At 45.8% G+C, this 57,671-nt stretch carries 55 protein-coding genes and 1 pseudogene (2 of these 56 cut by a window edge); 28 read left to right on the plus strand and 28 right to left on the minus strand.

Annotated elements, in window-relative coordinates; translation table 11 throughout:
* A protein-coding gene (locus H6F98_RS23195; protein ID WP_192221078.1) for an ATP-binding protein crosses the window boundary here: on the minus strand, positions 1-2,096 show its 5' portion. Its footprint begins 340 nt before the window's first position; 2,096 of the gene's 2,436 nt are visible here — the first part of the coding sequence; its start codon is at positions 2,094-2,096; the stop codon falls past the left edge of the window.
* A gap of 504 nt (positions 2,097-2,600) precedes the next feature.
* On the opposite strand from H6F98_RS23195, the gene gpmI reads away from it, so the two are divergent.
* Both gpmI and secG read left to right on the plus strand, forming a co-directional pair.
* Positions 2,601-4,199: a 2,3-bisphosphoglycerate-independent phosphoglycerate mutase gene (gene gpmI, locus H6F98_RS23200; RefSeq protein ID WP_192221079.1), complete on the plus strand. Its 1,599-nt coding sequence runs from the start codon at positions 2,601-2,603 to the stop codon at positions 4,197-4,199.
* A gap of 146 nt (positions 4,200-4,345) precedes the next feature.
* Positions 4,346-4,579: a preprotein translocase subunit SecG gene (secG, locus tag H6F98_RS23205; protein WP_192221080.1), complete on the plus strand. Its 234-nt coding sequence runs from the start codon at positions 4,346-4,348 to the stop codon at positions 4,577-4,579.
* Between the two features lie 29 nt (positions 4,580-4,608).
* Here the strand turns inward: secG and H6F98_RS33695 are convergent, their stop codons facing one another.
* Complete coding sequence (locus tag H6F98_RS33695) at positions 4,609-4,773, minus strand: hypothetical protein (RefSeq protein ID WP_242058679.1); 165 nt, start codon at positions 4,771-4,773, stop codon at positions 4,609-4,611.
* Positions 4,774-4,789: 16 nt separating this feature from the next.
* On the opposite strand from H6F98_RS33695, the gene H6F98_RS23210 reads away from it, so the two are divergent.
* Complete coding sequence (locus tag H6F98_RS23210) at positions 4,790-5,653, plus strand: peptidase (protein WP_313929927.1); 864 nt, start codon at positions 4,790-4,792, stop codon at positions 5,651-5,653.
* 6 nt (positions 5,654-5,659) lie between these two features.
* Here H6F98_RS23210 and H6F98_RS23215 read toward each other — a convergent pair whose 3' ends face one another.
* A complete protein-coding gene (locus H6F98_RS23215) occupies positions 5,660-5,941 on the minus strand; it encodes a hypothetical protein (protein WP_192221081.1) in 282 nt (93 codons plus the stop codon).
* A 224-nt stretch (positions 5,942-6,165) separates the two neighbouring features.
* Entirely contained in the window at positions 6,166-6,795 is a 630-nt protein-coding gene (locus H6F98_RS23220; protein WP_192221082.1) for a DUF4388 domain-containing protein, read from the minus strand.
* 19 nt (positions 6,796-6,814) lie between these two features.
* On the opposite strand from H6F98_RS23220, the gene H6F98_RS23225 reads away from it, so the two are divergent.
* Positions 6,815-9,028, plus strand: coding sequence for an MHYT domain-containing protein (locus H6F98_RS23225; RefSeq protein WP_192221083.1), 2,214 nt, complete (start codon positions 6,815-6,817; stop codon positions 9,026-9,028).
* Positions 9,029-9,052: 24 nt separating this feature from the next.
* On the opposite strand, the gene H6F98_RS23230 is transcribed toward H6F98_RS23225, so the two are convergent.
* A complete protein-coding gene (locus H6F98_RS23230) occupies positions 9,053-9,940 on the minus strand; it encodes a metal ABC transporter permease (RefSeq protein WP_192221084.1) in 888 nt (295 codons plus the stop codon).
* A gap of 46 nt (positions 9,941-9,986) precedes the next feature.
* Positions 9,987-10,724, minus strand: coding sequence for a metal ABC transporter ATP-binding protein (locus H6F98_RS23235; protein ID WP_192221085.1), 738 nt, complete (start codon positions 10,722-10,724; stop codon positions 9,987-9,989).
* Positions 10,725-10,894: 170 nt separating this feature from the next.
* On the opposite strand from H6F98_RS23235, the gene H6F98_RS23240 reads away from it, so the two are divergent.
* The 5 genes from H6F98_RS23240 (at position 10,895) to H6F98_RS23260 (ending at position 13,737) form a co-directional block, all read left to right on the plus strand.
* Positions 10,895-11,893, plus strand: coding sequence for a metal ABC transporter substrate-binding protein (locus H6F98_RS23240; RefSeq protein WP_192221086.1), 999 nt, complete (start codon positions 10,895-10,897; stop codon positions 11,891-11,893).
* An 88-nt stretch (positions 11,894-11,981) separates the two neighbouring features.
* Positions 11,982-12,317: a XisI protein gene (locus H6F98_RS23245; protein WP_192221087.1), complete on the plus strand. Its 336-nt coding sequence runs from the start codon at positions 11,982-11,984 to the stop codon at positions 12,315-12,317.
* 112 nt (positions 12,318-12,429) lie between these two features.
* Entirely contained in the window at positions 12,430-12,921 is a 492-nt protein-coding gene (locus tag H6F98_RS23250) for a hypothetical protein (protein ID WP_192221088.1), read from the plus strand.
* 139 nt (positions 12,922-13,060) lie between these two features.
* Positions 13,061-13,378 carry a hypothetical protein gene (locus H6F98_RS23255; protein WP_192221089.1) on the plus strand — a complete coding sequence of 106 codons (318 nt, stop codon included), beginning with the start codon at positions 13,061-13,063 and terminating at the stop codon, positions 13,376-13,378.
* A complete protein-coding gene (locus H6F98_RS23260; RefSeq protein ID WP_192221090.1) occupies positions 13,375-13,737 on the plus strand; it encodes an aspartyl protease in 363 nt (120 codons plus the stop codon). Before H6F98_RS23255 ends, H6F98_RS23260 begins: the two co-directional genes overlap by 4 nt.
* A gap of 311 nt (positions 13,738-14,048) precedes the next feature.
* On the opposite strand, the gene H6F98_RS23265 is transcribed toward H6F98_RS23260, so the two are convergent.
* Positions 14,049-14,885 carry a hypothetical protein gene (locus tag H6F98_RS23265; RefSeq protein WP_192221091.1) on the minus strand — a complete coding sequence of 279 codons (837 nt, stop codon included), beginning with the start codon at positions 14,883-14,885 and terminating at the stop codon, positions 14,049-14,051.
* A 490-nt stretch (positions 14,886-15,375) separates the two neighbouring features.
* On the opposite strand from H6F98_RS23265, the gene H6F98_RS23270 reads away from it, so the two are divergent.
* A complete protein-coding gene (locus H6F98_RS23270) occupies positions 15,376-16,716 on the plus strand; it encodes an NB-ARC domain-containing protein (RefSeq protein WP_192221260.1) in 1,341 nt (446 codons plus the stop codon).
* A gap of 37 nt (positions 16,717-16,753) precedes the next feature.
* Here H6F98_RS23270 and H6F98_RS23275 read toward each other — a convergent pair whose 3' ends face one another.
* Both H6F98_RS23275 and H6F98_RS23280 read right to left on the minus strand, forming a co-directional pair.
* Positions 16,754-16,930: a hypothetical protein gene (locus tag H6F98_RS23275; RefSeq protein WP_192221092.1), complete on the minus strand. Its 177-nt coding sequence runs from the start codon at positions 16,928-16,930 to the stop codon at positions 16,754-16,756.
* Positions 16,927-17,301: a DUF433 domain-containing protein gene (locus tag H6F98_RS23280; RefSeq protein ID WP_192221093.1), complete on the minus strand. Its 375-nt coding sequence runs from the start codon at positions 17,299-17,301 to the stop codon at positions 16,927-16,929. Before H6F98_RS23280 ends, H6F98_RS23275 begins: the two co-directional genes overlap by 4 nt.
* Positions 17,302-17,591: 290 nt before the next feature.
* Between H6F98_RS23280 and deoC the strand changes: the two genes are divergently transcribed.
* The 4 genes from deoC to H6F98_RS23300 all read left to right on the plus strand — a co-directional run bounded on the left by deoC (position 17,592) and on the right by H6F98_RS23300 (position 22,050).
* On the plus strand, positions 17,592-18,278 hold the full coding sequence (gene deoC, locus H6F98_RS23285) for a deoxyribose-phosphate aldolase (RefSeq protein ID WP_192221094.1): 687 nt from the start codon (positions 17,592-17,594) through the stop codon (positions 18,276-18,278).
* A 138-nt stretch (positions 18,279-18,416) separates the two neighbouring features.
* Entirely contained in the window at positions 18,417-19,346 is a 930-nt protein-coding gene (gene recO / locus H6F98_RS23290) for a DNA repair protein RecO (protein ID WP_192221095.1), read from the plus strand.
* A 74-nt stretch (positions 19,347-19,420) separates the two neighbouring features.
* Positions 19,421-20,881, plus strand: a complete 1,461-nt coding sequence (locus H6F98_RS23295) for an MFS transporter (RefSeq protein ID WP_192221096.1) — start codon at positions 19,421-19,423, stop codon at positions 20,879-20,881.
* A gap of 20 nt (positions 20,882-20,901) precedes the next feature.
* On the plus strand, positions 20,902-22,050 hold the full coding sequence (locus tag H6F98_RS23300) for a glycosyltransferase family 4 protein (protein ID WP_192221097.1): 1,149 nt from the start codon (positions 20,902-20,904) through the stop codon (positions 22,048-22,050).
* 117 nt (positions 22,051-22,167) lie between these two features.
* Here H6F98_RS23300 and H6F98_RS23305 read toward each other — a convergent pair whose 3' ends face one another.
* Positions 22,168-22,692 carry a hypothetical protein gene (locus tag H6F98_RS23305; protein ID WP_192221098.1) on the minus strand — a complete coding sequence of 175 codons (525 nt, stop codon included), beginning with the start codon at positions 22,690-22,692 and terminating at the stop codon, positions 22,168-22,170.
* Positions 22,693-23,035: 343 nt separating this feature from the next.
* Positions 23,036-23,686 carry a ribosome hibernation-promoting factor, HPF/YfiA family gene (gene hpf, locus H6F98_RS23310; RefSeq protein ID WP_192221099.1) on the minus strand — a complete coding sequence of 217 codons (651 nt, stop codon included), beginning with the start codon at positions 23,684-23,686 and terminating at the stop codon, positions 23,036-23,038.
* A 288-nt stretch (positions 23,687-23,974) separates the two neighbouring features.
* Between hpf and lipB the strand changes: the two genes are divergently transcribed.
* On the plus strand, positions 23,975-24,640 hold the full coding sequence (gene lipB, locus H6F98_RS23315; protein WP_192221100.1) for a lipoyl(octanoyl) transferase LipB: 666 nt from the start codon (positions 23,975-23,977) through the stop codon (positions 24,638-24,640).
* On the opposite strand, the gene H6F98_RS23320 is transcribed toward lipB, so the two are convergent.
* The 4 genes from H6F98_RS23320 to H6F98_RS23335 form a co-directional block, all read right to left on the minus strand.
* Complete coding sequence (locus H6F98_RS23320; RefSeq protein ID WP_206759671.1) at positions 24,630-25,064, minus strand: hypothetical protein; 435 nt, start codon at positions 25,062-25,064, stop codon at positions 24,630-24,632. The genes lipB and H6F98_RS23320 overlap by 11 nt on opposite strands.
* 484 nt (positions 25,065-25,548) lie before the next feature.
* Positions 25,549-25,731: a hypothetical protein gene (locus H6F98_RS23325; RefSeq protein ID WP_192221102.1), complete on the minus strand. Its 183-nt coding sequence runs from the start codon at positions 25,729-25,731 to the stop codon at positions 25,549-25,551.
* A gap of 4 nt (positions 25,732-25,735) precedes the next feature.
* Positions 25,736-26,533 carry a carbohydrate ABC transporter permease gene (locus H6F98_RS23330; RefSeq protein ID WP_396813186.1) on the minus strand — a complete coding sequence of 266 codons (798 nt, stop codon included), beginning with the start codon at positions 26,531-26,533 and terminating at the stop codon, positions 25,736-25,738.
* Positions 26,534-26,599: 66 nt separating this feature from the next.
* On the minus strand, positions 26,600-27,151 hold the full coding sequence (locus tag H6F98_RS23335) for a 5-formyltetrahydrofolate cyclo-ligase (protein ID WP_192221104.1): 552 nt from the start codon (positions 27,149-27,151) through the stop codon (positions 26,600-26,602).
* 122 nt (positions 27,152-27,273) lie between these two features.
* Here H6F98_RS23335 and H6F98_RS23340 point away from each other — a divergent pair, with 122 nt between their 5' ends.
* The 5 genes from H6F98_RS23340 (at position 27,274) to H6F98_RS23360 (ending at position 33,382) form a co-directional block, all read left to right on the plus strand.
* A complete protein-coding gene (locus H6F98_RS23340) occupies positions 27,274-28,017 on the plus strand; it encodes a phycocyanobilin:ferredoxin oxidoreductase (protein ID WP_192221105.1) in 744 nt (247 codons plus the stop codon).
* A 125-nt stretch (positions 28,018-28,142) separates the two neighbouring features.
* Entirely contained in the window at positions 28,143-29,459 is a 1,317-nt protein-coding gene (locus H6F98_RS23345) for an ABC exporter membrane fusion protein (RefSeq protein WP_192221106.1), read from the plus strand.
* A 204-nt stretch (positions 29,460-29,663) separates the two neighbouring features.
* The gene (devC, locus tag H6F98_RS23350; RefSeq protein WP_192221107.1) at positions 29,664-30,812 is read left to right on the plus strand and encodes an ABC transporter permease DevC; all 1,149 of its coding nucleotides are present in this window, start codon (positions 29,664-29,666) and stop codon (positions 30,810-30,812) included.
* Positions 30,813-30,916: 104 nt separating this feature from the next.
* On the plus strand, positions 30,917-31,609 hold the full coding sequence (locus tag H6F98_RS23355; RefSeq protein ID WP_192221243.1) for a DevA family ABC transporter ATP-binding protein: 693 nt from the start codon (positions 30,917-30,919) through the stop codon (positions 31,607-31,609).
* Positions 31,610-31,621: 12 nt separating this feature from the next.
* A complete protein-coding gene (locus H6F98_RS23360) occupies positions 31,622-33,382 on the plus strand; it encodes a HEAT repeat domain-containing protein (RefSeq protein WP_192221108.1) in 1,761 nt (586 codons plus the stop codon).
* 353 nt (positions 33,383-33,735) lie between these two features.
* Here H6F98_RS23360 and H6F98_RS23365 read toward each other — a convergent pair whose 3' ends face one another.
* Both H6F98_RS23365 and H6F98_RS23370 read right to left on the minus strand, forming a co-directional pair.
* Complete coding sequence (locus tag H6F98_RS23365; protein ID WP_192221109.1) at positions 33,736-34,521, minus strand: hypothetical protein; 786 nt, start codon at positions 34,519-34,521, stop codon at positions 33,736-33,738.
* Between the two features lie 190 nt (positions 34,522-34,711).
* A complete protein-coding gene (locus tag H6F98_RS23370; RefSeq protein ID WP_192221110.1) occupies positions 34,712-36,373 on the minus strand; it encodes a D-Ala-D-Ala carboxypeptidase family metallohydrolase in 1,662 nt (553 codons plus the stop codon).
* 224 nt (positions 36,374-36,597) lie between these two features.
* Here H6F98_RS23370 and H6F98_RS23375 point away from each other — a divergent pair, with 224 nt between their 5' ends.
* Entirely contained in the window at positions 36,598-37,380 is a 783-nt protein-coding gene (locus tag H6F98_RS23375) for an HAD family hydrolase (RefSeq protein ID WP_192221111.1), read from the plus strand.
* 93 nt (positions 37,381-37,473) lie between these two features.
* Here the strand turns inward: H6F98_RS23375 and H6F98_RS23380 are convergent, their stop codons facing one another.
* Complete coding sequence (locus H6F98_RS23380) at positions 37,474-38,985, minus strand: glycosyltransferase (protein ID WP_192221112.1); 1,512 nt, start codon at positions 38,983-38,985, stop codon at positions 37,474-37,476.
* 305 nt (positions 38,986-39,290) lie between these two features.
* Here H6F98_RS23380 and H6F98_RS23385 point away from each other — a divergent pair, with 305 nt between their 5' ends.
* Complete coding sequence (locus H6F98_RS23385; protein ID WP_192221113.1) at positions 39,291-40,151, plus strand: AraC family transcriptional regulator; 861 nt, start codon at positions 39,291-39,293, stop codon at positions 40,149-40,151.
* Positions 40,152-40,259: 108 nt separating this feature from the next.
* Positions 40,260-40,889 carry a LysE family translocator gene (locus H6F98_RS23390; RefSeq protein ID WP_192221114.1) on the plus strand — a complete coding sequence of 210 codons (630 nt, stop codon included), beginning with the start codon at positions 40,260-40,262 and terminating at the stop codon, positions 40,887-40,889.
* Between the two features lie 58 nt (positions 40,890-40,947).
* On the opposite strand, the gene H6F98_RS23395 is transcribed toward H6F98_RS23390, so the two are convergent.
* Entirely contained in the window at positions 40,948-43,083 is a 2,136-nt protein-coding gene (locus H6F98_RS23395; RefSeq protein ID WP_192221115.1) for a HEAT repeat domain-containing protein, read from the minus strand.
* A 415-nt stretch (positions 43,084-43,498) separates the two neighbouring features.
* Here H6F98_RS23395 and galT point away from each other — a divergent pair, with 415 nt between their 5' ends.
* Positions 43,499-44,497 (plus strand): galactose-1-phosphate uridylyltransferase, encoded by a 999-nt coding sequence (gene galT, locus H6F98_RS23400; protein ID WP_192221116.1) that lies wholly within the window; start codon positions 43,499-43,501, stop codon positions 44,495-44,497.
* Between the two features lie 162 nt (positions 44,498-44,659).
* On the opposite strand, the gene H6F98_RS23405 is transcribed toward galT, so the two are convergent.
* A complete protein-coding gene (locus tag H6F98_RS23405; protein ID WP_313929929.1) occupies positions 44,660-45,280 on the minus strand; it encodes a Uma2 family endonuclease in 621 nt (206 codons plus the stop codon).
* Between the two features lie 206 nt (positions 45,281-45,486).
* Here H6F98_RS23405 and H6F98_RS23410 point away from each other — a divergent pair.
* Positions 45,487-45,801, plus strand: a pseudogene (locus tag H6F98_RS23410) (XisI protein); the annotation flags it as partial.
* 114 nt (positions 45,802-45,915) lie between these two features.
* On the opposite strand, the gene H6F98_RS23415 reads toward H6F98_RS23410, so the two are convergent.
* From H6F98_RS23415 to H6F98_RS23430, 4 genes are all read right to left on the minus strand, one after another.
* Positions 45,916-47,844: an Hsp70 family protein gene (locus H6F98_RS23415; RefSeq protein WP_192221117.1), complete on the minus strand. Its 1,929-nt coding sequence runs from the start codon at positions 47,842-47,844 to the stop codon at positions 45,916-45,918.
* A 203-nt stretch (positions 47,845-48,047) separates the two neighbouring features.
* Entirely contained in the window at positions 48,048-48,956 is a 909-nt protein-coding gene (locus tag H6F98_RS23420; protein ID WP_192221118.1) for a hypothetical protein, read from the minus strand.
* Positions 48,957-49,165: 209 nt separating this feature from the next.
* Entirely contained in the window at positions 49,166-49,378 is a 213-nt protein-coding gene (locus tag H6F98_RS23425; RefSeq protein WP_192221119.1) for a hypothetical protein, read from the minus strand.
* Between the two features lie 270 nt (positions 49,379-49,648).
* Positions 49,649-50,032 (minus strand): hypothetical protein, encoded by a 384-nt coding sequence (locus H6F98_RS23430; protein ID WP_192221120.1) that lies wholly within the window; start codon positions 50,030-50,032, stop codon positions 49,649-49,651.
* 56 nt (positions 50,033-50,088) lie between these two features.
* Here H6F98_RS23430 and H6F98_RS23435 point away from each other — a divergent pair, with 56 nt between their 5' ends.
* From H6F98_RS23435 to H6F98_RS23445, 3 genes are all read left to right on the plus strand, one after another.
* Entirely contained in the window at positions 50,089-50,373 is a 285-nt protein-coding gene (locus H6F98_RS23435) for a hypothetical protein (RefSeq protein ID WP_192221121.1), read from the plus strand.
* A 163-nt stretch (positions 50,374-50,536) separates the two neighbouring features.
* Positions 50,537-50,776, plus strand: a complete 240-nt coding sequence (locus H6F98_RS23440) for a hypothetical protein (RefSeq protein ID WP_192221122.1) — start codon at positions 50,537-50,539, stop codon at positions 50,774-50,776.
* A gap of 155 nt (positions 50,777-50,931) precedes the next feature.
* Complete coding sequence (locus tag H6F98_RS23445) at positions 50,932-52,329, plus strand: carotenoid oxygenase family protein (protein ID WP_192221123.1); 1,398 nt, start codon at positions 50,932-50,934, stop codon at positions 52,327-52,329.
* A 198-nt stretch (positions 52,330-52,527) separates the two neighbouring features.
* Here the strand turns inward: H6F98_RS23445 and H6F98_RS33700 are convergent, their stop codons facing one another.
* The 4 genes from H6F98_RS33700 to H6F98_RS32890 all read right to left on the minus strand — a co-directional run.
* Entirely contained in the window at positions 52,528-54,369 is a 1,842-nt protein-coding gene (locus tag H6F98_RS33700) for a DUF4157 domain-containing protein (protein ID WP_242058664.1), read from the minus strand.
* A gap of 190 nt (positions 54,370-54,559) precedes the next feature.
* A complete protein-coding gene (locus tag H6F98_RS23455) occupies positions 54,560-55,699 on the minus strand; it encodes a YbjN domain-containing protein (RefSeq protein WP_192221124.1) in 1,140 nt (379 codons plus the stop codon).
* Positions 55,700-56,151: 452 nt separating this feature from the next.
* Complete coding sequence (locus H6F98_RS23460) at positions 56,152-56,742, minus strand: hypothetical protein (RefSeq protein ID WP_192221125.1); 591 nt, start codon at positions 56,740-56,742, stop codon at positions 56,152-56,154.
* Positions 56,743-56,752: 10 nt separating this feature from the next.
* On the minus strand, positions 56,753-57,671 hold the 3' end of the coding sequence (locus tag H6F98_RS32890; protein ID WP_199348837.1) for a DUF4157 domain-containing protein. It continues 4,217 nt past the right edge of the window; the window shows 919 of its 5,136 coding nt (coding positions 4,218-5,136); its start codon lies beyond the right edge, outside the window; the stop codon is at positions 56,753-56,755.

Raw genomic sequence — 57,671 nt, forward strand, 5'->3', positions numbered from 1 at the left:
GGAAAGACAGGAATCTTCCAGTCCAATCGTCCAGAACGTTTCAAAGCACTGTCTATCCCGCTTAGATAATTGGTAGCTGCAATCACAACAACATCGCTATCTCCGATATTATTCAGCTCAATCAAAAGTTGATTGATTGTTGCTTTTTGATCAGTATGTGCGTGCATCTCACTACGACTGAAACCAATACTGTCTAGCTCATCAATGAACAGGACAGAAGGAGCCTTCTTTTTGGCTTGCGCGAAGATATCTCTGATGTTTTTCTGGCTCTGACCAATCCACACGCTTTGAATATCAGCAGGGGAAAAGTTGAAGAAGTATCTCCCAGACTCATTAGCAAACGCCTTTGCCAACAGAGTTTTGCCACATCCAGGAAGCCCGAAGAATAAGATGCCTCCAATTCCACTTTTTAGACCTTTAGACTGAAGCTTTAAGAGCTTGCTCAGCTTCTCTTTTTCTTCCTTCAACCCCTTAACATGGCTAAAATTAGGCTGGGTTGGCTCGATAACAGGTGGAGATGGTGGAGGTAATGAAGGAATGTATTTAAAAGAAGGGTACTCAATAGCTTTGAATGATACTGCGATTAACTGGTGGTTTTCATAGTCTGGGGTCATTATTAAGAGTTGGAAAGAGCCGCCAAACTCTTGATTCAATTGCTGTTCCAGGATTTCTTTTATCTTTTTGAGTTGGTAGTAGTTGCGAGCAATCTCAAATCCAGGAAGTACCAACCATACACTCTCAAGTTGATCAGGCCACCCTGCTGATTTTTTCAAAATCCTGTTAATTAGATCAAAGAAAACATTCTCGCCAGCAAATCCTTTGCCTTTTAACGTCTCCACCTCAACAATAACTCTGTTCTCAACATAAACATCCGGTCGTCTTCTTATATCATCCTCCTGACTTACTGATACTTCTTCGTTTTCCGCCTGTTCAGAAGTAATTTGAACTTCACACCAGATATGTGATAAGTCATATCCCAAGATCTCAAGAGTACGAATAGCGAAGTACTTGAGATAGATATGCTCGTCACTTTCGTGTCCCCAGGTTAGGATACCGAAATATTCAGGCTTCATCCTAAGGAGCAACTGTGCTTCAGCTTGAACCTGAGCTTTTTGAAGTTCCAAGAAGTAGTTCAGTAGCGATATATTATCTTCCTCAAAGTCATACTTCGGAACTTCCATAAGCAGACGGAAGTGGGCAAAGATGTCTTCTAGTTCCTGAATTAACCGCTCGTTTGGGTACTTGCATCTGAGAGTAAAGGTAAAAGGAATTTGGCTCGCAACCCTGTCTACGAGGTGCCCAAATAGGTCATCTCTTTGCTGCGCTCTAATCTCAAACTCTGGCGGACAGTGAAATAGGATGAAGAACTGCTTAGGGTTATACTTATTTGTATATAGCGAGAGCTGCTCAAACTTCTCATCAAACTTTTCCGAGTCCAGTAGCTCGAAGCCAGTCGTACCGAGAATTGCATTGCTCATTGTTGATCGAGCAAAGTGGAAAATAATTGAGTCAAATAGTAAACTTTGCAAGTCAAGGCGACTGGTGGTATCTGACTGTATGGTTGTGTCAAATGAAAGGTTAGAGGTTTTAAGATCTGCTCTTATGCTTCTGTACTGATATTTCCTGAGCAGTTCATAGGTCAGGATTTTTACCACAATGTCGGAGAAAAAGTCTTCTTCGAGTGGTACAAGGAAAATTCCAACGGGTTGGTTTGAGTCTAGACATGCCTGGAATCGCTCATATTCCTGCTCAGAACCAAAATCAAACAGGTAGTAGAAGAAATCATGCTTAACCTGAATTGGTTCCAGTGGCTTCACTTCCGATAGATCGGGCAGGTTTACTCTGTCCGTTTGAGACGTAGAGGCTCCCTTGATAGAGATGGATACTCTAGCATCCAATGGCAAATAGATATCAAACACAGGCGTTGCACAAAGCCCCACAGTATCAAGGGCGGCATTAAAATCATCCACGAATGCCTGACTTCTGCGGAGGTAGCCGAACTGCTTCAGGATAGTCTTAACCCGCAAACTCTTCCGGTCTCTGCCAGTACTCTCTAACTCATCTTTAATAGAGTTTAGGTATGCTATGTATGCCATGTCTGACTCCCCCTTCTGCTGAATTCTTGTTGACGAGTTCTCGCTTGTAACTATACTCAAGGGTTCCCGAAGCCTCCGGATGAGTAACAGTTCGACCCAAAACTACAGAGACTGCCACCACTAGTAAATTAAGAGATGCTCTTGACTGCCTCTAGCAGAAAAAAACTACTTATGAGAAGTCAGGAGAAAGGCAACGAATAAAAGTGCGATCGCCTTCAGCACAAAATATTCTGTGCAATATATTCCCTATAATTACTGCGGCTGAAGAATAAAAGAGTTGATGAAGTTATTTCAGCCTCCCAATCTCATTAATTGAGGATATTGTCAATAACTAGCGAGTGAAGCTCAGGAGCATAATGGCGCACAACCCTATGGAACCTGAAATGCAGGCTATCTGTTCTCTCTAAAGTTAGAAACTCAAAGTAAAAGCAAATTCAGCAGTGAATATCGGCTCTGATGGGATATCATTGCGGTGAAATTCATCTATGAGTAAAGGGCAATACTATGGCGCAAGCACCTGTCTCTCCCGTGGTGCTAGTCATCTTAGACGGCTGGGGCTACCGCGAGGCAACTGAAGGAAATGCCCTTGCCGCCGCCAATACACCCGTAATGGACAGCCTTTGGGCTGCCTACCCTAGTACCTTGATTCGGACTTCTGGGAAAGACGTGGGGCTACCAGAAGGTCAAATGGGTAACTCAGAAGTGGGTCACCTAAACATTGGCGCTGGGCGCGTGGTACCACAAGAACTAGTTCGCATTTCTGATGCTGTGGAAGACGGCACGTTGAGAGAAAACACTGCCTTGGTGCAAGTATGTCAGGACGTTCGGAGCCGAGGTAGTAAGCTTCACCTAGTAGGCTTATGTTCTGAAGGTGGGGTGCATTCTCATCTCGATCATCTGCTTGGCTTACTAGATTTTGCTAAGTCTCAAGAACTGTCGGATGTCTGTATTCACGCGATTACAGATGGTCGTGATACTCGACCGACTGATGGCGTTGCGGCGATTCAAAAGATTCAGGATCACATTGATAAGATTGGTGTTGGGCGCATTGTCACCCTCAGTGGTCGCTACTATGCGATGGATCGAGATAAACGCTGGGATCGCGTCAAGCAAGCCTATGATGTCATGACCCAGGATGGTTCTGGGGACGGTCGTTCAGTCATTGAGGTCTTAAAGGCAGCCTATGAGTCAGATATCACAGACGAGTTTGTCCAGCCAACACGAATTGCTCCTGGGGCTTTAGAACCGGGAGATGGTGTCATCTTCTTTAACTTCCGTCCCGATCGCGCACGACAGTTAACACAAGCTTTGGTTGACCCAGCGTTTAATGGTTTTGATCGGGTTCAAATTCAACCTCTAACGTTTGCAACCTTTACTCAGTACGAACCATCATTCCCTGTCTTAGTAGCGTTTGAGCCTCAGAACTTGGATAACATTCTGGGGGAAGTGATTGCGAGGAACGGTTTACTCCAATTTCGTACCGCTGAAACTGAGAAATACGCCCACGTTACCTACTTTTTCAATGGTGGCTTAGAATTGCCCTTTGATGGCGAAGATCGGGAACTCGTTCAAAGTCCAATGGTACCGACTTATGATCGGGCACCTGCCATGTCAGCCGTAGCAGTGACAGATGTAGTCATTGCCGCCATTGAAAAACGCATTTACTCCCTGATTGTGATCAATTACGCCAACACAGATATGGTGGGTCACACGGGTAACATGGAGGCTTGTGTTCAAGCTGTTGAAACTGTAGATCGATGTCTGGGACGGCTAATCGAAAGCATTAACAAAGCTGGTGGTACGGCTTTGATTACGGCTGACCATGGCAATGCTGAATATATGTTCGATGAGGAAGGTCGCCCTTGGACAGCTCACACAACTAATCCTGTACCTTTTATTTTGGTGGAAGGGGAAGGATTGAAAATCCCGGGACATGGTACGGATGTTGTTCTACGCAGCGACGGATGTCTGGCGGATCTCGCACCGACGATTCTAGAAATCTTAAGACTGTCGCAGCCAATCGAGATGACTGGGCGATCGCTTCTTCAACCCACTGAGTTTGAAGTCCGGGCGAATCGAACACCCGTGCGCGTCTCTCTCTAACGAAAGGGAGTGGTTAGCTGCTAGCATTTAGCTATTATCGAGATTTTCACTTTTGGACTAGGCACACCTTTCGTGTCATTTCACGAGTGAATTAAGCTAAACGCTACTTGTTAACCACTCTTAAATTTTCCCTCAGAGTTTTCGTCATGACGATTGATAACGTTCTAAAAATTGTTTGGGCAGTGTCTGCCTTGGGTTTGGTTATTTTGGTATTGCTGCATAGTCCTAAGGGCGATGGAATTGGGGGGATCGGTGGACAGGCGCAACTGTTTACAAGTACGAAAAGTGCAGAAACAGCCCTGAACCGAGTTACCTGGGCGCTTGCTGTTATTTTTATGGGATTGACGGTAGTTTTGAGCGCGGGATGGTTGAATCAGTAGCAAGGTTAGAGCTTTGAGTTGAGTAACCTCTAATACCTACATCCCAAATACAGTCGTAGCAACGGGAATACAGGTAGGGGACAACGCTTGAGGAGAAGAGAACGTACTGCATTGAAGCTGAGGTGTCGCCAGAAAAGCAACTGGAGATGCCTCATTTTGCTTGGAATGGCGATCGCTTCCACTGTGTTGGTCATTTTTACTTCGTTACAAGTGGATGCTCAATTGCAAACCCCTGGATTTATCCCTGAGGGTAATCTGACATCCAAAATTGCACATCCCAAATCAAATGACATCCTAGTAGCTGCTGAGTTATCCTCGTCTTCTTTACCAGTTCCTCAGGCTCACCCTTTACCTTCAACACTAGTGCAGTGGCAAGATACTACTGGTGCAGGTGACTACTTTTCTGATGTCAAGCTGACTCCAGTAGGCTATTTGGTTTGGTTTCGGTTTCCCGTCAAGGTTTATGTGGCGCGACCACTAGACCAAGCTGAAGCATCCCCCAGTATCCAAAGGTTCGAGAATTGGGTTGAGGCAGTATTACAGGCTGTACAGGAATGGGGTGTCTATTTGCCTTTAGAAGTGATTGCCCAACCAGAGGGGGCGGATATTTCAATTTTGCGATCGCGTCCTCCTCTACAAGCCTCTTTAAACCGCGAAACTGGACAATTTAATCTGCCTCGCGCTCGTTCTGCTGAAACTACCTACGAGTTTTACCTTTGTGCAGCCATGGATACAAACCCAGAAGCTGACACAGGAGAACTTCAGGGAACCGCTTCGCGTCAAATACCCCAACTGAATGCAACTCAGTCTGAACCAGTTTTATCCCAACGATTTACCATCCAACTCAGTCCTGACCAGACTGTTGAATATACCCTTGCAACTGCCCGTCACGAACTCGGTCATGCCTTGGGCATCTGGGGACATAGCCCGTCAGAAACCGACACGATGTACTTTTCTCAAGTACGCAATCCGCCCCAGATTTCTGTTAGGGACATCAATACGCTTAAGCGAATTTACGAACAACCAACCCGCTTAGGCTGGTCTTTGGTATCTCAGCCTAGTAGAGAAGAGTAAGAATTACTAGTCTTGGTAAAATTGTTTCTCAAGCTGGGATAATTTCTCATCAATTTCAAAGTGGTTGAACTGGTGCCAGGAATTCGCGATCGCTAAAATTTGCCCAATGACCGAATGTGCCTCCTGAGAATAAGAAACATCTGTTCTTCCCCAAGTGCCTTGGTCAATAGCGGTACATTCAATAACACCAAGGCTTTGCTCTAGTTCCTTCCTAGCATCTTGGAGTAACTGACCTAGCCTTTTAGCATTTCGTTTTTGCGCTTTGGCTTGTTGACGTGTAAGTAACATATTGATTTTTTTACCTCAACTGCTCATACTTCAACAGTAGAAAGCTCTGATCAGGGAAAAGAATGCAATGTGCAACTTTTTGAAATGATAGTTTGCTTCAGATAAGCCTATGCCGAGTCTATTAAAGACTGCCGAGTCTGTACCAAAATTGCAAATGGGAGCTACAAGAAGAATTCTGACGAGAAAGCTGCTTGAGTAAACTAAGACTTAGGTTTTTGAAAAAATTACCCTACTACACTATGTAAATTCTTCTGGGAAAACCTCTTTACCTTACAGGGCTTTCTAACTTGAGCTGAATAGAGTGAGCGCTGAGCGATTGTTACAGCAACACTTGTAGATTTCCATGCATCCGGACGTAAGGCTTTTGCCTTTTTTGACATAGCAAAAAGCTTTGACACTCCTACTGATATGCTCAATCCTGTCATTTCTCGCATTGGTAGGGGTACATCCTGTTCAAACTTGAAAATACCATTTTTGAGTTGAAGCAAAGGATGTAATTGCTGCAATACCTGAGCAAGAAATATCTGTTTAAGTTGTTCTGTTCTTAAAACTCCTTGATTTTTGAGGTAAAAACCAAACGGTTTATCAGTTGGAGACAACTGAGCTAGTTTAGAGACTACGCGATCGCTAACCCATTGGCGTTGATTAATGAGTTTGACTAATCCTTGCTCGTCTAGCTGATTAGCTGCTGCCACAACTTTGCCTTGATACACCCAGATATAATGAATTGCTATCGATGTAGTTGGGGCTTCGGCTTCGCTCCGAAATGAGAGTAAGCCTGTTTCTTTTCCTCTTTCAATGAATTGAAAAATTTCTGGCAGGGAAAATTCTGCCAACGAACCTGTTATACACATCGTTTTTTATGAAAACCTTATGCAACATCCAGACGCAATCATGTCTAGCTCCTACAACTTTCGTCTTGTAGGGCTAGCGTTTATCATCGCCGTTATTGCCTCCTATACAGCACTAAATCTGGCGGGGCAAATCAAGTCAGCCTCAGGACAAACCCGCTTCAAGTGGCTTATCGGTGGTGCAGTCGCTATGGGTACAGGCATTTGGTCGATGCACTTTGTCGCCATGCTGGCTTTCAATCTTCCACAACCTGTTGCCTACGAGGTGTGGCTGACACTTCTGTCTCTGCTTGATGCGATCCTCTATTCAGGTCTAGCCCTGCTGTTGGTGAGTCGCGCCACGCTTAGCCCCATGCGATTGGTATTCGGCGGTGTTTTGATGGGACTCGGCATTGCCTCAATGCACTACATCGGCATGGCAGCGATGCAGGTTCATCAAGGTCACATTCAGTACAACCTGCTGCTCGTGGGGCTATCCGTGGTAATTGCGATCGCTGCATCTTTGGCTGCCCTGTGGCTAGCGTTTCGGCTACGGGATGAAACAACAGTAACTTTGAACTGGCGCAAGCTTGGTAGTGCCCTAATTATGGGAATTGCGATTAGCAGTATGCACTATACGGGTATGGCTGCTGCCAGGTTCATTGAGGGCGAAGGATGGGGAAAAACTGTATCCTATACCTTTGATACGTCTCTTTTAGGGAGTGCGATCGCGACAGCCGCGCTGATTATTTTAGGTCTGGCATTACTCACCTCTGTATTTGAGCAACGGCTGGCAGCACAACTGGCGCGAGAGGAAGCCTTGCAGCAAAGTGAGAAACGTTTCCGGATGCTACTTTGGAATATGCCAGTCGGAGTACTGTTGCTGAAACCCTCCTTAGAAATTATGTTCAGCAACCAGATGGCAATCGAGAGGCTCGGCTTGACAGATAGCGATATATGCACTCAGCTAGCTTTTCCTGGCGACCTCCTACTGCTACAGGAAGATGGCACGCCTTTTCCTGAAGAGGGATTGCCGATGCAACAAGCGATCACAACAAAAGCGCCTGTACACAACGTCGTTATCCATATTCGTTGTCCCAATAGCCTTGAGCCAGAGCCACGGTGGTTGCTAGTTAATACCGAGCCGCAGCTAACAGCAGCCGGAAGCGTGGAGCGATTGGTATGTACCTTCAGCGATATTACGGCTGGCAAACAGGCAGAATCAGCTTTACGGCATTCCGAAGCCAGAGAACGAGAAAAAGCCACTCAGCTAGAACTAACTTTGCAAACGTTGAGACAGACGCAAGCCAAGCTGATCCAGACCGAAAAAATGTCAAGTCTGGGACAACTGGTTTCTGGCGTGGCTCATGAAATTAATAATCCTGTTAGCTTTATCGACGGTAACCTCGGCTATGCAAACGGATACATCCAAGACTTGCTCAATCTGGTACATCTATATCAAAAGCACTATCCCGATCCTACCTGTGAGATTCAAGCGTATGCTAACAAGATTGACTTAGAATTTTTGAGCGAAGATCTACCAAAACTGCTGAAGTCGATGAAAGTTGGTGCAGAGCGCATTAGCCAAATTGTATTGAGCTTGAGAAATTTCTCGCATCACGATGAAGCAGAAATGAAGCCAATTGATATCCACCAGGGAATCGATAGCACGCTGTTAATTCTCCAAAGTCGGCTGAAGGCAACAGGCAGGTATAAGGCAATTGAAGTCGTTAAAGAGTATGGTAATTTACCAAAGGTCGAGTGCTACGCCGGACAACTCAATCAAGTCTTGATGAATATTTTGAGCAATGCGATTGATGCTTTGGAAGAAGTAAGAATAGACCCATCTGCCTCAAGTCAGGAGAACACGAGGCGCACGCCTTGCATTCGTATCCGCACATCCCATCTGCGTTGCCAAGACCAACAACGACAAGCTTCCCTTAATGGTCAACCGATGACAGATAGCGTTCTCATTCAAATTGCGGATAACGGTTCAGGGATGACACAAGACGTTAAGGCAAAACTCTTCGAGCCATTTTTCACCACTAAGTTAGTAGGGAAGGGAACCGGTTTGGGATTAGCAATCAGCTATCAGATAGTTGTGAAAAAACATCAGGGAGAATTAGGGTGCGAGTCAGAACCGGGGCAAGGAACTGAGTTTTGGCTCAAAATTCCGGTACGGTTACAGGTGCCAAACTCTCAATATTACCAAGAGCCAAAGCCTGAGCAGCCCTTCAGGTTAGCGCTGAGTGACTAAAAGTAAATAGCAATGTCAAGAGCTTCAACGTAGCAAACTCTTAATCTCTCGCCAAATCTGTGACTGTCCTGAATTAGAACGAGGGTTAGTCAAAATTCCTTGACTAGGGCTAAATAAAAACGCCAGCATAAAAAAAACGAAGGCAACTAATACAATTGCTGGACCAGATGGCAGATTAAAAAAATAGCTCAAGTACATCCCGCTAATACTAGCCATAACACCAATTGCCGACCCTAAAATCATCATTTGTTGCAGTCGCGTGACCAATAAGTAAGCCGTTGCTCCGGGAGTAATTAGCATAGCAAGAACTAGGATTACACCAACGGCTTTGAGACTGGCAACAATAGTTAGAGCAATCAAAATCATTAGACCAAAGTCAAGCAAGTTGGTTGGGAGTCCAGCCGCTTTTGCCCCAACTGGGTCAAAGGTATAAAACATCAATTCTTTGTACAGCAGCACGACAATTGATAGAACAATCAATGTAATAATTGCTGTATTAATCACTTCTTCATTACTAACACTCAAAATATTACCAAAAAGAAAGTGATTAAGGTCGATTTTATTGTCTTTCTGAACAATAGTAATTAAGGTAATACCCAGTGCAAAAAAGGCAGAAAAGACAATGCCCATTGCTGCATCTTCTTTAATTTGCGATCGCGTCCGTATCCAAGCAATCACCATTGTGCTAATAATGCCAGCAATGAACGCCCCGACAAAAATATCAGCACCTACAATAAACGCGATCGCTAAACCGGGCAATACAGAATGGCTAATCGCATCTCCCAACAAAGCAAGCCGTTGCACCATCAAGTAACTGCCTACCGTAGCGCAAACAATGCCAACTAAAACAGCAGTCATTAGCGATCGCTGCATAAAGCCATATTGCAGCGGTTCAATAAACGCTTCTAGCATATGTTTGTTATTTGTGGTTGGTTATTTGTTGTTTGTCAATAACCATTTAAGCTGCTGCTTCTTCAGAGAAGAACACAACTTGACCCCCATAAGCGCGTTGCAGGTTATCCGCACTCAGCACCTGCTTGCGGGAACCACTGGCAATTATTTCTCGATTCAGCAAAATCAAGTCGTCAAAATTAGTAATTGCCTGTCCCAAATCGTGGTTTACAACCATTAAGGTTTTGCCAGCGTTGGCAAGTTCGTGGAAGATATCAAAAATTACGGCTTCAGTTTTTTTATCAATCCCTACTAAAGGCTCATCAAAGCAGAAAATCTCAGCTTCTTCAGTCAGTGCCCTAGCCAAAAAGACTCGCTGTTGCTGTCCGCCTGATAGTTGTCCAATAGGGCGATTTCGATAATCACTCATGCCAACGCGATCTAAAGCTTCTGCCGCTAAACGCCTTGACACCGTTGAATAGCGACGAAACCAGCCAGTTTTCCGCACTCGACCCATCAGCACCACATCCCATACTGTTGCAGGATAAGTCCAGTCAATTTGCGATCGCTGTGGTACATACGACACATTCTCCAACTGCTCCATCAAAGGTTTCCCCTTGTACATCGCCGTTCCGCCAGTTGTCGGAACCAACCCCAGCATGGCTTTAATCAGGGTACTTTTCCCAGCACCATTTGGACCAATAATTCCTGTGAGTCGCCCTGCTTTGATATCGCAGTTGACATCCTTCAGAGCCTCTACCATGCGGTACTGCACACCCAATTGCTGAACTGTAACGCTTTCCATCTGTAACCCCTAGTTATCTACCTGTTGCTCATCTCTACTTGGTTGAACTGACTATACGGAAAGTGGCAGTTTCCATGGTGGAGCTTTTCCGGAAAAAAGAAAATGAAAGAAATATGAAAGTAGCTTACTGTAAAAAATGAAAGGAATATGAAAATAAATGTATCAATCGTATGAAAGCAGTAACTCATTCCCCAGGCAGAAAGTACGGATGGCTGGCAGTTGGACTAATCTTCACCCTTTGGATGAGTGGGTGCAATTCAACATCTACCGACCAGAACACTTCTAATGATGACGATAAGCCGAAGGTTGTGTCTACCAGCACAATGATTACCGACTGGGTAGAACAAGTAGGAGGAGACGAGATTGAACTCACAGGTATCTTAAAACCAGGAGCTGACCCTCACGTTTACGAGCCAGTACCAGCCGATAGTATTGCCTTAGAGAAAGCTGATTTGATTCTCTACAACGGCTACAATCTGGAGCCAGGGCTGATTAAGCTGATGAACTCAGCGGGGGCTAATGCCAAGAAGTTTGCCGTTGGGGAAGTTGTGCAGCCCTTAGATTTTAATTACAAAGGGAGAAAAGAGCCTGACCCTCATGTTTGGGGTAATGCGAAAAATGCGGTCGCAATGGTCAATGCCATTCGTGACCAACTCATTGCACTTTCACCCGAAGACAAACAAGAATTTACAGACAACGCCACGCAACTCACTGATCAATTAAAGCAACTCGATACCTGGATTAGCCAACAGATCCAAACAATTCCACAGAATCAGCGTAAGCTAATCACAACCCATGATGCATTTCAATACTACTCCCGCGCTTACGGTATACCTGTAGCAGGTACCCTAATTGGCATTAGCACTGAAGAACAACCCAGTGCCCAGACAGTGAAAAGCTTGTCAGACTCAGTCAAACAAACTGGGGTTAAGAGTATTTTTGCAGAAACAACGATTAATCCAGCGTTGATTAAAACTGTAGCTGAGGAGGCTGGAGTCAATTTAGCACCGCAAGAACTCTACTCTGATTCAATTGGCGCACCAGGCGGTGAAGCGGATACCTACGTCAAAATGCTTGTAACGAATACGCGCACGATTGTCGAAGCACTGGGTGGGAAATACACGGCTTTCGAGCCAGCAGAAGAACCGAAAAAGATTTCTGTGCAATAGAGAGATACTATCTGCTATGAGATATTTATGTAAAAAACAATCCTGTTCGTCTGTTGGTTTTCAATTCTGATGCGGAGGTTATCGTTAAATGGACACTTTAGAGCAAGATCGGCAGATTATTCAAAAAGTAATATCAGAGTACGCGCAAATTCCTTATGCTTACGGAGAGATCGAACGACACACTGTGTTTGATTGCAGTTCTGATCGCTACCTATTGATGATAGTTGGATGGGAGAAAGTCCGCCAGGTTCACGGCTGTATCATTCACATCAAGATTATCAACGGCAAAATCTGGATTCATCGAGATGGTACAGAAGATGGCATCGCGAATGAACTGCTAAACGCAGGTATCCCAAAAGAGCGCATTGTTCTAGGTTTCAAATCGCCCAAAATTAGGAAGCATACAGGGTTTGCCGTCGCGTAAAGCTACTTGAACTGTAACTTAGTTACGGAAGTGCGATCACCTTTAGGGTAACATCCTTGGTCTGCTGACAATGATGCAGATAAATAAGTTGAACAGGGAATCAAGCCTTAATATGAACACGATTTTAGACACTTCCGACCAGATGCGCTCTCACACTAACCTTGCTCTTGTGTTTCAGGCATTAGAAGGTAGACAAAAAGAGTTTAATTGGCTTTTGACTAACGTTGAGTACAATATTTATCCACTAGAGCTTCCCCATGACCCAGAAAATAAACCGCGTTGGTTCACAGGCGAAGCATTAACCGCACTGGTCGAAAAATATCGCATTCAGTTCATCTGGGCTATTCTGTCTGGCTTTCATTCAGAGATCGTGATTGATATTAACAGCTTAGAAGTTGAACCGATTGCAGAGGGACATCCTACGCTCTGGACTAAACATCCAACGATTCAACACCCCAAAGCTATAGTTGAAATAGTCTGTTGCGATAGCAGTTACACAATTTTGCTCAGTAAGGATGAGGATTTGAGTCAGCGATTCCGTCGTTTTTTCCCCGAAGCTAAAGACCTTGGTCTAGAAAATTCTTGCAATTTTGATTTTAGCTAGGAGGAGAGCGATCGCCTCTTGGTGAAGTCAGTGAAAAGCGATCGCACTGGGGCAGTCTGAATGACTAGCGTAGTTCGCTACAGTAATTGTTAAATTAATTTAATGCTCATAGTAATGAAGATCGAGGAGACTGAATCTTATGACTCAATCTACACCCGCTCGTATTGTGCGTCGAGGTCGAATTTTCCCGGAAATTCAATGGTCAGAGGAAGAAATAGCTAGAGAGAAGGCTAGACGAGAAGAATTTTATCAACGTTGTTGGGCAATTTTTGAGCGATTGCAGCCGGATTTGCTAGATAAATACTATGGCTGGTATATCGTAATTGAGCCAGATAGTGGTGATTATTTTATTGACCCAGTTAAAGAAGTTGCTAGTAAAAAAGCACGACGGAAACACACTAATGCCATTCACCATATTTTTGGGATTAACGAAACTGGCGTGAGTGGCAAAATATGATTCGGGGTAGATTTGGAGAAAATGGACAGATATATTTAGAAATTGATTTAATTAGTAACGATGGGTTGAGTCTTCCGGTGGAAGCGATGCTAGATACTGGTTTTACAGAGTTTCTGGCAATTAACAAACAGGATGTAGAGAGTCTGGGTTGGAGTTTTCTGAGTCAGGATAAGCTGAGGACAGCACAGGGAGAAGCTACTTTTGATATCTATTTAGGTAAAGTGGTAATTGATGGGCAGGAGTTTGAAATTCCTGTTTTTGCAGGTGAGGAAATACAAGAGATTTTGTTGGGTTCACAGTGGCTTAAGCTGTTTATGTTAGTGGCGAATTATCAGGAAGGTAGGGTGACGTTAGAGTGAGGAGCGATCGCATCCTCTTGGTGAAGTAAGTGAAGAGCGATCGCATCTGCAAGCCTAATCTTCTATTGTCTTGTCAGAAGTTTCCTTGAGTACCCAAAGGCTTCTTGGCTTGAGATTTCGATATCCAAACTAGGAATAGAGCGATCGCTCTGTTCTCTCGATTGCAACAGCAAACCCAGAATTAGCTTCTCACTAGAAGAAACTATCTTGCTAGATTACATAATGAATAACCTAATTATGATTGCCCTGTCCGTGAGAAAAGGTGAGTTACTTTGGCAAAGTCCGGTGAATCAAATTGAGAGTAGATAACTTCAGTTTCTCCTATATAAACCAAGAGAACTTCCATTGGCTCGAAATGAGTTTGATGAGCCAGGCGCTAACTGATAGTTCTTTTCTTGCAAACCATCTGCAAAACTTTCATCGAAAGAAATAGAGTAACTACTTGCATTTCCGTGGCTAGCAAATTTCCCTGCTGGAATAGTAAATTGTTGTCCATTGATAATGTAGTTCAGAGTAGCTTGTGTGTCGTTCCAGATAGTTATGCCTCGTGCAATAGAACCTGAAGTTTGTGTTATGGGAGCGGATTTCTGTGTTACTTGGAAGCGGATATAAGGTTGATAAGTGTTTGGCATTTTCACGCACCTCACTCCAGCAATATAAGTCTCTGTACATTCCGCTCTGTTATAAGTTGCTCGTCCTATTTGTAGCCTTATTCCTGCTACAGATAGCTCAATTTGTCTACCGTTGAAAGATGCTTGAATACCAGAGAGAAGCTTGTCTACTGTCAATTCTCTGTCTAACTGCCTTGCTATCTCCGGTGCCTTCGCTGTGGCTTCGTTAATAACCTGTCGATATGAATCACGTGCGAAGCTCAAAAAGTAAGTTGAAGTTGCCCCTCCATAGGAAGCCAAAACATCTGAGGCAATGGCAGCAGAAAGCTTTAGGTATTCATCGTGGCTAAATTCTTTAGCGAAAACAACAGTCCAGCCACCTGTTCTCAAGCTTTCTTCTACTTGTGGTCTATTGGTTTGGTGATATGCAGAAGCACTATCTGGAGAGACTACCACGCCTGTAAGGGATACTCCTGCAAAAAGAAATAGAGGAGCAAGTTTTGTAAAAATTGACTGAGACTGAATTAACTTGTTCATACTATGCTTTAGAAATAGTGAAACTTAAAGACTCACTCCATCAAGGAAACGAATACGACCAATTATGCTGTTACCAACCCACCTTTTTTGAGAAGGTTGGAACTGAATGTCGTTAGCAATGAATACTGTTCAGCTAAATCACCCATAATTTCAATATCTCTCCTTGATATCTAACTAACGAATAACCCACAACCGATCGCAGTGTCGGTGAGAAAAAGTGAGTTGTTTGTGTAAATTTTTGGCAAGTTTTCCGTAAAACCCAGCAAATATGCAGATAAATCACCAGTAGGTCAAGATAGCTGGCGATGACGGGACAAGACGCGCTCACTTAGGCGATAGGCTTTTACAGGCTGCTAACCGAGGGTAAAGACTCGCAACCAACAATCGCAACATAATATCCCCCCAATGGGGGAATTTAAATTTTCATAAATTTGCTATCTGCAACCTGAAGAATCCAGTAAATTTAACCAATCAGTCACAATAACTAGCAATGACGGGACAAGACGCGATCGCCCTGGTTGATACTCTGTTACACACTGCCAACCAAGGGCAAAGACTCACCGATGTTCAATCGGTAGTCTTTCTGGAAACTTGGACAGGAACCTCCTACCGGGAGATTGCCAAACGGTTAGGCTACGAATACGACTACATCAAACAAGTCGGTTCGCAGTTGTGGCGAAGTCTCTCCCAATCCCTTGGCGAACCTGTCTCGAAGCGCAATCTTCAAGCGGTTTTGCGTCGCTACCAACAGTCGCAACAAGCTGCAACTGCATTACCTATCATTCAAGGTACGCAAGATTGGGGAGAAGCGCCCGACGTTTCCCGATTTTACGGTCGGCAAGGGGAACTACAAACGCTAGAAACCTGGATTCTTGAGGACAATTGCCGCGCAATTGGAATCTTCGGACTCGGTGGGATGGGCAAAACTGCCCTCTCGGTGAAACTAGCTCAACAACTACAATCCCAATTTGACTGTGTGATTTGGCGCAGCTTACAGCAAGCACCGCTCTTAGAACTCATCCTCAGCGAAATCTTGCCCATTTTAGTGGGTTCAGAGGTCACAAACGACAGCTCAATTGATACCCTAATGAAACAGTTGCGCTCAAAACGCTGTTTATTAGTCCTCGATAACGTTGAGTCGATCTTGCAAGACGGAAATCGCAGTGGACAGTACCAACAAGGGTTTGAAGCGTACCGCCAGTTATTCGATCGCATCTGCGATGAACCTCACCAAAGTTGCCTGATTATCACCGGACGAGACAAACCAGGCGGATTCGCCCTGCGGCAAGGAAAAAATCTCCCCGTGCGATCGCTACAACTGCAAGGACTCGCAGGCGCAGAAGGTCAGCAAATCCTCATTGCCAAAGGCTTAGAAGCTACACAATCCCAGAGTCGAACCCTTGTCAATTACTTTGGTGGCAACCCTCTTGCGATTAAGATTGCTGCAACAACGATTCAAAAGCTATTTGGCGGCAATATTCAAGGATTTTTAGCCCAAGGAAGCAGTGTTTTTAGCGATTTGTGGGACTTACTCGATCGCCAGTTTGAGCGCTTATCTCCCCTGCAACAACAAATTATGTACTTGTTGGTGATTAATCGAGAAGCGGTAATGCCTGCAAAATTACAGGAAGAAATCCTGCCCAAAGTACCTCTGCGAGAGCTACTAGAGGCATTGCAGTCACTTCAGGCGCGATCGCTTATCGAAACCGCAGACACAGGTTTAACGCTACAACCCGTGATTATGGAGTATGTCACGGAACGCTTCATTCAGGCGATCAAGCGAGAGGTTACTACAAACGAACTCACTTATTCAAAACCGATGCTTAATTGAAGCCCAGACTCAAAACTACCTGCGCGACACCCAAATTCTACTGGTTTGCTTGAGCAATTCGCCAAACCATGCGGTCGCTGCTATCAATCGACAACTCCATCTCTTTGAAGGTAACAAAGCGGATCGGTATTAACTCAAGCCAGCCTTGATTAGCAATATTACCCAACAGAATCAGTGCATGTCCCTCAAGATTATGGTCAATGAGGAAAATCATGCCTTCGATTCATGTCTGGCTTTCTGTGCTTGAAGCTTTGCCCAAAGGGCCTCTCGACCTGGCTTTTGTGGCATTGCCGCAATCCGGGCAAAGTGTTCGCGATTGCGTTCTTCCCAGTACTGCCGTATTTCTTCTGCTTCCTTTAAAACAGTTTGATACTCGGCTTCTACTTCAGCACGATTTGCCTCAATATAAAACAAGGCAGCATTAACTTGCTCATCTGTCAAGTTAAGCATACCGCGAATAAACTTAGGTGGATACTCAGCAGTCACGTAATCCATCACATCGTAAAGGGTGATGCGCGTTCCTGCGATCGTCAGTCCACGTTCTGTACGGATGATGCCTAGTTGTTCATTGGATGCCGGAGTCATACCCAGAATCTACTTCTACTAGATACCGCCTTCATAGTACCTCACGAAAAAAGCAAGGAGGATAACAAAAACCAAGTGCGATCGCCTAATCTACTAACTTCATACAGTCTGACGAAGTGTTAGACCTTATAGGCTCTCGATGAATTCTTCAAGAGTAACTTGCGCTTAAAGAGAGAATACCGCTCAGAGTACCTATCTCCCATAGCGATTTCTAAGAAAATGTCTTTAATTTTTCTTAATATCTTAATAATTTGATAAAAGTGAAGAAGGAGTCGCTGGCAGATAAAGGGATGGCTATAGACTATCCGGATATAGATATTGCGCCGTTGATCGATCATGCACTGCTCGATCCAGCCGCAACAGCAGAGCAAGTCGGAAAGTGTTGTTATGAGGCAGAGCGGTTTGGCTTTGCCGCTGTGTGTGTGTACCCAGTTTATGTGAAACAAGCGGCTGATCTACTTTACGGTAAAGCACCGAAAGTTTGTACAGTGATTGGTTTTCCAACAGGGGCAACAACACCAGCCGTGAAGCTCTACGAAGCGCAAGAGGCGACAGATAATGGTGCAACAGAGCTAGATGTAGTTATTCACATAGGTAGCTTAAAAGCTGGAAAAACCAACGAACTGTATCGGGAAATTGCCCAAATTTGTGAGGAAACCGAGCAAACTGTCAAAGTGATACTAGAAACTGCTCTGTTGACAGATGCCCAAAAGCGTCTTGCTGCGGAACTATGTATGGATGCAGGAGCACAATTTCTCAAAACCAACACCGGCTGGAACGGAGGTGCTACAGTTGCTGACGTTCGCCTCTTAAAAGAGGTTACACAGGGACAAGTTGGCATCAAAGCAGCAGGCGGCATCCGCACCATTGAACAAGCCTATGATTTAGTCCTTGCTGGTGCAACGCGCTTGGGCACATCTCGCGGGCCAGAGTTGCTTCGGCAGCTCACGTCGCGAGAAGAGGAGGAACATTCTTGATTTTGGGCGAAAGAACTAGGAATTGCTAGTAGGTTTTGTATGTACCTGGCTTTCACCGATTCTTCTCATCTTTTATTCAAAATCCACTTCCCTATCCCTCCTCTAGCAAACGAGGAAAAGTAAAACCCAAAATCGGTGATGAGTCGAACCTACAAAGCCACTGGAATCAATCTCAAAAGTATGCCGCTAGGAGAAGCGGACAGATTAGTAACAGTCTTGACACCGGAGTTTGGGCTGATTCGGGTAGTGGCACCGGGCGCACGTAAGCAAAACTCAAAATTGGGAGGCAGAAGTGGCTTGTTTGTCGTTAATGAGCTGCTAGTCGCCAAAGGGCGATCGCTTGACAAAATTACCCAAGCTGAAACTATAGAATCTTATCCTGGCTTAAGTAAAGATCTCAGTAAGTTGGCGGCAAGTCAATATCTAGCAGAATTAGTCCTGTGTTACGCCTTAAGCGAACAGCCACAGGAAGAACTCTACGCCTTACTCAATGAACATCTACGGCGTTTAGAACACTTGCCCAAATCCTCTACTGACAAGTTGAAGACAGCCTCTGTACTGGCGCACTTATCTCACGGAGTCTTTCACTTACTAGCGCTAGCGGGTGTCGTTCCTCAAGTTCAAGTTTGTTGTGTGACGCAGCACGCACTTAAGCCAGATTTTACTGATCCGAATTGGCGGGTTGGTTTCAGTATCGATGCGGGTGGTGCTGTCAGTTTGGCAGACAATAAGACTGTAGCTCAAAGTTTACCCCGTCCAGTTCTCGCCAGAGGAGGAACAATCCCTCCGGCGAGTGCCAGCGATGCGAGTGATGTTCAGACGTCTCCTCCCCCACGGCTGTACGCTAAACTCACTGCCTTGGAGTTGACGCTGCTCCAAAAACTAGCCCAAGCCCAATTGCCTCAGCTTAGTACCCTGTTACCAGAAGGAGGTTTATTTACGGTTGATTCTCTGGATACAGCTTGGGTGAAAGTCGAGCGAGTTTTACGGGATTATGCCCAGTATCACTTTGGTCGAGCAATTCGCTCAGCAACGTTAGTCGATGCTTTATCTATCCCTGACTTTTGAACGTTCCACTTCTTTAATAAGTGCTTTGAGGTCGATTTTAGATAAAAGTTTAACTTATTACAAAACGAGAGAGAATGCGATTATCTGAATCAGAACGAGCAATAACATATTCTTCAAAAAAAATATCCAATCCTATGGCGAAATCGAGCTACTCTGAAGCCGATGAGTTAACGCCTACCGAAGCTAACGGTTTTCTACCCAACACTGATGATGCCCGTGTTGAACCCTCAAAACTGGGATTTGTTCCGGTTCTAAAAAACCGTAACTTTCTAACGCTATGGAGTGGTCAGGTTTTTTCTCAACTGGCAGATAAGGTTTATCTGGTGCTGATGATTGCGATCATTGCCAGCCGTTTTCAAGATGCAAATCAAACGATCAGCGGTTGGGTATCAGCACTGATGATTGCGTTTACGATCCCAGCAGTACTGTTTGGTTCAGTTGCTGGGGTTTTTGTAGACCGATGGTCGAAAAAGGCTGTGCTGGTAGCAAGCAACCTCCTGCGAGGCATCTTAGTCTTGGCTGTACCTCTATTGTTGTGGATTACTCAAGACTGGAAACCGATCTATAGTTTGCCTGTAGGCTTCTATGTGTTGCTGGGGATTACTTTTTTGGTTTCCACACTGACCCAGTTTTTTGCTCCGGCAGAGCAGGCGGTGATTCCACTGATTGTGAAGCATCAAAACTTGCTCTCAGCGAACTCACTTTACACGACAACGATGATGGCTTCGTTGATTATTGGCTTTGCCGTGGGTGACCCAATCCTCGCACTGACGGATAGCCTGGTGCGTTGGCTAGGGTTTGAGTGGGATTTTGGGAAAGAATTACTGGTAGGTGGCTCTTATGCGATCGCAGGCTTACTATTACTACTCCTGAAAACAGGTGAAAACAGAGATGAGCCTGAAGGGGAGGTGCCTCATGTCTTTTCAGACATCCGGGATGGTCTACGCTATCTCAAACACAATCGGCGCGTCCGCAATGCTTTAGTGCAACTGGTGATTCTTTTTTCCGTCTTTGCCGCTTTAGCTGTTTTAGCCGTGCGCTTGGCAGAAACCCTCCCCGGTATCAAGACCTCTCAGTTTGGCTTTTTATTAGCCGCTGGTGGTGTTGGCATGGCTTGTGGCGCCGCCATTCTGGGACACAGGGGTCAACAGGTTTCCCATACCAAACTCAGCCTATATGGTTCTGTGGGTATGGCTGCATCGCTTATCGGGGTGTCCGTATTTACCCATCATCTCTGGCTCACGTTACTGATGACGACGCTTTTGGGTGGTTTTGCAGCCTTGGTCGGTATCCCGATGCAGACAACAATTCAGGGAGAAACACCGCCAGAGATGCGAGGAAAGGTGTTTGGTTTACAAAACAATGCAATCAATATTGCCTTGAGCTTACCCTTAGCTTTAGCAGGTTTTGCCGAGACTTTACTGGGGTTGGAGACAGTATTTTTAGGTTTAGCGACACTTGTAGTCGCTGGAGGCGTCTTAAACTGGTATATTTCCCGTACAGGATCATCTATGTCACCCAACGCTGACAAATAGAGACTCGATAAACAATCTGAATGCATATCGCCTGGATCGGAAAAAAAACACCATTTTGTGGCAATGTAACTTACGGTCGAGAAGTTACTAATGCACTACTAGACCGGGGTTACCAAGTCAGCTTCCTTCACTTTGCCCAGGAAGAAGCCGACGATCGCACTTGGTCAGGTTGTCAGGAAGTGTCGCTGCCTTTCATCTACAAGTCTCAGGTTTACACCATACCCACACTCAAAGCGAGTAAGGTGTTAACGCAATCGCTTAAGCAACTACGACCTGATATCGTTCATGCCTCCCTGACGTTGTCTCCTTTAGACTTCCTACTTCCGGAAATCTGCGAGGAACTCAATATCCCGCTCGTCGCTACCTTTCATCCGCCTTTTGATGGTAAGCGGCGAAACCTCAAGTCAGGAACACAACTGTTCACCTATCAGCTATACGCGCCATTTTTGGCACACTATGACCGGGTAATTATCTTTTCTCAGCTTCAGCGGAATTTCCTAGTGCGGCTAGGTGTACCTTCTCAGAAGTTGGCTGTTATCCCGAATGGAGTTGATGTCCAAAAATATTCTCCGGGTTCATCCAACTTCAAATCACAACTAAAAGCTCAACGCTTGTTTGTTTACCAAGGTCGAATTTCTACAGAAAAAAATGTTGAAGCCCTACTCAAAGCTTGGAAGCAATGTGAACTTGGCGAATCTAGCAAGCTAGTGATTGTGGGTAACGGCTCTCTTTGGGCTTCTTTAATGCCCTTCTATGGAGAAGAACACAGTATTATCTGGCTGGGATTTGTTGCGGATGAACAGCGGCGAATTGATATTCTGCGGGCAGCAGATGTATTTATTTTGCCGTCTCTCTTGGAAGGACTGTCCCTATCATTACTAGAAGCGATGGCTTGTGGCGTTGCTTGTGTCGCAACCGATGCGGGTGCAGATGGAGAAGTTTTGGAGAATGGCGCAGGTGTCGTTCTCAATACTCATCGGGTAACCTCCCAACTTCACACTCTTTTGCCTCAGTTTCGTGATCACCCAGAATGGACAGCATTACTAGGACAAAAGGCAAGGGCGCGAGTTTTAGAGCGCTACACCCTCAGTGACAATATCACCCAGCTCGAAGCTCTGTATGCTGAGGTTTTACAACTGCGACGTGTACAGTTGAGTAGTCGTGCGTAGCAGGTGTATTGAACGTGTTCTTCCCTTTGCCGTCGTCTTGAAGACTAATCAGCCAACTGATGATGCAAAGCGCCAAAGATAAAACGGCGGAGTTACTTGTATATCGCTACTTTATGGCTAGAATCTTCTAGCTACGTTAGATAGGCGTGCTAATTCATTCAGATCTTGGCGCAGGCTCACCCACTCGCGTTCAACACTAGTGCTTAGACGTTGGCGACGTATGAAATTGTCGATTCTTGATGCCTGATTGAGTACTTCTTGAACATTGTCTGAGATTCTTTGACCTCTGTCGAAGCGATCGCGTAGACCTTTTGTTGCTTCTTCAAAGTCTCTGACAAACTGGTTGATGTTATCTTCCCGATTAGAGCCATTCAAACGGCTGTCATCGAGGGTAGAGTCCAGAGAATCACGAAGTCGATCAGTACGGTTCTCGATTTGATTGAGAATCTGCTGAGTTGACCCATTTAACGCAGGACGCTCAAAACGGTCTGCTAGTATCAACGGCATTGCCTCGCTGAGATTTTCAACAGCTAGCGCAGCTTGGGTAGAGGAAGCGGCATAAGCCTGAGTAGGTGCAATGACGTAAATTGCACTAGAAGCCACCAGAACCGTTCCTATAGTTAAAACCTTTGAGAGTTTCATTTTGGTTCCTTGAGTGAGGGACTACCAATGTGCATGAACTACTCTCAAAGTACTTTCAGAGAATCGCTAGAGTCTTCACCCAGTCGATTCACCTGAATGGATGAATTTTTTATTCTACTTTCCTAAGACCTTGATAAACTTCTGTCGAAAAAATTAGGGAAAGTAAAGGGTCTAGCCCTTTCCCTTTCCCCTATTGAGCTAATAAAGTGCAAAGGTATTACTAAAAAAGGAATCCAATCCGGCTTTATGCGTTACATAAACGCCAATCTCCGCTTCTTGACCAAATAATTTCCTTGATTATTTAATGGACAACTTGGAGCTAGAAACCTGTGTTTTTCAAAGGTCAAAGAACATTTGATTTTTCAGAGATGAACTCAACATTTTGGTGAACCTTGCCATTTTTTTGATTGGTATGACCATTCCCATTGCGGGGCTGAATTACGCCATATCCACCATGGTTACGCTCGTAAATCACGTTGATCTCGTCGGTTTTAGCATTCCGAAACATATAAAAGTCGTGATCTACTAGTTGTAGTTGTTCTAAAGCTTCCTCAATAGTCATGGGCGGCATGGCAAAATACTTCATGCGTAGCACTTCACTAGGTAGTTCAGGAGTGCGATCGCCAATTAGATCAGGCGCAACGGGTACGTCATCAACGATTACACCAGTTTTCGGTTGGTCATGAGTCTTCCGGTGTTGTAGCTTCTCTTTGTATTTTCGTAGCTGGCGATGAATCTTATCTGCAACTAAGTCAATGCTGGCGTATAAATCTTCACTACCTTCTTGAGCACGAATTACTGTTCCATTGGCATAAATCGTCACTTCAGCAGTTTGCTTAGAGTTTATCCGGGGGTTTTTCGCCACAGATAAATGTACATCTACCTCGGTTGTCATCGTCTGAAAGTGACTGACAGCCTTTTCAATTTTTTGATGTACATACTCACGGATTGCATCAGTGATGTCGATGTTTTTGCCCTGGATCACTAGCTTCATACTGACTTACTCCATCCTGTACTGTTTGAGTCAAAAAGGGCGGCGGAATCTAGATTTGCCGCTCTTTGGAGATACTTTCATTGTATGACTCAGCTTTTTAGCACCAAGACGAGATTAAGAAAACGATAAGCTTCAGGTTAACTCTTTACACATCTCTTCACTCAGCAGAGCGGTAACTTTGACAGAATTCAGGTACAGTAGCACCTTGTAGTCTGGAAATAAGAACTTTGATTTCTCTTTAGATTCCTTTGCATTCTTTGACAATATCCTCTAAAAGCGGAGTAGAACGTGCGACAGCGATGCTTGTTAGACAACCAAGGGGTAGTGCCTTATTCCGTGGCTTGGGACTGGCAGCGATCGCTTTTGGAAGAACGTATCAAAGACGCTAGTCTTGATGATGTCCTCCTCTTACTGGAGCATCCACCTGTTTATACACTCGGTCAGGGAGCAAGTCTAGAATTTCTCAAGTTCAATCCGAGTGAAGTGCCTATAGAGGTTCACCGGGTTGAACGAGGTGGTGAGGTGACGTATCATTGTCCTGGGCAGCTAGTGGGTTACCCGATTTTGAATCTGCGGCATTATCAGCAAGACTTGCACTGGTATTTGCGACAGTTAGAGGAAGTCTTGATTCAGTTATTAGCTAGCTATGGACTAAAAGGCGATCGCATTGCTGGAATGACTGGTGTTTGGCTAGAAGGACGTAAAGTTGCAGCCATTGGCATCAAAGTATCTCGGTGGATTACCATGCATGGCTTTGCCTTAAATGTTTGTCCTGACCTTACAGGCTTTGGGCGGATTGTACCTTGTGGGATTGCCGATAAACCTGTTGGTAGTCTGGCTCAGTTTATCCCAGGTATTTGTGTAGAGGACGTGCGAACGTCTGTTGCCGCTGCCTTTGCAGAGGTTTTTGGCGTTGAGCTAATTCAACATCCGTCTAAAAACGTCAAACACTAAGCTTTTCTTCCCAAAGCCGTCTGATAAGTTTGCCCTCCTGCCGAAGTTCTCTTAATCTTTTGTTATCGTTTTCTAAGTAAAAGGTTTCCTCAAGCTTGCCAAACTTAATTACCAGTTTATTTACCCCAATCATTTGGTAATCAAGGATTCGAGGAGTATCACCCGTTAAGCTTTTATTGGTAAAAACTAAATTTGGCTGATTAGCATCAACACACCAAGACATCTGTCCCGATTCATCTTTAGTTACATAGTTCCAAGCCATTTTTACCCCAAATTCTGCTTCACTAAGCTGGTGAATTTGGCTGATTGCAAGGAGTTCTTGCTCATCGAGTAAACCCACTGTTACCTTAACAAGCTTAGAAACCCAAACTCCTCTGGAGCGAAACCAAAAATCATATAGGTCATGGTGAAAAAACATAGACACCTCTTTGTATTCCTACTTGGTGCAAAGTAGACCAAAGCTAATCTTTTTGTTAGTTAATAGGTGCAATCAATAGCTCAAGTCCACTAGTGAATTCTTCAATCTAACGAGCTATATTTCCGCGAAGTTGGAAAAATGATGCAGCATCCAACGACAAATCGGAAGTTTTTCTAAATTTCTTACGGATGAAGTAAACACTCCGCTGAAGAGAAGAAGGTAATAATGCTCTTTCATTGTTGCCTCAGCTTCGTGCTGAGGTTTTTTTTATGGAGGACTACTACACAAACTTGCGAGATTTGCTAGAGGCAAGCAAATGGAAGGAAGCTATATTCAAGACCGGGCGAATGGAATTCGCGTCTAGACAAACGCAGTCCGCCTGCGCGGACTAACGAAAAAACAAGAACTTTAAAGCTGCGTAGTGCGCTACGCGCAGCGCAAGCGCGATAGGCAGGTGCGTGTTTGTATAGCTGCGGTTTCAACCGCCAAGCTACTCACTAGGCAGTTCCCAATCAGAAAATATCGATTTATTCCGATGGTGAAATGCTTGATTCCTAACGTAATTAGTCATTGATGCATAGATAACTTCCTGAATATCTGGTGTAATCAAAGGCAATCTATCCCAAGTTGCCCAAACGCAATGAACATACAACTGCGTTAAATTTGCCCTCATGTCATTACCCTTTCACACCACTACCAGTATCAGTTGGCACGATGTAGCGCTGCATCAAGAGGAAAAATAACAAGACTGGGGCAATTGAAATAACTGAACCTGCCGCAATGAGACGCCAATCCAGGGAAAATGTACCCGCAAGAGTTGCCACTCCTAAAGGTAGCGTGTAGTATTCCTCTCGATCCAAGACAATTAACGGCCAAAGGAAGTCGCTCCAAGAGCCGATGAAGACGAATATTGCCAGTGTTACCAATGCGGGACGAACGGCTGGCAGCATCACATTCCACCACAACCCTAATTCAGAACAGCCATCAATCCGAGCGGCTTCTTCTAGTTCCTTTGGGACACCTTGAAAGGCTTGTCGCAGTAGAAAAATCCCAAAGGCGGAGGCAATACCCGGAAAAATCACACCGAGATAGGTATTTTTTAAACCAAGCTGTACGGTCAAGATGTAGAGGGGAATCATCACGATTTGGAAGGGAATCATGATGGTCGAGATGATACTAGCAAAAATTAAGTCACGACCTCGGAAGTTTAGCCGCGCTAGTGGGTAAGCGGCGAGGGAGCAGAACAAAAGGTTTAAGCTGACAGTGACTACTGCAACAACGGTACTGTTAAATAAGTACTGCCCAAAGGGTTTGCTTTGCCAGACGGTAACAAAGTTTTGGAATGTTGGCTGGCTAGGCAACAGTTGCGGGGGAGATTGGAAGATGTTTTCGGCTGGCGATTTGAGCGATGTGCTGATTAGCCAAAGCAGAGGAAAGAGCATCACAAAAGCGATCGCACTTAACAGCACATACATCCAAATGGCTTTCAATTTTGAATTTTGACGCTTAAGTAGTTTTATGTTTAAGTCGAATGTCATTACTTAAATACGGTTAAATCCAGTTTCTGTACAAACTAATTGCAGGGGCTTGTCCCACTGATCAATAGGAAGCTGGGAAAAGTGAGCAAATTCAAACACAATCCCAATTGTCGGCTTAGATGCCCACTCCGTTGAACTTAGCATCCGGTCGTAAAAGCCACCACCGTAACCCAAACGATACCCTCGTTTGTCGCAAGCAACGGCTGGAACTAGGATTAAATCTACTTCCTTGGGTGACAACCTTGGGGAATCGGGGTGAGGTTCAAAAATGCCTAATTTCTCCTTTTGCAAGGGTTCTCCAGGCTTCCAGCGATGCCACGCGAGGGATTTGCCTTGGACTCGTGAGAAGCCCCAGTGGTGTTTAGAGTTTGTAAATAAAGGGCTGAGTTCTGGTTCTTGCCGAAAGCTGAAATACGCCAGGATGGTCTGAGACGAGGTAAATAGGGGTAAGGATTGGAGGTGGGTACAGATGCGATCGCTCTTTTCCCGCCATTCTTCGAGTGGCATAGATTGGCGAGTCTCAAGAAGCGATCGGCGTAATTCCCTTTTTTCCATGCAAGTTATCTCTTAAATTTCATCTGTCTACTTATTACAAGTTTTGTATCGTGCTGGTTCATTGCCTATGCCAAGCTGAGATCATGAGCCTATAGGTCTTTGTTTGTGCAAGTTGTAAGAGAATGTCAGTAACCTCAAATCCTTCCCTACGAGAACAACAACATCCCCTGATTCGTCAATTAGCTGACTGCATTGAGTCTAACTGGCAGCACTACCTGGAACTCTCACCCTATCCCCTACCCACTGAGTTAGGCTACGTGGAAGGAAAACTGGAGGGAGAAAAACTGACGATTGAAAACCACTGCTATCAGACACCTCAGTTTCGGAAACTGCATCTGGAACTCGCAAAAGTTGGTAAAACGTTGGATATCTTGCACTGTGTGATGTTTCCTCGTCCAGAGTACGCCCTACCAATGTTTGGTTGCGATTTAGTGGGTGGTAGAGGACAAATTAGTGCTGCGATCGCTGATCTCTCACCTCTCTCTCGTGAGCGTATCTTACCGGATTCCTATCGCCAAGCTTTAGGTGCCTTGCCAACACCTGAATTTTCTCAACAGCGAGACTTGCCAGATTGGGGAGATATTTTCTCAGAATTTTGTCTATTTATTCGACCGGGTAGTCCAGAGGAAGAACGTCAGTTTCTCTCGCGGGTAGAAAGCTTTTTGCAGATTCACTGTGCCTTTGCGGTTCAAGCCTCACCTGTATCTGAAGAACAACAAGCAGAGATTTTGGAGAGTCAACACTACTACTGCACCAAGCAGCAGCAGAACGACAAAACTCGTCGTGTGCTGGAAAAAGCCTTTGGGGTGGATTGGGCAGAACATTACATGACTTCGGTTCTTTTTGACTTGCCAACAACCGCTTAAAAAGATAGACAGGGGCTGATTTCTAGGCTCACAACCTTAGCTTGCTACTCACAAACCTACTATCTTACCCCGTAAGATGGATGAAGTACAGCAATAAAAGCTTTAAATACTCTATCCAGAGAATTATGGGGCATAAACCAGGGATAAAAGATCAGCTATCCTCAAAACTGATAACCCGCTGGGCAATTATCCTAGCTGTGCTAGGAGCGATCGCAACCGGGGCTACTGCCATTTATACCGTCAGCTTTGCCGATCAGCGCCAACTGGACGAGTCCAGCCCTACCCGCTCTCCAAGTCCTGCGATTAAAGCTGTTACTGCCTTAGGACGCTTAGAACCAGAAGGGGAAGTCATTCAACTATCTGCCTCAAATTCGCTGCAAGGAGCAAAGGTTGCTCAACTGCTGGTTTCTCAAGGCGATCAGGTTCGTGAGAAACAAGTGATTGCAGTATTGGATAGTCGCGATCGCTTACAAGCCGCGCTAGAGCGTTCCCAAAAACAGGTCAAAGTCGCTCAAGCAAATCTGGAAAAAGTCAGAGCAGGTGCTAAACTTGGCGCAATTGGCGCTCAGGAAGCCACAATCAAACGTCTAAAAGCAGAATTGGACGGTGAGAAAACTGCCCAACAGACAACTGTTACTCGGTTACAAACTCAACTGTTGGAGGCAAGACAAGCGCAAGATGCGATCATCAGGAGATTAGAAGCTGAGTTACGCAGCGTCCAAACAGATTTTGAACGCTATCAAAAGCTAGCGCAGGATGGTGCAATACCGGCAACAGAATTAGACACCCGCCGCTTAAAAGTAGAAACAGCAATCGAGCAACTTAGTGAAGCACAAGCGAATCGAAACCAGGCTTTAACAACCCTCAGCGAACAACTCAAAGAAGCCGAAGCCAACCGTGACAAAACCACTGCTGTCTTAGAAGAACAGATTAACGAAGCAACGGCAACCCTGGCACAGATTAAGGAAGTTCGTCCAGTTGATATTCAACAAGCAGAAGCAGAGGTGGAAAGTTCTCTTGCAGCCGTTGGAGAAGCCCAAGCTGACTTGGAATTAGCCTATGTGCGGGCACCTGTAGCGGGTCGAATTTTGAAAATCAATACCCTTGCTGGAGAAAGCATTAACGAACAGGAAGGTATTGCTGAACTAGGCCAAACTGATCAGATGGTTGTCATCGCCGAAGTTTATGAAAGTGATATTAGTAAAGTACGCCTCGGCCAGCGAGTTACCGTAACTAGCGAGGGGAAATCCTTTGAGGGCGAACTCCGGGGGAATGTTAGCCAAATTGGTCTAAGAATTGGCAAAAAAGATATTCTAGACACTGACCCTGCCTCTGCGGTTGATGCCAGAGTTGTAGAAGTAAACATTCGTCTTAATCCAGAAGATAGTAAGCGTGTGTCGAGCTTAACCAACTCAAAAGTTATTGTAGAAATATTGCTATAAAACTTTTCAGTTGAATGAGGTACAGATCAGGTGTGTGAAGACTAGAGAGAGCAATGAAAAAAAAAGCTGATAGCTGACGGCTTTCTGCTATATAACTGAGAGCTAAAGGCTTTAAATAGAGTTTAAGAATTGGCAGCCTAACTTCATCCTTAATTCTTATTTTGCAATTCAATATTTTGTAATAAAATTGAGACTAAGTAACGTATGAGAATACCTCTAGCCTGGTTACAACTCAGCCGCGAAAGAATGCGGTTATTCGTGGCACTTGCAGGGATTGGCTTTGCTGATATTTTGATGTTCATGCAACTGGGCTTTCGGGATGCTCTATTTGAAAGTGCAGTAGTTTTGCATAAAAACTTACAGGGCGACATTTTTCTCGTCAGCCCTCAATCAACGTCAACAATCGCGATGAAAAGCTTTCCGGCTCGGCGCTTGTATCAAACGCTTGGGTTTGAGGGGGTCAAATCAATTAGTCCAGTTTATTTAGATTTTGCCTTATGGAAAAATCCCCAAACTCGTGGAACTCGGAGCATTCTCGTTTTGGGGTTTAATCCAGCAGATAGTGTTTTAACTTTGCCCGGAGTAACGGATAATCTAAGTACTCTAAAAATAGCAGATGTCGTTTTATTTGATGACACGTCTAGACCAGAGTTTGGTTCAGTTGCCCAGGAATTTAATGCAGGAAAAGACGTTACGACTGAAGTGGGAGGACGCCGAATTCGAGTTGGTGGAATATTCAGCCTAGGTGCTTCTTTCGGGGCGGATGGAAATATTGTCACCAGCGATTTGAATTTTTTACGCCTGTTTCCAAGTCGAGAAAAGGGATTGATTGATATTGGCATTATTAACTTAGAACCCGATTCAGATCTGCAATTTGTAATCAAAAACCTGAAACAGAGCCTACCCAAGGATGTTAATGTTTTGTCAAAGGAAGAATTTATTGCCCTTGAGAAAAACTACTGGCAAACTAGTACAGCTATTGGCTTTATTTTTACCCTAGGTACAGGGATGGGTTTGATTGTTGGGACGGTAATTGTTTATCAAATTCTCTATACTGATGTTTCTGACCATTTGCCAGAATACGCAACTTTAAAAGCGATGGGTTATAAAAATAGCTATCTCTTGATGGTGGTATTTCAAGAAGCTCTGATTCTTGCCGTGCTAGGTTATTTACCGGGATATTCTCTAGCTATGGGACTCTATACTTTAACAAGAACTGCGACTAATTTACCCATGGCAATGAACCTTGCTAAAGCCGTGTCAGTATTAATCATGACAATTATTATGTGTGCAGTTTCCGGCGCGATCGCAGTACGAAAACTACAGGCAGCAGACCCAGCGGATATCTTTTAGAATAGTGAAAATCTAGAGTGAGGTAGTCAGTGGTTAGTCCAAACCTCAGCAACAATTCAACGTTGGGACAAAGTACTTGGGTAGACCCGTTTTCGAGCCATCCCATGCCTCAACAGCCAGTTGTATCAATCAACAATCTGAGTTATTACTTTGGGAAAGGTTCGCTGCGTAAGCAAATTTTGTTTAATATCAGCTTGGAAATCCAGGCGGGAGAGATTGTACTGATGACGGGGCCTTCTGGCTCAGGGAAGACCACTTTACTGACGTTGATGGGAGGATTGCGATCGCCTCAAGAGGGTAGCCTGAAAGTTTTGGGTAAAGAACTGAGGGGAGCGTCAAAAAATCACCTGGTGGAAGTCCGTCGCAACATTGGTTACATCTTCCAGGCTCACAACTTGCTCAAGTCCCTTACTGCTCGCCAAAATGTGCAGATGTCTTTGGAACTACACCCTGAAATTTCTTCGCAAGAGGCTGTTGCTAAGTCAGCCGCGATGCTGAGAACTGTAGGCTTAGGCGATCGCATCAATTACTACCCGGATAGCCTTTCTGGAGGGCAAAAACAGCGAGTTGCGATCGCACGCGCCTTGGTGAGTCATCCGAAATTAGTCTTAGCAGACGAACCAACAGCCGCACTCGACAGTAAATCAGGTCGTGATGTTGTCGAATTGATGCAACGGCTTGCCAAGGAACAGGGATGTACGATATTGATGGTTACTCACGATAACCGGATTTTGGATATCGCTGACCGTATCGTTCATATGGAAGACGGACATCTGCAAAAAGATACCGCCATCTAAAACTAGAATTTTATGATGTCTCGAATAAACTTGGCTTTGAGCGTGTTAACAATCCTATCTTTCCTTGCTGACGAGATACCTGTAGCTGCTCAAAGTGAAACGTTTAGCTTACCTCCAGCCGTGCTAGCTATGCAGGGGCAGCAGGAGAGTGCTGAACCAATCGTCGTTGCCGAGTTAGTGGAACAACTTCGCACTGCCAATGTTGAACAGCGTCGGGAAATTATTCAACAACTGAGCGACACCCAACAGAATATTGTGCCAGCATTGGTTAGAGCTATGGACGACCCCGATCCTCTGCTCAAAAGTGGCGTGGCAGAGGTACTGGGAAATCTCACTAATGAGGCAGTGCCAGCCATTCCTGGATTGATTGAGATGATGAACGATGGGCGAAGAGCGATCGTACCAGGGTCGTTCAGTTCCGGATTTTACCCAAATATAAGACCGATAAGACTTCCTGTTCTTTCTTCTCTTCCTCTTCCTGCCTCTGCAAATGTTGAAGAGCGGCGCAGTCCACCTACTCCTCCCGAAAACCCCGAAAACCTGCTGCGGATTACAGCGATCATTGCGATCGGAAAAATTGGTTTACCTGCTAGAACATTAGCAACAGCACCCCTAACCCAAGCCTTGCAAGACCCCGATCCTTGGGTGAAGCTGAATGCGACCTGGGCGCTCTCGGAAATCGGAGCCTCTATCCCCTTACTGCCTCACTGGTTAGAAGCCTTACAGAACCCTGACCCTAACCTGCGTCGCAGTGCAGCGTCCGTTTTTCAAGATTCAAGCTCACTCCTGCGTAAAGTCTTGGGAGCGGAGGCTGATGACAGCACTACTGCCTCGCTGCTTACGGCACTTAAAGATGATGATGTTACGGTTCGGGATGCCGCCAGGGAAGCATTAGGACTGATGGGGACAGGGGCATTACCAGGATTAGTCCAAGCGTTAAAAGCACCAGAGCCAATAGTTCGCTTGGAGGCTGCGGAACTGGTGGGCAATCTAGGAGGATCGGCACAGTCTGCGGTTCCTAACCTCCTAGCACTATTGGGAGATACAGGGCGTTATGTGCCACCCGCCTCAAACCAAGGCGGCTTTGTTTTCCCCGCTTTACCCCCTTTGCCTCCGTTGTTTCCAGGCTCACGTCAATACCCCCTAGCCCCTAGTAATCCTGAGCAACTGGTGCGAGTCAATGCCGCTATTGCTCTGGGCAAGCTTAGCGATCGCAGTGCCATTCCTGGTCTGACTACTGCCCTAAAGGATAATAATCCTTGGATGCAGCTTGCAACTGGGTGGGCATTACTCCAATTGGGACAGGCTCAAGGCTTGCCTGTTGTCGGGCGATTGGTGCAGCACCCCGATTCATCAATTCGGCGGGAGGCATTGTCTCAGTTAGAGGGCTATGGTTCACAGTCTACGCCTTATATTCTGCCCTACTACACAGCCCGATTAGACTCTGCCGATGATAACGAACGCAATGGCGCAATTATTCGGATTGGGGATTTTGGGGCAGCCGCGTTGGATCTGGTACCCAAGCTCCGGGCAATACTTGTCGGCAACCAGAAAGACTCGCCAGGGTATGCCGCAACAATTTTAGGAGAAATTGCGCGGGATACAGCTATCGCTTGGCAGAATGGCAATCTTTCAGCTAACCAACGCCAACAAGCGATCGCTGAATTGAGCAAAGTGCTGAATATCATGCAGGCTCCCAATGCTCGGTTTAACCGTGAACCAGTTGAGCGCGTCCGTAATGCCGTGACTACACTCCGAGGAGTGACACCGTAGTTGGGCGACGAAAGTATAAACGTTCTAGGGGGTGTTATCAATTAAGCCACAAGTCCTCTCTTCTAGAAGAATTCTGAACACAGCCACTTCTATATTCTTCTTGTTCACAAACTATTCACAATCGATTAGTAGCATTTGTTTTAGTCATTAATCACGCTCTGTTGCCCTTCCAAACCTAATCTGGGAGGGCTTTTTTATACCAAGCTTCCAACAAAGCCTGATCAACTTTAGAGCTTCTGCCCTCTGCCTTCTGCTATACATGATGCTTAGCTCGAATCGCTAGAGCGATCGCTAACCAATTAATTTAAAGATTAATGTACCCTGAGGAATCTAATTAATTGGGGTTGAGAGAGTTACTGAACACCCGCCCGTTTGGGTTTTAAGGTTACATTGACACCTTCACTCGATTGTTGCAGTACTAGTAAAGGGGTTGGTTTTGCCTTTTGATCCCAACGAATTAAAACAATGCGACCTTGAATGGTTGGTTGCCAACTATCTTGATCGTCTTCTGGGCTAAGAAATGTCTCAATACAGTCAATAATCTGACTAATTGTTGCAGAGGTTGCTTGCGTGGGTAATTTCATCAATCTGATTTGAATGCGAAACAAGACTCGTAGAGTACGTTTTCCCCCGCTTTCTGTTTCGTACATCACATCAAATATTTCATCCACTTGGCGCCCTGTCGTACTGGCAATACCAATCGCTGTTTTATTTCCCTGATTCGGTCGAAGCGCTACACTGATTAACTGCTTGACCTTAATTTTGATTTGGTTGACTACTGCAAAGTGAAACACCTCTTCATCCATACGCATTCTGAGGTAGTCCAAATTGAATTCACGAGAGTGAACCAAATCTGGATTGCTTTCCATCTTCCGGATGGTATTTAGAGCGAGCTTTAGCTTTTTTTGAAGGTCTGTGATTTTAAACTGCTCATATTTGAGCTTCTTTGCCATATCGTTGTATTTCAGCTTTCCGTACACCGCTAAACCAATAAGTATTAAGGCAAGACTAATAGAGACATACATCCAGATTTGCCCAGAAGGACGGGATTCTGGTGGACTCACGGGCGACGATGAGGGTTGCGACTTAACCGGAGCTTGAGCTAATACAGATTTTATAAGAAGGTTAGAAGTGGGCATAATCACTACTAGCTAGAACGCTGCATCTTTTTTTTAGAATGCACTTTTAGAGTGCATTCTGTGGATTAAAGTCATAGAAAGAAATAGATGAGGTGGAGAAGAGCTAATCGTTGATTAATGAAAGTCAAGAGTTTTAAATGAGACATTCTTAACGATTAACTTATTAATTATTTCTACACCTACCTTAATTTCAGTTTCGCCACCTTGCACGGTAACTTCGTGCGTCAATATGACATAAGTTGGGAAATTTAACATAGCGACCCAAGCCACCGGGCCACCAAGGTTCAAGTGACCAATAAAGTTGATTACCAGTCAAACCCTCACAGAGAAAGTCCATTGCATCTCCAACTAAATGACGGCTGTAAATAGCTCCTCCAACAGCGCGATTAATGGCAGGTGGACGATACCAACTTGTGATGATAAAGGGTCGCCCAATGCGATCGCGTGCCCGTTGCGCGAGTTTGGCAATGCGAACCATTGCATCAACTGTTGCTTGGTTAGGAGGCATTCGTGTACCACCATGGGTTGCCTCTGCCCAAGTAAAGTTACCATCAGGAATGATTGAGGCAGATAGTTGAATGTTTTGTGGTGTCCAACGGGCAGGACGCTTGGGAATCACTACAGGTAAAGGTTTCGGTGCCGCCTCTTTTGACTTGCGGCTAGCTTCATTCAGACGTTTTTGGTCTTCTAGTAAGCTAGAAATCGTCTGATTTCTGGTCGGTAAATTGCGCCAGAGTTGGACAAGGCGGATTAAAGCTTCTCGTTGGTGGTCACGTTCTTCATATGACCCAGGTACACGCCGCATAAAGGTTAGGAGTTCTCGATCTAGCTGAGTCGCCAGCTTGAGCATTGCTGTTTTGTCAGTGGTGCTAGTATTGAGCAGCTCTGGATTAATCCCTAGAGTTGTCAGCACACTAGCACGAGAATCGAGTTGTCGCCAGAGCCGAAACATCTCCGTGAGGGCATTTCGTTGACTGCCTTGCCCTTGATAGTACTCAGGAAGGCGTTGGACGAAGGCAACCAAAGCGGGATCGATGATCCGGAGGTTTTCCTCTGGGGAGGTGTTGGTTTTTAGAGAAGCGATCGCTTCTTCCCGTGTCCGCAACTGGCGCCATAATTGGGTCATGCGAATCAGCGCCTCTCGTTGCTGAGGATATCCCCCATAGTTAGCAGAAAGCCGCTGCACAAATTTCTTGAGTGGAACGTCCAACTGGGACTCATCGCTACTCGCTGCACTAACTTGAGTGGCAGGAACCAAAGATGCGATCGCAGCTTCACGAGTATCGAGTTCCCGCCAAACACGCACCGCTTCGAGTAACGCATCCCGTTGAAAAGGCAAGCCAGTGTAATACTCCGGAATTCGATCCACTAAGGTTAGAAGCGCTTTATCCAGATAGGCAAGATTTTGGGGTAAGCCTTGAGCTTTGAAGTCAGTTTCAAGGTCAGCCAAATAAGCTTTCAAGAGTTTATCAAAGTTAGACGCTTCTAAACGTGCAGTTGTTGGCTCATTAGCTGGTGGTGCATACCCTTTCGCAACGCTTTGAAGAAATTGGTCAGCGTAACGACCTTGCTCAGCTTGCCATATATCCCCAGCTTTCCAATCTTGAGCCACTAAACTATCGGTAAGCGAGCGGATAGCATTCGCTGCATATTGCACCTGTTCTGGGAAAGTGTTGACTTGCGCCAGTGGAACACGATTAGCTGGCGAGATACCCAAGCCAGTTTCTCCATCTGAAAGCGAAGGTGCCGCATGGGCTTGATAAAGTGCTGCCAGAATCGGCTTGTGAATACCCGCTCGTTCGGCTTCAATCAGGTAGTAATAATTGCGTTGGTCTGGTGAGAGTGTTGCCATGGCAGATTGTAAGAACCCAACTCCTATCCAGTTTGATTGATTACTTCGTTTATAAACCTGAGTGTTTTGTCAGTCGTCTTCCCGATGGCTAGATGACCATCGGTTAGTAGTCAGTCGTCAGTAGCAACAGACAACAGACAACAGACAACAGACAAAAAGCGACAACTTATGTACGAAGTGAGTTCGCCGGACTTGATGTTACAGCACTCATTACACAATAATCTATGCCTTTTGCACCGATTGAGCAGGGAATAACAAACAATTGCTTTAAAAATCTTCGTCTGATTGCCTCAGACATGGATGGTACGCTAACGCAGCAAGGCAAATTTCGGGCAAAGTTGTTTCAAGCCTTTGAGGATTTAAGTACAGCAAATTTACCAGTGCTAATTGTTACAGGTCGTTCAGCCGGATGGGTGAGTGGACTGGCGACTTACTTACCGATAGTGGGAGCGATCGCAGAAAATGGAGGACTATTTTATCCCACTGACAGTGATCACGCGATCGCCTTAACACCCATACCTGACTTAATCGCACATCGACAACAGCTAGAGGTTGCTTATCAACAACTCAAGTCAGAATTTCCTGATATTCAAGAATCAACTGACAATCGCTTTCGCCTGACTGACTGGACATTTGATAATCACAACCTGACACCCCCTCAACTAAAACACTTGGGGAATTTATGTCATTCAATGGGTTGGGGTTTTACCTACAGTTCTGTGCAATGCCACATCAAACCAGTCTCCCAAGACAAGGCAACGGCTCTGATGCAGGTACTAGGTGACTATTTCCCTCAGTACACACCAGAGCAAGTGCTAACTGTGGGTGATAGCCCAAATGATGCCAGTCTATTTAATCCTCAACTATTTCCCCTTTCTGTTGGTGTTGCCAATGTCTTGGATTACGCTAATGAACTCAGTTATCAACCCGCTTATGTTACCAAAAAAGGTGAAGGAGAAGGGTTTTGTGAATTGGCACAGTATTTAACTAATTCGTTAGATTCCTGATTGAGATAGGGTGTGTGGTTCAAATCCCCGACTTCTCCGAGAAATCGGGGATTTCGGGTTCAGAACCTGCTTCGCCCTTACAGAAGTTTGCTGCTAATTTTGGCTAGTCCCAAAGTACAGGCGGCTTAATTCTTCCAGAGAAACATCCGTTTCCGCTTGGGGATTGAGAAAGTAGCTATGAATGGGAAGGAGTTCTGCTGGACGGCGTGCGGTGGGTGAGGACACAATCTCCTTAATTAAGTTCAAGTACTCGTTTCCTGCGGCTTCCCAGGTATAGCAATTGAGTACATGCTGCTGACCACACTGGGCAAAATGCTCCCATTCTTGGGCATTGCAGAGCAACCGCTCTAATCCTCGCACAATATCAGCCGTGTCTTCTGGGTCAACTAGCACACCGTATTCCTTGTCGCCCTCTCGCAGACTCTCGCTGAGTCCTCCGTTTTTAGTTGCAACTACGGGTAACCCAGCCACGGCAGCTTCTAAGGGCGCAAGACCAAAGGGTTCAAAAAGTGACATTAGTGCAAATACTGAGCGGCGTTGGCTCATAAAGCGATAAGTTGCCGCAAGTGCGCCTTGATCAGGAACGCAAAAGGCACTGATTTTACCCCATAAGTTTTTCTCGTTCACAATCTCGCGGATGGGAGTCAATACGGTGCGTTCGACTTGCTCATCTTTGACTGGCTCACGTAGAGGGTTGTGCAGTCCAGCCGTAATCAGTACAAGATTGGCTTGTTCCTGAATTGTCTCACTCTGAGCGTAGGCTTGCACCAAACCTAGGGTGTTTTTCTTGGGAGATAATCGACTGGAGGCAAGAATCACAGGTAACTCCCGGCGTGACTCAGAAATATCCCGCGCTAAGCGCTCCTGAATTAGCTGATAGGTTGCTTCTTCATTGTGGGAGCGAGCCTTTGCACCAAAAACCGATGGCTCTACGCCTGGTGGAATTAAGGCAAAGCGAACATCGTTGTTTACATCAATGGCTCCCTGATAAGCAGGATGATTGTATTGCCCAAAACGTTCCTGTTTGAACGTACTGGTGATGTTGACGGCTGAACGATTCATACTCAACCGTTCAGCAAGTAGGCGGCGGCTAAAATAGTAGTATTCGTTGATCTGAGCGAGATTTTCTGGAGTGACGTGCAGTTTATCCATTTTCTGAGCACCAAGGGAATGAGCGGTGAACGTGAAGGGCACTCCTGTCTTATCCTCAATCAGCACACCACACAGTCCTCCATCCCCGTAGTGGGTGGTCATAGCGTCTGGTAAACGACCTTCTCCTTGATAGAGTTTCAGGATGTTGGGCACCCAATCGGTAACGAGATGAGGCCACAGTAACTCTTTACGCAAAAATTCTTTTGGCCCTGCGGGTAAGCGAATGATACGAACATTCTCCACATCTGGGTAAGTATCAAAGGTTTGAGCAAACTCAGGCCAATCTGGATCAATGATTTGGCGAGTCAGAATATCAACTTTATGTCCCTTACGAGCGATCGCGATCGCGACTTCCTTAACATAAACTAGCTGTCCCCCAAAATCGGCGTGTTCTGTTATGTAACTGTCCTGTGCATCGAAGTTGCCCTGCGGGTTGAGAAATCCAATATGCATCGCCCGATTCCTAATACGGCTTCATCCTGTCAGGTAGCTTACCGCTTAGGGTATAAATTTTAGCGACAAGTTAGCTAAATCCTGATAGTTGGGACGGGGGATTTATAGGTAGTAGACGTTAGGCATCACGAGCAATAAATAGCCAATAGCCGATGACACTCTGCATTAAACGTCATTGCAGTAGTTCCTGCCCTCGATAGGGTGCCAATATTCATACCGAAACCTGCAAAAACGTACAAGACGAGACTTATTTCATTCCTTTAAGCTGCATAAGAGCTACTGTCGAACAACTCTTCTAGATAACGATGACCTCATTAGTGCGTGAGCAAGTTAAGTTTTGGCGTATCCAAGACTGCGGCAATCTTGAAATGATGCGTGCTACCTACGTCAATCATTCTTTTGCTCGGCATACTCATGAAACGTTTGGTTTTGGCATCATCGAGCAGGGGGCAACAACGTTCCCCTATCAAGGTACTGCCCATGTTATCCCAGCAGGTAACATCCTGATCATCAATCCAGGAGAGATTCATGCAGGTCACGCCGCGATTCCTGAGGGCTGGACATACTGGATGCTCTACCCTGATGCAACCTTGTTCCAGAATGCTATGTACCAAGTGAGAGAGGAGCGAGTAGATTTGCCTTACTTTCCCATACCAAATCTTCGGGATGAAGATTTAGCTCAAGTTATCCGACGACTCCTCATGACGTTGCAAGGAGCATCTAGCCTTCTAGAGCGAGAATCTCGCCTCATTTGGACGCTAACTCATTTGATTACTCGTCATGCCTCGGCTCGACCTGCTGTACCCCCTGTGGGCTACGAACACCAGGCAGTCAAACAGGTGCAGTCATACTTGGAAGAACACTACTTTGAGAGCGTTTCACTCAAACAGCTAGCCCGCCTTGCCAATCTCAAACCTCTGCGGCTGCTTCGCGTATTTCGTAAGCAGGTTGGTCTACCCCCTCATGCTTACCTCACCCAAGTCCGCATCTTCCGGGCAAAAGCGCTTTTGTCTGTGGGATGGCTGGCAGCAGAGGTAGCTCAGGAAATAGGCTTTACCGACCAAAGCCATTTTACTCGTCACTTTAAGCGCTTCACTGGCATCACGCCAGGTCAGTATCAAATAGCTTGCAAAAACGTACAAGCTAAAGATAATGCGGCTTCTTAAGATGGTGTTTTGACAAGAGGAGTGACGGCTTTTACTACTTGATTCTTTAGAAACATCCTCAAGTGCAGAACAGCTTCAATTGCAGAAAACTAGTAGAGCTATACTTCAATGCAATCTCCAAGCTTTTTTCTTTTTCTCACAACCGCAGTGTTGATGATTGCCACACCTGGCCCTGATCTGATTTACATCATTACACGAGGAATTGCACAGGGACGCCAAATCGCGTTGCTCTCAACTGTAGGGGTTTGTGCAGGTTACATTGTGCATACTATTTTCGCCGTGCTTGGACTCTCAGCACTGGTGCAATCTTCAGCAGGGGTATTTGAGATGATTCGATATGCGGGTGCAGCTTACTTACTGTATCTCGGTATCCGAACCCTGCGGAGTAAGCAACATCTCATTCTTAAGCCAGCAGAAGTAAAACCTACTAAGAAAAGCCGGATTGTTTGGCAAGGCATCATTACCAGTGTATTGAATCCCAAGGGAATTCTATTCTTCATGGCGTTCTTACCACAGTTTGTGAATCCATATCTGGGCAGAGTGGTGGCACAGATGTTTGCACTCGGATTAACTTTCACTGTGCTGTGTTTCTTGATTTACGGAACAGTAGGTTATTTTGCCGGAAGTTTAGGAAACCGATTAGCAGGGCATGCAAGATTTGCTGACGTGTTGCAGTGGATTACAGGTACTGTGCTAGTTGGGCTAGGCTTGCGGCTTGCTCTACCAGAACACAAGTAATTTTCTTGGGCTTGCAGGTATTTTCCAAAAGAAACTCTTCTAGTTTCAGGGGAAAGGCTTATGAGGTTGCTACGTCATGGTTGTAGTACCCACAACGCTCTTGAATTGATGCGATCGCATTGAGTATCGTACTCAGTTCATAGTTATCCGTTGTTGTGTAGAGCATTTGGCGAAGCTGAGCAAGTAATTTCGGGCTACCAATCTTCCCTAACGCTTCGGCAGCCGTGTAGCGCACTCGACTATCTGAATCATTCAACGCTTGCTCTAGTGCCATGACAACCCTCTGGATACCAATTGAAGCTAACGCTGAGGCAGCCATCCAACGCACCCAGGAGTCTTCTGCTCTTAAAGCTTCCTCCAATGCCACGATTGCTGCCTCAGTTCCCTTAGAACCCAATGCATAAACCGCTTTTCCTCGAAAGTCTGAGTCTTCATCATCCAAAACAACGCGCAGTGCAGCTACGGCTGTTTCAGTACCAATATTCCCTAAGGCTTTAACCGCACTTAAACGCACATTCGAGTCTTCGTCATTCAAAGCAACACGCAGCGAGGCAACGGCTGCCTCACTACCGCTGTTTCCTAGCGCATAGGCAGCCCGACGACGAACATCAGAGTCTTCATCTCTCAACGCACTCCGCAAGGCTGCCACAGCTACATCTGTGCCAATCTTTCCTAACGCCTCAGCGGCTCTGCGACGCACCCAAAAGTCCTCATCGTACAAGGATTGGCGCAGTACAGTGACACCTGCCTCAGAGCCGATATTCCCTAGCGCCTCAGCCGCTTTCTCACGCACCTCAAAGTTTTCATCGCCCAATGCTTCTTGCAGCGCCGCCACCCCCATCTCTAAGCCAATTTTTCCTAATCCGTAGGCAGCACTCAAACGTACCCAAGAATCTTGATCAGTTAAGGCTTGCTGCAAGGCGGCTACTGCTGTTTCTGTGGCAATTCTCCCCAATGCCCAAGCCGCAGTTCTCCGAACATAGGAGTCTTCACTGCTCAAAGCTTGTTGTAATGAGGTTACCGCTGCCTCAGAGCCAATATACCCTAACGCCTCAGCCGCTGTTCTGCGAACCGAAGAGTCTTCATCTTGCAAAGCAATGAGTAATGGCGCTACTGCTGCCTCAGCGCCTGTAGAACCTAGCGCTTCAGCTGCTTTCTCACGCACTCGATGGTTCTCGTCATTTAACGCTTGTTGCAGAACTGCCACGGCTGCCTCTGTGCCAATACTGCCTAATGCTAGTGCTGTTCTTCCACGCACTCGATAGTCTGAATGAGTCAAAGCAAGGCGCAGTGCAGCAACAGCGGATTCAGTGGCAATCGAACCCAGTGCCGAGGTTGCTTTTCCCCGAAAATCATAGCTGTCATGGTTTAGCACTTGCTGCAAGGCTGCCACGGCTGCATCGGTGCGGATATGACCTAATGCCAAGGCAGCACTCTCACGCACCTGATAGACTTCATCATTGAGAGCTTGCTGCAACACGGCTACTGCTGCATCCGTGCGGATTTGACCTAAAGCGGAGACAACTCTCTCCCGAAAATTAGGACTTTTATGATTTAGAGCTTGCTGTAAGGCAGCTACGGCTGCATCTGTTGCGATCGCACTTAGTGCCAACGCTGCACTCTCACGTACCTGATAGTCGTTATCGTTCAAGGCTTCTTGCAGCACTGCCACACCTGCCTCACTGCCAATTTGCCCTAACTCATAGGCAACCTGCGTCCGAACTTCTGAGTCTTGCGCCCTCAAGGCTTGTCCCAGCGCTGCCACAGCCGCTTCACTACCGATTTTTCCTAACGCAGAGGCAACTTGGGAACGAAATCGAGAATTTTCATCGTGCAAAACTTGCAGCAGTTGTGGCACCGCGCTATCTGAGCCAGTGCTACCCAATAGCCGAATTTTCAGCACTTCAGGAAGCTCTAGTGCCACCAACAAGTCTACCGTTGCTGCCTGAAACTCCGGTTTTACAGCTCCTATTAGTCTTGCCCCAAGGCAGAAATCTACATCAAGGGCTAGCTTTACCACTCGCAGTACCTGAGATTTGTCGTCCAGCAACGGCAAAATCAGGGATAGAGGTTCTGTCCATTGCAGAGCATTCAAATACTCCTGTTTGAGCTGCTCGTCACTGAGATGAGGTAGCTGTTGGAGGAGGCTTTCTGCGGTTTCGGATTCCTGAAGCTGCTGATGCTGAAATTCCATCGGGTTGCGGTTTCAATTCTGATAGCTCTAGGTATGCGATCGCGCTCCCTGTGTTCTCCTAGCGACATATCACGCCCTGATCCTAGCAACACCTAGCTGACTCTGCTTACAAAGATAGTTCAAAATGCGATCGCTTGAAGATTCGATCCGTCAAAACACTATAAAGATGGTGCTTTTGATGTAATTCCTGCTCTTGATGAATTGCCTGAAGATTTTGAACCTCTACATAACTTGCCCTTAAATGAAAAATAGCAAGAAAAAGTTCACAATTTATTAGGGACTGGGAACGGCGATTGGGAATGCTTGCCCAGAATTCCCTTCCAAATCCCAATTTCCTATCCCCAACGCTTAAAACTCACAAGCCTTATTTTCCATTGACCTGCTTATTCATAATCAATGCTGTAGGATTTAAAAAATGCAAGCAAGTGAAATTCGGCTCAACAAGATAACGAGAGAATGGGTCATTTATTCACCCAGTCGGCGCAAACGTCCTCAGGATTTTCAGAAAATTAGTCGAGCTAAGGAATTACTACCAGACACAGAAAAAAAATGTCCCTTTTGTCCCGGCAATGAACACATGTCGGACGCGATTGTTCTGGAGATGCTGAATCGAGAGCAAAGTTTTTGGCAAACCCGCGTCGTCCCTAACAAATATCCGGCATTAACGCCTGATAAACATATCTGCCGCTCATCTGAAGGGATTTATCTCTCTATGCCCGGTTATGGCAGACATGAAGTAATTGTTGAAAGTCCCGATCATCACCAAAACATCGCCACAATGCCACAAGAAGCTGTGGAGATTCTCATTGAAACCTATCACAGGCGCTACATCGAGCTGATGCAGGTGCATGAGAATATGATGGCGATCATCTTTCGCAATCATGGACAGCAAGCGGGTGCGTCTTTGGAGCATCCTCATTCTCAAATCATTGTGACAGGAATGGTTCCCCAAAATCGCCGTTGGCGGGAGGAAGAGGCGCAGCGCTACTTTGATAAATGGGGACGGTGCGTGTATTGCGACATCTTAGAATTTGAGCTGCAAAACAGTAGGCGAGTTGTTCAAGAAAATCAATCGTTTCTTGCCTTTGTCCCATTTGCGGCTGAGGTGCCTTTTGAAACTTGGATTATGCCGAAGAATCATCAGGCAGATTTTGGCAGTATCTCTCTTCAAGAAAAATTAGATTTTGCGCTGATCTTGAAGAACGTTCTTGCTAATTTGTACGAAAAGTTAAATGACCCTGATTACAACTACGCGATTAACACGGCTGCCCGCTACAAAGCCGAGGAACCCCAAGTACACTGGTATTGCCAAATCCAACCTCGACTGACAACAGACGCTGGTTTTGAGTTGGGTTCAGGGATTAGGATTAATCCCTCCCTGCCAGAAGTAGACGCTGACTTTTTAAATGCATGATTAGGAGTCTGTATTGAAATGGTTCAAGTCTGTCCATTGTTGGTTTCTCGTAATTCTCCGAACTGTTACCGATAGCAAACCAATAAGGCTGCCATTTCTACTGCTCTAAGTTCATGCTTGCCTTCAGTTCCAGAGAAGTCTGCAAGGATTTAGCCTTTGCCTCTAGGGTAATAAGTCCCGCACAGTTAAGCAACCAATTTCTTGTCCCTCGATCACAACAGCAACTTCATCCGACAGGCTGTAATCTTGGCGCTGCTGATAGGTTGGTACATCTGCTAAGTCGGTAGGTTCTGTGTAAACTTCTAGTTTTTGTTCGGGAAGGTTAACGATCCAATAAACGGGAATGCCTGCACGGGCGTAAAGGCGTTTTTTGGACGTTCTATCTCGTTCTAGCGTAGAGTCTGCAATTTCAACGATTAAGGCTAAATCTTGGGAACCCGGATGGCGATCGAGATAATCACGAGTATTGCCTCGAACCACGACGACATCAGGTTCTGGCTCACTATCGTCTAGAGTAATGGGTTCTTGGGCATCTACATACCATCCCTGTGGCACAATCTCTTCCAATGCACTTCGAGTCAGTTTTGTTGCAGCACGGTGTGGTGGATTTTTCGGCATTTTATGAATAATCCACCCTTCAAGCAGTTCCACTGGATCGTCGTCGGTTAGAATACCCAGGCGAATCATTTGGTGGTACTGAGCAACACTGAAGCGCCAAACTGGTTCGGTTGGCACAGCCATTTGCGTGAAGTTTGGTACGTTGGGTTGAGTGGAGACAGACACAGAAATGTACTTGCCCTCTACTTTTGCCCTTTATCGTAGCACTGCGACTCCCTCGACTTGTTCCTTCAGTTGGTCTGTGGCGATCGCATAATCTCTATCAACATCCAATAACCCAAGGTAATTTTAGGATAAAAGACTGTAAGCTCTATCAATAGGTTGCCTATGCCTGCCCTAGACATCTATCACGATGCTATTTAGAGACTTATCGAAGGATTATCAAGAGTGTTCTTGAACCTTACACTAAAATTCCATACGCTCATGGAGAACTTACTTGTAAAGCAGTTTTTGATGAAGTAGCCGATAGCTATTTATTGATTACTCTGGGTTGGGATGCGGCAAGGCGTGTTCATGGGTGCCTTGTTCATCTTGATATTATCGATAGCAAGATTTGGGTGCAGCGAGATGATACAGAAGATGGCGTGACAAACGATCTGGTTGCTGCGGGAATTCCTAAAGACAGAATCGTTTTGGGGTTTCATCCACCGGATGTGAGGCAGTATACAGGATATGCTGTGGCGTAGCTGTCTCGTCCCCCTCCGAACGCTCCTATCTCTACAGTTGTTGCTGATAAAAATTATAAGGAGTGAAAAAAGGGCGATCGCCTTTCCACTAATTGGACAAGAGCGATCGCACACCTATTGGATTAGAATCACTGCCTCTTCTGCTTTAGTATTTAGAGCTTTCTTTAACTCTTGCCCAACCTTCTCAATCAGGTTATCAAAAGCTTCTCGATTCTCTGTCAATTGTTTCCTGAGAACTTCCTCTATCTCCGGTTTTATCCTCTCGCTGATATCGTCGATCTTGCTGTCGTTCAAAAAACTAGAACGAGTCCAACTGGGGATATCCACCTTTTCCTTGATTGCCTGTTGAACTTTGCTTCGAGTTAGCTCCACTCCTGCGGCAAGAACTGAGACCCCATAGATTAGCACGATAGGCCAGGTCAAGTGTCCGGTTAGGATCAGAGCGATGATGCTTCCGATAGTGCCACCACCAATCACGACATTGACGATAAAGGCCACAGTATCCGCAAGGATAGCGTCTCCAATCGACAGATCAGCATTTACCATACCAGGGTCGATACCTTCCTCGAACCTTAAGCTGCTTCTGGGTATCTGGAACTTTCGGCAAATTGGGTCGGTTTCTTGAGCCAAGTCGGGTTGGATTTTGCTGTTAAACCAAGTGACGGATTTATCTTTGATGATCTGCTGAGCGCGATCGCTTTTGAGCCACTGCTCTGCGCCACCCTTCATCGAGCTTTCCAAGTCACCTAAAGTCCGTATTTTGTTCTTTTGCCAGTCTCTCAGACCTGGTTTGACTGCGTTTTCAATCAAACTCTCTGACAGTGGTTTGGTCAACAGTTCGATTAACTCTGGGATATGTTTCTCGATGATCTCGTTCAGCTTCTTTGAGTCAAACAGTTGATTGAGTTCTTCTTTAAATGCCGCCGCCCGCAAATCCCATCGTCCTACCCGCGCTAGACCAAGTGCAATACACCGTTCAGGTTCTGGGTCAGGGCGAACCTGAGTTTCCGGTTCTGGGAAGATTTCCTCGCAAATCTCACGAGTGAACTTCATGCGCGAGGCACCACCAGTCATCAGCACAACTTTCGGCACAATCCCTTGTTTGACTAGCTCTTCCTTTGCCTCATTTACTGCCTCACGAAAGGATTCAATCCAACTCTTCTGTCCCAGTTCAACTAAGGGTTGAGTCAAGATCTCCTCCATGACCAATCTGTTGACTTGGGAAATAAAGAAAATCTGTTCGTTGATCGACTCGAAGCCGCGTGCAAATGTTTGCGGATGGCTATATAGCTGTTCGTTAGAAAAATAGTCTTCCTTGGCTTTGCGGCAAGCTATTTCACAACGCGCTTGGTGATGCGGATAGTCTTCAAAGACTCGTTCGAGTAACGCTTTCTCCTCGTGCTTGGCGAGAGTCTGAGCAAAAATTGCCTTATCAATCAGGGATGCTCCTAGAGTGTTTCGCCCAAAATCCATGGGTATCTCATGCAAGGTCTTGACCAGGGTAAAATCTGTAGTTGAAGAGCCAATATCGACGATCAGCACTGATGATCTGAGTTTGTCATAGTCGAGCTTACCCGCTTCCTTGGCTTGCATGAAAGCCGCCCGCGACTCTGGTACAACACTCAGTATGGTAATGCCAGCTTCCTTAAGTAGCTTTTGGTATTCCTCGCGATCGCTAATTGACCATCCTGAAGGACACCCAACGTAAAATTGACTGGTTTCCCCACCTTCAATCTGTTTGCTTTCTTTTAAAAGGCGGTAGTAGGTTTCCAGAAAACTGCGGATTGTCTTTCTGTAATTTGGATCGTTGTTTGGTTTTTCTTTAAAAGAGATTTTGAGATGGGTAACGCCAGCTTGGATTAACGCCTGTTCTCCGACCAGATAGCCGAGTTCTGGATGCCAGCCAATCGCTGTGATTTGAACCTTCTTATTATTAATCTCAAGCATCTCTGGAGGCTCGATACTCTCTACTCTCGCCTTCGCTACGGCGGTTTCACCATGTCCCAGATCAAACCCGATTGTTTCTAAAACTGACCTACTCATTCTTTCCCCTAACCCTTTACTTGCAAGGGAAATACTGGGTACATCCTAATTTTGCAAGAATCTTCATGGTGTAGGCATCTTGCCTACGCCATATCCCCAGATAGTCGAGGCACCTATCTGTATGGATTGATGAAAATGGGATGTCAAAACACTTTTTCAATAAAAACGTTGATGTTCTTCCATAGCCGTGATGATAGGACACGCTACTCTCTCGCCTCAGAGTACGCAGGTTCAATCACTCGCCCCCGCCGAAGTAGGCGATCGCCTTTCACTAAGGCAGGACTTATCGTTACGTAGTCTTTCGCAGAGCGATCAATATTTGGCTCGAAGTCAAAATACTGGTGTCCACTCTGTTCATCATCGGGTCGGTAAATCTGAGCGCGAATTCCTTGCTCCATTAATATCTGTGGCAACAGTTTAGTTAGTTCAAGTGCCATCTGAGATTTCCCCAGAAATGACGCACCCATCAGCCTCTGAACAAGATTCAAGAGTTCTGGCAGTTCTTCTATTCCACTTGCATCAAGCGGTTTGTTCACTTGTTCAGTCGAAGTGACGGCAAGATCAATAGTATTGAGTGCATCACCAAGATTATCTAGAAGGACTTTGCTATCGATTTGCACAATAGGCTGAGGCACTTGTACAGGTTGAGTTGAGGTTGCACGGTTTTCCTGGTTGCCCTTGTCGAGTTGGAGTACAACTTCCAGTCCTACAAGCACTACCGTTAACAAGATAGCCATCCAAGCTCCAGGGGTATCTTGAGTCAAGGAGAACAATGAACCTAAGATGCTTAGGCTAATTAGTCCCTGGAGGATTTTCAGGATTAAGCTGTTGGAGGGAAGTCGTCTGGCTTGGTTACTAATTTGCTGAGGATCTGGTTGTGAAATCCTCGTCTCGTTGGCAGCCGTGAGGGTGCCTATGGACTGCCGTAGTGTGTCCAGGAAAAAGGAAGCCAGACGTACCTGAGCGATACTCAGTTCGCCGATATAATTCCGCTCAAGATCATCGAGTCGGTTCTGAACCAGCTTAACGACCTGTTCTGGGTTGTTTGCCTTCTCAATCTCTGTCTCTAGTTTGCTCCGTTCTTTGTCAAAAAGTGTCAATAGTGTTTTCATTGCGTGCCAATACTTCAGCGTTGCCCAAAGGCGGAATGATGGGGTGTATAACTCCAGTTTCGCGTAAATGCTGAAGTGAGTTCACGATGTTCGAGTTTTTTATAGCTGTCGCTACAAATGTTAGGACATTAGCGGGAGATTGCGTTTCTGAGAAGTGAGCCGATTTGACCCAAAGCTGACCGCTCTCAAGCTGACTGCTGATTGCTATATCACTGCCTCGGTTGGTTGCCACAAGTTAGGCAAGCTTCCATCAGCAGGATTAAGGGTTGACCACAATACACACAACCCCCGTGGAGAGACTGATTCACTTGGTCTTTGGGTAACTCACGACACTTCAGACATCCCCAAAACTCATCCTTACTTTTAACAGCAAATTGCTGACACTTTGAACACCGTTCAACTTTCCAAGAAACGTTACACATTGATTTAGGACAGATAGGACACGCGCCGCCTGTTCAAAATCCAGTCTTACTCGGCTACTGCAATGGCGTATGGTTGCGATCGCCTTGTGTATCTGAGCGGATTATGACTAAGCCAGCACCGCCAGCTTGGCACATTTTTTTGCCATCTGTCTTTAGGTAGATTTATTCTGAAGCCGAGTAAGTATGAGATTGCTTGGTTAAAAGAGAAATTCCTTTTCCCCTTCTTCTTTACCCTCTCCCCAATATCAATTCAATGACCCATAAAAACCTCTATTGCTTAGACGTTAAGCACTGGCGAAGCCTTAAGAGACTTAGTGTTTGACCAAGATTTAATGGCAACAGAGATATGCCTTCTAAGCGGGACTGCACCCAACCGTCACCCCAGTACCATTCGTGATAACCATCAATTCCTTGACTCAATAGCAGACGTAAGCAGTTGGATTGGGCAACCTCTACACGGTGTTGAATTGCCACGGGACCTGTCCATGTCGTAAAGGTTAGTCCTGGATGAAGTTGTTCTGGTAGTCCTTCTGAGAAGCGCTGGAGCCACAGCCATTGACGTAGCTGCTGAGAATGCAGCAGATTTTCGCGGATAACTGTTTGTGGTGCTTCTACTTCAATGCGGAGATAGCTTTGTTGAAAGGTTCCTAGCATGTATATCTAAAGGGGGTCATTTTCCGTCAAGTGAAATCTTTTGGGATGCGAAAATAATGGGTCTGGTAATCTATTTCCTGCATTCCTTCATGGTATCCCAAGCCTTCTTAACCGTTGATGACCAACCGATTACGTTGGCGAGAGCCTTGCCGTATCTTCAAACAGCTGGAAAGCTTAAGCCTTTTATCGCAGATGTTGTCCGCCAGTACGTTATAGAACAAGAATTACAAACCCGCCAAGATCTAGACGTTAATCCTGCACTCATTGAGACAGAGGAAGTTGCGTCTCTACACACTAGACCTCTTGCAAAAGTCGATGGATGCCTACAGACTGAAGTCTGAGGCTATACAAACTAAACCCACCTACGCGGGTTTTAAGAGTCCGCGCAGGCAGACTACCCTTCGGGAAGGGCTGACGCTCCTAACGTCGCTACCGCTCCGCTAACGCCCAACGTTTTTGTAGCCGAGATTTCCAATTGCCAAGTATTTTTGCAAGAGGTCTACTATGGAGCACTACTATTTCTGGGCAGATCACCAATCTCTTGATGAAAGTAAGTTGCCTGAATACCTATCTATTTTGGGAGCAGGGGAGCAGGGGAGATCTTATGAGGTCTGTATCGCTTCTAGGCTGGCTCTCACGGCGATTGCAGCCGGAGATCTGACGATAAACGAAGATACGCCAGATAGCTGGAAAGCTCACTTGGAAAGTTTAGGCTTCACGAATGTCCTACACAGCTCGACGTAAGCCAAACTCAGACGAGTGTCGCTGGATTCTTAACCGTCCAAATGCACCTGGAATGCACTATTAGCCTATCCAAATCGTCATTAGTTTAGTGTGGCTGAACAGTTGCCTTGTCTGTTTGGTCAGAATAGAGAAAGCGATCGCGTTTGTTTAACACAATGACCTCAACAACAATCAATCCCTATTTAGCAGGCAACTTTGCTCCAGTCGGGGAAGAAATTACCGCAGACAACCTCCAAGTCTTGGGTGAACTCCCGATTGACCTCTGTGGTATGTTTGTTCGCAATGGGCCGAATCCTCAGCTCCTTCCTAGCGGAAATTACCATTGGTTTAGTGGGGATGGGATGCTGCATGGAGTGCTTCTACACAACGGCAAAGCAGAATATCGCAACCGCTATGTCCGAACCCAGAAATTTTTAACCGAGCAGAACGCGGCTAAAGCGATGGGGACTGGGCTTTTGGAACCACGCCAGAGAGATAATTTCAATGACCTTAGCAGGAATACGGCCAACACGGCATTAATCTGGCAAGCAGGGCAACTATTGGCGCTGTGGGAAGGGGGCGAACCTCACGCGATTAAGCTGCCTGAATTAGAAACAGTTGGTTCTTACTCGTTCAACGGCAAGCTGGTTTCTTCAGTAACTGCCCATCCTAAGGTAGACCCCGGTACAGGGGAAATGCTCTTTTTTGGCTACTCGGTACAGCCTCCCTACTTGCAATACAGCGTTGTTTCAGCGTCGGGAGAGCTATTGCGGACGGTTCCGATTGACCTGCCAGAAGCGGTGATGATGCACGATTTTGCCATCACTGAAAATTACACCATCTTTATGGACTTGCCCCTAACTTTTAGCATCGCAAGAATGCAACAGGGACAGCCACTATTAATGTTTGAGCGAGATAAACCGAGTCGCTTCGGTATCCTGCCTCATCATGGTGACAACAGCAGTATTCGCTGGTTTGAGAGTCCGGCTTGCTACATCGTTCATACGCTTAATGCTTATGAAGAGGGAGATGAAGTGGTGCTGATTGGCTGTCATATGACTGCTACTACCATGGGATTATCTCAGGCACCTGATCACCCGAATGCAGATATTCCCCGCCTGTACCGTTGGCGATTTAATCTCAGCACTGGCACGGTTAAGGAAGAGATGCTGGATGATGTCTCTTCAGAATTCCCCCGTATTAATGAACAGCTTTTGGGGCGCAAAACGCGATTTGGCTACACGGCAAAATTAGCACCGGGTCACCCGACTCCGGCATTTGAAGGTTTGATTAAATATGACTTTAGTAGTGGTGCCTCCCAGACTCTGAAATTCGGTTCTCAACGCTATGGCGGCGAAGCGGTATTTGTTCCCCGTCCCGGTGCTGTTGCCGAGGATGACGGCTGGCTGCTGACGTTCGTCCATGATGAGGGTTCCAATACGTCTGAACTGGTGGTGGTCAATGCTCAAGATTTCACTGCTGAACCTGTGGCACGGGTGCTGATTCCGCAGCGAGTTCCTTACGGTTTCCACGGGACTTGGGTTTTTGAGGAACAGTTATCGGTTGCACCGTAGTTGAGAAAATGCGATCGCGCTGTAATTCAACACAAGCAACTTCCTTATCAAATCAAGGCAGCTAAGGTCAGCAAAGGCAATTGCTCCTCATCCCCAAACTCAATTAACAGGCGATCGCTGTTTCTATTGCTTTTTACTGGCTGGACTGACTTGAGCGAGCGCCTTTCCTCTTCAACAAGCTGTTGAAAAAGATTCTACTTAAACCCTCCAAACCCAATCTTGCTCCGAACCTACTGTGAAAGATTTAATGACACTGCTTTCTTTAACTGCTGATAGAACAAGTTGCCCCCACCAAGAGGCGTGACCTACACCGTGAGGATTCCACTCGCCGCTGATATTGAAGACGATCTCGGCTACCGTGTCAGTGGGCCGGGAATGGGTTTGACCCGACCATGTAGAACCGAAGGTTGATGTGTACATACCTGACGACTTATCCCTAAGAATATCAACTTGGGCATTTCTGATGTCGTAGCCATTGCGCTGGTATGACAAACGATAGTAGAAGTCTTGATTGTCCCAACCAATACGAGGGTGAAACGCTTGGATATTCAGCTCAGTTACCACGTCTTCCCACGTTGCTTCTATGGGTGTACGCTCGTGCATATAGGAAGGAGTGTTGCCATTGTGGTAAAGATTGCCACTGTTAGCATAACTCCTTCCTGCCTCGAAAACAGCGACACCGAGAGAAGTAGCGCTGACTGGATCGCTCTTTTGTATCTGCGGTGTTCCAGGTTCACTTTTGATAACGACTCCATCTCTTGCCTGATGGTGTTCCAACGCACGATTGTGTCCTTCAGGAAGCTTGCGCTGAACTGCACCTGTCTGCTGCACCACATGAGTCAACTCATGAGCTGTCAAGTCGGAAATGATAGGAGACTTCCCAGCCCCAAAGTAAATATCATTACCGTGAGTAAATGCCTGAGCACCCAAGTCTTTATTCATCTGAACCGCTTGGCTATCCGTATGTACCCGTACCTGACTGAAATCGGCACCAAAGCGGGGTTCCATGAAAGAGCGCACTTCATTCGATAAAGGACTACCTCTGCCTTTGCTAGTGCTTAGCCGATTCTCCAGGTTGCTACCAGCATCATTGCCACCAGCTTCTGTTACTCGTTGCAGCGATCGCTTCATTTGCACCGGCTCTTCCTCTTCTTCAGGTTTGGGAGCCATCTCTCGTTGAATAGTGGAGCCTGCCAAAGGTTTGGCTTGAAGAGGCTCTTCCTCTTCTTCAGGTTTGGGAGCCATTTCCCGTTGAATGGTGGAGCCTGCTAACGGCTTAGCTTGAACTGGTTCTTCCTCTTCTTCGGGTTTGGGAGCCATTTCCCGTTGAATGGTGGAGCCTGCTAACGGCTTAGCTTGAACTGGTTCTTCCTCTTCTTCGGGTTTGGGAGCCACTTCACGTTGAATAGTGAAGCCTGCCAATGGTTTGGCTTGAACTGGCGCTTCCTCTTCTTCAGGTTTGGGAGCCATCTCTCGTTGAATGGTGAAGCCTGCTAAGGGTTTGGCTTGGACTGGCTCTTCCTCTTCTTCAGGTTTTGGTGCCATTTCTCGTTGAATGGTGAAGCCTGCTAACGGCTTAGCTTGAAGAGGCTCTTCCTCTTCTTCGGGCTTGGGAGCCATTTCCCGTTGGACAAGTGGGGTGATAGAGGCAGCCAGAGGTTTGGTTTGCAGCTTCTCTTTTTCTTCTTCTGGAGCCATCTCCCGTTGAACTGAGTGCTGATTTGCAGGTGCAGCCATGCTCATTACCTGCGCTGCCGTTTGGTCTGCTTCCTGCTCGTACTTGTCTCCAGGCGCTCCTATGGCAAGTTTGGGCTGAATTACTGCTGGCGTGTCGCCCACCTGTACCTGACCGAAGTTGTGACCAAAACGGGTGGCTCTCTCAAGTTGGGTCTGTAGGTCTGGTGTTTCCTGCTGCTGAGAAGGTACTGCTGCTGGGTCAGCTTCATCTTTGAAAGGGCGCTGCTGGAATATGCTGATTGGCACGGATGTGGAAGAGGAACTCGATGGAGCTTTTTTTTGGATATGCTGTCGGGTGTGCATTTTCTCAGTCCTCCCTTACGGCTTGTACCAGCAGTGCGTCAATTTCTTGAGTTTTTTTGGAACTTGATACGATAGTAGTCTTTTTTAATTCGAGTTACTCTAGTTCAAAAGTCGAATTTAGCGATCGCATCATCTCCCCAACATTCAACGAGTTACAGCTAACGGCCCAACAGGTTTTTGCAGCAGGGAATTACTCTGGCTGACTTTCGATTTGTGTGATCGCATCCTTAGGCTCTACATCACCATAAATGACAGACATAATCCCAGGCAAGTATTCATCCATCATCGTCACGTTGGCATAAACCAATCGTTTAATCAGTGCTGAACTGAGAGTGTCGCCATCAACATCAATACTGGTCTTGTAGCGAACTTCCCCATCAGCAAAGTCTAGTTCAAAGTTGCCGATAATCATGCCTGAATTGGCTCTAGTCAAAAATTCTGCCACAGCCAGCCGCTTGTTTTCTGGGGCGTTGACGGGGCAAATGGAGTAAAACACGAATTGCTCTTGTTCAACTCTAGCCTTGGCGTAGCAAGTCCATTTTCCATTCTCGCCCTGGAATGCCATTTGTAAAATTGACTTTCCTTCAACTTCGTAGAAGGGCCATTCATCTTCTTTGAAGAAATTGACCATTTCCTCAAAAATTTGTCCGCTTGTAGAGAGGTTCTGCCGGAAAGTCTCTACTTTCTCATCCAAATTGACATCAGCTAATTCATTGAAGAAATTGGTCATTCCCTCAAGCATCTGGGAAGTGGCTTTCTGTGTAACTTCAGATAGATTAGCCTCTGTCCAATCTTTGAAGAAGTTGACGATTGCATAATTAATTTCTTCACTTGAACCTGAAGTGGCGGCTTGAGCAAGAGCTGCTGGACTAATATAATCCCAGAGAGTGCGATAGCCAGTTTCTCCTGATTCCTGTAGCTGTTTGACCGACAGCGCTAACCAATTCTCAGTAGATAGCAACGGGTCATCCGGTTGTTCTTGGCTCAGATTTAGGATATAGGTTGCAGCCTCATCAATGTTTGCGGTGTATCCTGCTAAGCGAGGCAGCAAATCGGGCTTTAAAGTGGTTTTGATTTTGATATCGGGTTCGGGCAGGAATTCCCCAGCAGAGAGGGGGTTACGCACTTCCGGCTTAAGGTTAAATAATGCCTCTGTGTTGATGCGTTGGTATAGTTCGGGGTTGACTTGGAAGGTGAGACGACATTCGATGAGTTCGTCGTCTTGTTTGGTTAGGGCTAGGGTAACGGCGTGGATGGGTAGAGGGGATTGGGAGGAGTCGCGTAGCGTTAGTTCACTGTTGAGCGGATGATTTTCCGTCTTTACGTTCATGTAGAGTTTTCGCTCACTTTAGAATTTAATCGGTTCACCCCTTTGTCCAATCAACCCAAATTTTTGTGCAGGCTGCTGAAAGCTCTACTCGCGAGAGTGATCACTTCCCACCCAATCAAGTTATATCCAAAAAGTAGAGCATTTGTTTGATGTAAGCACAGGTAAGGCTATCGCATTATTGCAGGGTATGCTCCGATAGAGCGATTGCGCGAAAGCTCACCAGCAAAGCTGATCGCACCACTGTTACTCACAAAATAAATTCCTCTGGCTGACCTTCAATTTGCGCGATCCCTCCCTTCCCGCTTACCCCAGCGATCTCACTCCACCATTCGAGCCAAATGAGCGCTCGCACTACAGGATGAGGGAGTTATCGCCCTTTCACCCCTACCGTTCGAGCCAAATGAGCGAACGCATAACTTTTTCAGATGTTGGGTTTCGTACCTTAACCAAATTCAGTTTAATTGTCTATCGGTCAACCATTGACTTAATCGAGGAAAACTCTGAATCGCTTCACCGACTAAGGCTACTGGTTGCGTAGCAGGCTCAATATTTATCTCTTCTCGCAACCAGTTGATGAATTGATCACGGAAGGGATTATCCTCCCGGCTCATTTCTATGTACATTTCTATTCGTTCATTAGTGAAACGCTCAATAGGGGTCTGTTGCGAGCTAGGATTATCTAAATACCGCTCCCAAGAAGCAATCCAATCATAAATGGCACCCGTATCGTAGGGAAGAAGAGATAGAAAGTCTCGAAAATTAGATGCAAACACTGCATTGGGAGTGCCTTCACTATCCAACCATACAATAGGTTGCTCTTGTAAGGAGACGCTGTCATTATATTTCCAAAAACACATTAATGAGTGGCTTTTCTGTATACCAATAACTGTGAAGTAAGGTTCAGCTTCTGATTTCAACAAAGAAGTCAAAAGTTTATTCCCATTTTCTACGTCCTCAAAATCACAAAATAGTCCCTCTACTGTTCTGCAAAATTCAAAAAAACGTTGTAAATCTTCCATTTGATCTAAGGGCTGGTTGGTCATAGTAATCTCCTTAATTCTTTAGACTTTCCATATCTTGACTTGCAATTTGATTTTCACCACTTAAGACATTGGTTCGGATCTTATTGATTAAGTCATTCTTTTCTTTCTGGGTAATATTTAAGGCATCGATGTCATCCCAGACAGAATTAGTGTTACCACGTCCTACAACACCTCTCATTGCGTCAACATCAGCAGCGAGTTCAACTTTCATTAAATCGACCACGATGTCACGTTTTTTCTGATTTGCCTTAACACCAACTAATTTGTTAGTAGCTTTATTGATAAAAGAATCTTTAGTCTGACCGCCCTTGGGACCATAGGTTCTACCTTCCTTATGACGGTTTTCATGCAAGTTAATTGCATACCCTTGACGAGCTCTACCTGCCGCTCGACGCACCATATTGCCACTTGCATTGACGACGAAAAAGTCCTGTTCTGCAGCCCATTCAAGAATAGCTGCCTGGGGTTGGTGGTCGGGTGTGAGTTGGTCGCCATGGGGGTTAGGCATGCCAGAGTATGTTGCGGTCAATCCTTCTAATAGATAACTATCTATTATCTTACCGACATCTCGATCTCCAGCCAGGAGTTCCCGCAGCTTTTCTGCAAGTACCTTATTTTTCTCTAGTAGTTCCCTTTGCTTGCTGTTCTGTGTTGCAGTGTCCTTTTTCTTCTCCGTTGCATTTACTTCTGTAACCACCGGTTCGATGGCTTGCTTCAAGTAGCTACGGATCTCTACAATCAACTTTCCTTTAGGTGATTGAGGCTTAACATCATATTCGTTTGTATAGAAATCCAGGAAATCATAGATAGATCTTGGTGTACTGGCAACGATAAGTGTTGGTTGCCCACCCCGATCTTCGTAGTAGATGGAGTGAGATTCGCCATTACCTGCATTAAATGGTTCTTTTACGCCAAAAAACTCAGCTAAT

It is taken from the genome of Microcoleus sp. FACHB-SPT15 (assembly GCF_014849525.1).
Classification (GTDB): Bacteria; Cyanobacteriota; Cyanobacteriia; order Cyanobacteriales; family Coleofasciculaceae; genus Symplocastrum; species Symplocastrum torsivum.

Coding starts and splice junctions, on each gene's coding strand:
- gpmI (WP_192221079.1), top strand. CDS start 2,601: ATGGCGCAAGCACCTGTCTCTCCCGTGGTGCTAGTCATCTTAGACGGC.
- secG (WP_192221080.1), top strand. CDS start 4,346: ATGACGATTGATAACGTTCTAAAAATTGTTTGGGCAGTGTCTGCCTTG.
- H6F98_RS33695 (WP_242058679.1), bottom strand. CDS start 4,773: ATGACCAACACAGTGGAAGCGATCGCCATTCCAAGCAAAATGAGGCAT.
- H6F98_RS23215 (WP_192221081.1), bottom strand. CDS start 5,941: ATGTTACTTACACGTCAACAAGCCAAAGCGCAAAAACGAAATGCTAAA.
- H6F98_RS23220 (WP_192221082.1), bottom strand. CDS start 6,795: ATGTGTATAACAGGTTCGTTGGCAGAATTTTCCCTGCCAGAAATTTTT.
- H6F98_RS23225 (WP_192221083.1), top strand. CDS start 6,815: ATGCAACATCCAGACGCAATCATGTCTAGCTCCTACAACTTTCGTCTT.
- H6F98_RS23230 (WP_192221084.1), bottom strand. CDS start 9,940: ATGCTAGAAGCGTTTATTGAACCGCTGCAATATGGCTTTATGCAGCGA.
- H6F98_RS23235 (WP_192221085.1), bottom strand. CDS start 10,724: ATGGAAAGCGTTACAGTTCAGCAATTGGGTGTGCAGTACCGCATGGTA.
- H6F98_RS23240 (WP_192221086.1), top strand. CDS start 10,895: ATGAAAGCAGTAACTCATTCCCCAGGCAGAAAGTACGGATGGCTGGCA.
- H6F98_RS23245 (WP_192221087.1), top strand. CDS start 11,982: ATGGACACTTTAGAGCAAGATCGGCAGATTATTCAAAAAGTAATATCA.
- H6F98_RS23250 (WP_192221088.1), top strand. CDS start 12,430: ATGAACACGATTTTAGACACTTCCGACCAGATGCGCTCTCACACTAAC.
- H6F98_RS23255 (WP_192221089.1), top strand. CDS start 13,061: ATGACTCAATCTACACCCGCTCGTATTGTGCGTCGAGGTCGAATTTTC.
- H6F98_RS23260 (WP_192221090.1), top strand. CDS start 13,375: ATGATTCGGGGTAGATTTGGAGAAAATGGACAGATATATTTAGAAATT.
- H6F98_RS23265 (WP_192221091.1), bottom strand. CDS start 14,885: ATGAACAAGTTAATTCAGTCTCAGTCAATTTTTACAAAACTTGCTCCT.
- H6F98_RS23270 (WP_192221260.1), top strand. CDS start 15,376: ATGACGGGACAAGACGCGATCGCCCTGGTTGATACTCTGTTACACACT.
- H6F98_RS23275 (WP_192221092.1), bottom strand. CDS start 16,930: ATGATTTTCCTCATTGACCATAATCTTGAGGGACATGCACTGATTCTG.
- H6F98_RS23280 (WP_192221093.1), bottom strand. CDS start 17,301: ATGACTCCGGCATCCAATGAACAACTAGGCATCATCCGTACAGAACGT.
- deoC (WP_192221094.1), top strand. CDS start 17,592: ATGGCTATAGACTATCCGGATATAGATATTGCGCCGTTGATCGATCAT.
- recO (WP_192221095.1), top strand. CDS start 18,417: ATGAGTCGAACCTACAAAGCCACTGGAATCAATCTCAAAAGTATGCCG.
- H6F98_RS23295 (WP_192221096.1), top strand. CDS start 19,421: ATGCGATTATCTGAATCAGAACGAGCAATAACATATTCTTCAAAAAAA.
- H6F98_RS23300 (WP_192221097.1), top strand. CDS start 20,902: ATGCATATCGCCTGGATCGGAAAAAAAACACCATTTTGTGGCAATGTA.
- H6F98_RS23305 (WP_192221098.1), bottom strand. CDS start 22,692: ATGAAACTCTCAAAGGTTTTAACTATAGGAACGGTTCTGGTGGCTTCT.
- hpf (WP_192221099.1), bottom strand. CDS start 23,686: ATGAAGCTAGTGATCCAGGGCAAAAACATCGACATCACTGATGCAATC.
- H6F98_RS23325 (WP_192221102.1), bottom strand. CDS start 25,731: ATGAGGGCAAATTTAACGCAGTTGTATGTTCATTGCGTTTGGGCAACT.
- H6F98_RS23330 (WP_396813186.1), bottom strand. CDS start 26,533: ATGTATGTGCTGTTAAGTGCGATCGCTTTTGTGATGCTCTTTCCTCTG.
- H6F98_RS23335 (WP_192221104.1), bottom strand. CDS start 27,151: ATGGAAAAAAGGGAATTACGCCGATCGCTTCTTGAGACTCGCCAATCT.
- H6F98_RS23340 (WP_192221105.1), top strand. CDS start 27,274: ATGTCAGTAACCTCAAATCCTTCCCTACGAGAACAACAACATCCCCTG.
- H6F98_RS23345 (WP_192221106.1), top strand. CDS start 28,143: ATGGGGCATAAACCAGGGATAAAAGATCAGCTATCCTCAAAACTGATA.
- devC (WP_192221107.1), top strand. CDS start 29,664: ATGAGAATACCTCTAGCCTGGTTACAACTCAGCCGCGAAAGAATGCGG.
- H6F98_RS23355 (WP_192221243.1), top strand. CDS start 30,917: ATGCCTCAACAGCCAGTTGTATCAATCAACAATCTGAGTTATTACTTT.
- H6F98_RS23360 (WP_192221108.1), top strand. CDS start 31,622: ATGATGTCTCGAATAAACTTGGCTTTGAGCGTGTTAACAATCCTATCT.
- H6F98_RS23365 (WP_192221109.1), bottom strand. CDS start 34,521: ATGCCCACTTCTAACCTTCTTATAAAATCTGTATTAGCTCAAGCTCCG.
- H6F98_RS23370 (WP_192221110.1), bottom strand. CDS start 36,373: ATGGCAACACTCTCACCAGACCAACGCAATTATTACTACCTGATTGAA.
- H6F98_RS23375 (WP_192221111.1), top strand. CDS start 36,598: ATGCCTTTTGCACCGATTGAGCAGGGAATAACAAACAATTGCTTTAAA.
- H6F98_RS23380 (WP_192221112.1), bottom strand. CDS start 38,985: ATGCATATTGGATTTCTCAACCCGCAGGGCAACTTCGATGCACAGGAC.
- H6F98_RS23385 (WP_192221113.1), top strand. CDS start 39,291: ATGACCTCATTAGTGCGTGAGCAAGTTAAGTTTTGGCGTATCCAAGAC.
- H6F98_RS23390 (WP_192221114.1), top strand. CDS start 40,260: ATGCAATCTCCAAGCTTTTTTCTTTTTCTCACAACCGCAGTGTTGATG.
- H6F98_RS23395 (WP_192221115.1), bottom strand. CDS start 43,083: ATGGAATTTCAGCATCAGCAGCTTCAGGAATCCGAAACCGCAGAAAGC.
- galT (WP_192221116.1), top strand. CDS start 43,499: ATGCAAGCAAGTGAAATTCGGCTCAACAAGATAACGAGAGAATGGGTC.
- H6F98_RS23415 (WP_192221117.1), bottom strand. CDS start 47,844: ATGAGTAGGTCAGTTTTAGAAACAATCGGGTTTGATCTGGGACATGGT.
- H6F98_RS23420 (WP_192221118.1), bottom strand. CDS start 48,956: ATGAAAACACTATTGACACTTTTTGACAAAGAACGGAGCAAACTAGAG.
- H6F98_RS23425 (WP_192221119.1), bottom strand. CDS start 49,378: ATGTGTAACGTTTCTTGGAAAGTTGAACGGTGTTCAAAGTGTCAGCAA.
- H6F98_RS23430 (WP_192221120.1), bottom strand. CDS start 50,032: ATGCTAGGAACCTTTCAACAAAGCTATCTCCGCATTGAAGTAGAAGCA.
- H6F98_RS23435 (WP_192221121.1), top strand. CDS start 50,089: ATGGGTCTGGTAATCTATTTCCTGCATTCCTTCATGGTATCCCAAGCC.
- H6F98_RS23440 (WP_192221122.1), top strand. CDS start 50,537: ATGGAGCACTACTATTTCTGGGCAGATCACCAATCTCTTGATGAAAGT.
- H6F98_RS23445 (WP_192221123.1), top strand. CDS start 50,932: ATGACCTCAACAACAATCAATCCCTATTTAGCAGGCAACTTTGCTCCA.
- H6F98_RS33700 (WP_242058664.1), bottom strand. CDS start 54,369: ATGCACACCCGACAGCATATCCAAAAAAAAGCTCCATCGAGTTCCTCT.
- H6F98_RS23455 (WP_192221124.1), bottom strand. CDS start 55,699: ATGAACGTAAAGACGGAAAATCATCCGCTCAACAGTGAACTAACGCTA.
- H6F98_RS23460 (WP_192221125.1), bottom strand. CDS start 56,742: ATGACCAACCAGCCCTTAGATCAAATGGAAGATTTACAACGTTTTTTT.